The 56202-nt window shown below is 70.1% G+C and carries 55 protein-coding genes; 29 read left to right on the top strand and 26 right to left on the bottom strand.

Going from position 1 to position 56202, the window contains the following annotated elements:
- Positions 1-93: 93 nt before the first annotated feature.
- Complete coding sequence (locus tag AB0B64_RS57610) at positions 94-408, top strand: hypothetical protein (protein WP_358204666.1); 315 nt, start codon at positions 94-96, stop codon at positions 406-408.
- 49 nt (positions 409-457) lie between these two features.
- On the opposite strand, the gene AB0B64_RS57615 is transcribed toward AB0B64_RS57610, so the two are convergent.
- Together AB0B64_RS57615 and AB0B64_RS57620 are read right to left on the bottom strand one after the other, a co-directional pair.
- Positions 458-1309 carry a hypothetical protein gene (locus AB0B64_RS57615; RefSeq protein WP_358204672.1) on the bottom strand — a complete coding sequence of 284 codons (852 nt, stop codon included), beginning with the start codon at positions 1307-1309 and terminating at the stop codon, positions 458-460.
- Positions 1310-1436: 127 nt separating this feature from the next.
- Positions 1437-2384 (bottom strand): aldo/keto reductase, encoded by a 948-nt coding sequence (locus tag AB0B64_RS57620; protein ID WP_358204678.1) that lies wholly within the window; start codon positions 2382-2384, stop codon positions 1437-1439.
- 64 nt (positions 2385-2448) lie between these two features.
- Here AB0B64_RS57620 and AB0B64_RS57625 point away from each other — a divergent pair, with 64 nt between their 5' ends.
- The 5 genes from AB0B64_RS57625 (at position 2449) to mshC (ending at position 6406) form a co-directional block, all read left to right on the top strand.
- Positions 2449-3135: an MSMEG_4193 family putative phosphomutase gene (locus AB0B64_RS57625; protein ID WP_358204684.1), complete on the top strand. Its 687-nt coding sequence runs from the start codon at positions 2449-2451 to the stop codon at positions 3133-3135.
- Positions 3136-3144: 9 nt separating this feature from the next.
- Entirely contained in the window at positions 3145-3693 is a 549-nt protein-coding gene (locus AB0B64_RS57630; RefSeq protein WP_219528509.1) for a DUF3090 domain-containing protein, read from the top strand.
- Positions 3690-4457 carry an SCO1664 family protein gene (locus AB0B64_RS57635; protein WP_357951628.1) on the top strand — a complete coding sequence of 256 codons (768 nt, stop codon included), beginning with the start codon at positions 3690-3692 and terminating at the stop codon, positions 4455-4457. Before AB0B64_RS57630 ends, AB0B64_RS57635 begins: the two co-directional genes overlap by 4 nt.
- Before the next feature lie 63 nt (positions 4458-4520).
- The gene (locus AB0B64_RS57640; protein WP_357951630.1) at positions 4521-5186 is read left to right on the top strand and encodes an NRDE family protein; all 666 of its coding nucleotides are present in this window, start codon (positions 4521-4523) and stop codon (positions 5184-5186) included.
- Positions 5183-6406: a cysteine--1-D-myo-inosityl 2-amino-2-deoxy-alpha-D-glucopyranoside ligase gene (gene mshC, locus AB0B64_RS57645; protein ID WP_357951632.1), complete on the top strand. Its 1224-nt coding sequence runs from the start codon at positions 5183-5185 to the stop codon at positions 6404-6406. The genes AB0B64_RS57640 and mshC overlap by 4 nt, the downstream gene beginning before the upstream one ends.
- 4 nt (positions 6407-6410) lie before the next feature.
- Here the strand turns inward: mshC and AB0B64_RS57650 are convergent, their stop codons facing one another.
- Genes AB0B64_RS57650 through AB0B64_RS57690 form a run of 9 tightly spaced genes read right to left on the bottom strand, consistent with a single transcriptional unit; the run spans position 6411 to position 15946 of the window.
- Entirely contained in the window at positions 6411-7373 is a 963-nt protein-coding gene (locus AB0B64_RS57650) for a UDP-glucuronic acid decarboxylase family protein (RefSeq protein WP_357951634.1), read from the bottom strand.
- Entirely contained in the window at positions 7370-8242 is an 873-nt protein-coding gene (locus AB0B64_RS57655) for a glycosyltransferase family 9 protein (protein ID WP_358204697.1), read from the bottom strand. Before AB0B64_RS57655 ends, AB0B64_RS57650 begins: the two co-directional genes overlap by 4 nt.
- Complete coding sequence (locus tag AB0B64_RS57660) at positions 8233-8907, bottom strand: SDR family oxidoreductase (RefSeq protein ID WP_358204701.1); 675 nt, start codon at positions 8905-8907, stop codon at positions 8233-8235. Before AB0B64_RS57660 ends, AB0B64_RS57655 begins: the two co-directional genes overlap by 10 nt.
- Positions 8904-10268 carry a PfkB family carbohydrate kinase gene (locus tag AB0B64_RS57665; RefSeq protein WP_357951640.1) on the bottom strand — a complete coding sequence of 455 codons (1365 nt, stop codon included), beginning with the start codon at positions 10266-10268 and terminating at the stop codon, positions 8904-8906. The genes AB0B64_RS57660 and AB0B64_RS57665 overlap by 4 nt, the downstream gene beginning before the upstream one ends.
- The gene (locus AB0B64_RS57670) at positions 10265-10813 is read right to left on the bottom strand and encodes an SIS domain-containing protein (RefSeq protein ID WP_357951642.1); all 549 of its coding nucleotides are present in this window, start codon (positions 10811-10813) and stop codon (positions 10265-10267) included. Before AB0B64_RS57670 ends, AB0B64_RS57665 begins: the two co-directional genes overlap by 4 nt.
- Before the next feature lie 25 nt (positions 10814-10838).
- On the bottom strand, positions 10839-12038 hold the full coding sequence (locus AB0B64_RS57675; protein WP_358204710.1) for a glycosyltransferase: 1200 nt from the start codon (positions 12036-12038) through the stop codon (positions 10839-10841).
- The gene (locus AB0B64_RS57680; RefSeq protein ID WP_358204715.1) at positions 12016-13254 is read right to left on the bottom strand and encodes a glycosyltransferase family 9 protein; all 1239 of its coding nucleotides are present in this window, start codon (positions 13252-13254) and stop codon (positions 12016-12018) included. Before AB0B64_RS57680 ends, AB0B64_RS57675 begins: the two co-directional genes overlap by 23 nt.
- Positions 13251-14318 (bottom strand): glycosyltransferase, encoded by a 1068-nt coding sequence (locus tag AB0B64_RS57685; protein ID WP_358204720.1) that lies wholly within the window; start codon positions 14316-14318, stop codon positions 13251-13253. Before AB0B64_RS57685 ends, AB0B64_RS57680 begins: the two co-directional genes overlap by 4 nt.
- Positions 14315-15946, bottom strand: coding sequence for a carbamoyltransferase C-terminal domain-containing protein (locus AB0B64_RS57690; protein WP_358204727.1), 1632 nt, complete (start codon positions 15944-15946; stop codon positions 14315-14317). The genes AB0B64_RS57685 and AB0B64_RS57690 overlap by 4 nt, the downstream gene beginning before the upstream one ends.
- A gap of 173 nt (positions 15947-16119) precedes the next feature.
- Here AB0B64_RS57690 and AB0B64_RS57695 point away from each other — a divergent pair, with 173 nt between their 5' ends.
- Genes AB0B64_RS57695 through AB0B64_RS57705 form a run of 3 tightly spaced genes read left to right on the top strand, consistent with a single transcriptional unit; the run spans position 16120 to position 17951 of the window.
- Positions 16120-16725 carry an HAD family hydrolase gene (locus AB0B64_RS57695; protein WP_357951652.1) on the top strand — a complete coding sequence of 202 codons (606 nt, stop codon included), beginning with the start codon at positions 16120-16122 and terminating at the stop codon, positions 16723-16725.
- The gene (locus tag AB0B64_RS57700; RefSeq protein ID WP_358204734.1) at positions 16722-17639 is read left to right on the top strand and encodes a glycosyltransferase; all 918 of its coding nucleotides are present in this window, start codon (positions 16722-16724) and stop codon (positions 17637-17639) included. The genes AB0B64_RS57695 and AB0B64_RS57700 overlap by 4 nt, the downstream gene beginning before the upstream one ends.
- 33 nt (positions 17640-17672) lie before the next feature.
- Positions 17673-17951 carry a WhiB family transcriptional regulator gene (locus AB0B64_RS57705; protein ID WP_357952182.1) on the top strand — a complete coding sequence of 93 codons (279 nt, stop codon included), beginning with the start codon at positions 17673-17675 and terminating at the stop codon, positions 17949-17951.
- On the opposite strand, the gene def is transcribed toward AB0B64_RS57705, so the two are convergent.
- A complete protein-coding gene (gene def, locus AB0B64_RS57710) occupies positions 17890-18372 on the bottom strand; it encodes a peptide deformylase (protein WP_357951656.1) in 483 nt (160 codons plus the stop codon). The genes AB0B64_RS57705 and def overlap by 62 nt on opposite strands.
- Before the next feature lie 253 nt (positions 18373-18625).
- On the opposite strand from def, the gene AB0B64_RS57715 reads away from it, so the two are divergent.
- Entirely contained in the window at positions 18626-19798 is a 1173-nt protein-coding gene (locus AB0B64_RS57715; RefSeq protein ID WP_357951658.1) for a uroporphyrinogen-III synthase, read from the top strand.
- Between the two features lie 227 nt (positions 19799-20025).
- A complete protein-coding gene (locus tag AB0B64_RS57720) occupies positions 20026-20778 on the top strand; it encodes a CbiX/SirB N-terminal domain-containing protein (protein ID WP_357951660.1) in 753 nt (250 codons plus the stop codon).
- A gap of 348 nt (positions 20779-21126) precedes the next feature.
- On the opposite strand, the gene AB0B64_RS57725 is transcribed toward AB0B64_RS57720, so the two are convergent.
- From AB0B64_RS57725 to AB0B64_RS57735, 3 genes are all read right to left on the bottom strand, one after another.
- Complete coding sequence (locus AB0B64_RS57725; protein ID WP_358204743.1) at positions 21127-21618, bottom strand: hypothetical protein; 492 nt, start codon at positions 21616-21618, stop codon at positions 21127-21129.
- 267 nt (positions 21619-21885) lie between these two features.
- The gene (locus AB0B64_RS57730) at positions 21886-22740 is read right to left on the bottom strand and encodes a PAC2 family protein (RefSeq protein ID WP_357951663.1); all 855 of its coding nucleotides are present in this window, start codon (positions 22738-22740) and stop codon (positions 21886-21888) included.
- Positions 22741-22997: 257 nt separating this feature from the next.
- Positions 22998-23459: a universal stress protein gene (locus tag AB0B64_RS57735; protein ID WP_357951664.1), complete on the bottom strand. Its 462-nt coding sequence runs from the start codon at positions 23457-23459 to the stop codon at positions 22998-23000.
- A 92-nt stretch (positions 23460-23551) separates the two neighbouring features.
- Here AB0B64_RS57735 and metH point away from each other — a divergent pair, with 92 nt between their 5' ends.
- The 8 genes from metH to AB0B64_RS57775 all read left to right on the top strand — a co-directional run bounded on the left by metH (position 23552) and on the right by AB0B64_RS57775 (position 35000).
- Positions 23552-27016: a methionine synthase gene (gene metH / locus AB0B64_RS57740; RefSeq protein WP_357951666.1), complete on the top strand. Its 3465-nt coding sequence runs from the start codon at positions 23552-23554 to the stop codon at positions 27014-27016.
- Positions 27017-27209: 193 nt separating this feature from the next.
- Positions 27210-27851, top strand: a complete 642-nt coding sequence (locus AB0B64_RS57745) for an HAD family phosphatase (protein ID WP_357951667.1) — start codon at positions 27210-27212, stop codon at positions 27849-27851.
- A 393-nt stretch (positions 27852-28244) separates the two neighbouring features.
- Positions 28245-28769, top strand: a complete 525-nt coding sequence (locus AB0B64_RS57750) for a cellulose synthase (protein WP_357951669.1) — start codon at positions 28245-28247, stop codon at positions 28767-28769.
- 251 nt (positions 28770-29020) lie between these two features.
- Complete coding sequence (locus tag AB0B64_RS57755; RefSeq protein WP_357951671.1) at positions 29021-30019, top strand: ABC transporter permease; 999 nt, start codon at positions 29021-29023, stop codon at positions 30017-30019.
- Positions 30020-30076: 57 nt separating this feature from the next.
- A complete protein-coding gene (locus tag AB0B64_RS57760; protein ID WP_357951673.1) occupies positions 30077-31840 on the top strand; it encodes an ABC transporter substrate-binding protein in 1764 nt (587 codons plus the stop codon).
- Positions 31841-31933: 93 nt separating this feature from the next.
- Positions 31934-32947: an ABC transporter permease gene (locus AB0B64_RS57765; RefSeq protein ID WP_357951675.1), complete on the top strand. Its 1014-nt coding sequence runs from the start codon at positions 31934-31936 to the stop codon at positions 32945-32947.
- Positions 32944-33978 carry an ABC transporter ATP-binding protein gene (locus AB0B64_RS57770; protein ID WP_357951677.1) on the top strand — a complete coding sequence of 345 codons (1035 nt, stop codon included), beginning with the start codon at positions 32944-32946 and terminating at the stop codon, positions 33976-33978. The genes AB0B64_RS57765 and AB0B64_RS57770 overlap by 4 nt, the downstream gene beginning before the upstream one ends.
- A complete protein-coding gene (locus tag AB0B64_RS57775; RefSeq protein WP_358204763.1) occupies positions 33975-35000 on the top strand; it encodes a dipeptide ABC transporter ATP-binding protein in 1026 nt (341 codons plus the stop codon). The genes AB0B64_RS57770 and AB0B64_RS57775 overlap by 4 nt, the downstream gene beginning before the upstream one ends.
- 100 nt (positions 35001-35100) lie before the next feature.
- On the opposite strand, the gene AB0B64_RS57780 is transcribed toward AB0B64_RS57775, so the two are convergent.
- The 3 genes from AB0B64_RS57780 to AB0B64_RS57790 all read right to left on the bottom strand — a co-directional run bounded on the left by AB0B64_RS57780 (position 35101) and on the right by AB0B64_RS57790 (position 37882).
- Positions 35101-35784, bottom strand: a complete 684-nt coding sequence (locus AB0B64_RS57780; RefSeq protein WP_357951681.1) for a response regulator transcription factor — start codon at positions 35782-35784, stop codon at positions 35101-35103.
- Positions 35781-36959 (bottom strand): sensor histidine kinase, encoded by a 1179-nt coding sequence (locus AB0B64_RS57785; protein WP_357951683.1) that lies wholly within the window; start codon positions 36957-36959, stop codon positions 35781-35783. Before AB0B64_RS57785 ends, AB0B64_RS57780 begins: the two co-directional genes overlap by 4 nt.
- 62 nt (positions 36960-37021) lie before the next feature.
- Positions 37022-37882, bottom strand: coding sequence for a RecB family exonuclease (locus tag AB0B64_RS57790; protein WP_357951685.1), 861 nt, complete (start codon positions 37880-37882; stop codon positions 37022-37024).
- Positions 37883-37997: 115 nt separating this feature from the next.
- On the opposite strand from AB0B64_RS57790, the gene AB0B64_RS57795 reads away from it, so the two are divergent.
- Complete coding sequence (locus AB0B64_RS57795) at positions 37998-39134, top strand: site-2 protease family protein (protein WP_358204773.1); 1137 nt, start codon at positions 37998-38000, stop codon at positions 39132-39134.
- Between the two features lie 330 nt (positions 39135-39464).
- Positions 39465-40949, top strand: coding sequence for an FHA domain-containing protein (locus tag AB0B64_RS57800; protein WP_358204778.1), 1485 nt, complete (start codon positions 39465-39467; stop codon positions 40947-40949).
- A gap of 619 nt (positions 40950-41568) precedes the next feature.
- Here the strand turns inward: AB0B64_RS57800 and AB0B64_RS57805 are convergent.
- Positions 41569-42078: a gluconokinase gene (locus tag AB0B64_RS57805; protein ID WP_358204783.1), complete on the bottom strand. Its 510-nt coding sequence runs from the start codon at positions 42076-42078 to the stop codon at positions 41569-41571.
- Between the two features lie 97 nt (positions 42079-42175).
- Here AB0B64_RS57805 and AB0B64_RS57810 point away from each other — a divergent pair, with 97 nt between their 5' ends.
- Complete coding sequence (locus AB0B64_RS57810; RefSeq protein WP_358204789.1) at positions 42176-42892, top strand: FCD domain-containing protein; 717 nt, start codon at positions 42176-42178, stop codon at positions 42890-42892.
- A gap of 643 nt (positions 42893-43535) precedes the next feature.
- On the opposite strand, the gene AB0B64_RS57815 is transcribed toward AB0B64_RS57810, so the two are convergent.
- The gene (locus tag AB0B64_RS57815) at positions 43536-44033 is read right to left on the bottom strand and encodes a hypothetical protein (protein WP_358204794.1); all 498 of its coding nucleotides are present in this window, start codon (positions 44031-44033) and stop codon (positions 43536-43538) included.
- 131 nt (positions 44034-44164) lie between these two features.
- Positions 44165-45256 carry a GNAT family N-acetyltransferase gene (locus tag AB0B64_RS57820; RefSeq protein WP_358204800.1) on the bottom strand — a complete coding sequence of 364 codons (1092 nt, stop codon included), beginning with the start codon at positions 45254-45256 and terminating at the stop codon, positions 44165-44167.
- 55 nt (positions 45257-45311) lie between these two features.
- Here AB0B64_RS57820 and AB0B64_RS57825 point away from each other — a divergent pair, with 55 nt between their 5' ends.
- The 4 genes from AB0B64_RS57825 to dop all read left to right on the top strand — a co-directional run bounded on the left by AB0B64_RS57825 (position 45312) and on the right by dop (position 50994).
- Complete coding sequence (locus AB0B64_RS57825; RefSeq protein WP_225291278.1) at positions 45312-46163, top strand: tRNA (adenine-N1)-methyltransferase; 852 nt, start codon at positions 45312-45314, stop codon at positions 46161-46163.
- 204 nt (positions 46164-46367) lie between these two features.
- A complete protein-coding gene (gene arc, locus AB0B64_RS57830) occupies positions 46368-48131 on the top strand; it encodes a proteasome ATPase (protein ID WP_225291277.1) in 1764 nt (587 codons plus the stop codon).
- A gap of 137 nt (positions 48132-48268) precedes the next feature.
- Complete coding sequence (locus AB0B64_RS57835) at positions 48269-49393, top strand: acyltransferase (RefSeq protein ID WP_357951698.1); 1125 nt, start codon at positions 48269-48271, stop codon at positions 49391-49393.
- An 86-nt stretch (positions 49394-49479) separates the two neighbouring features.
- A complete protein-coding gene (dop, locus tag AB0B64_RS57840; protein ID WP_263654939.1) occupies positions 49480-50994 on the top strand; it encodes a depupylase/deamidase Dop in 1515 nt (504 codons plus the stop codon).
- A gap of 125 nt (positions 50995-51119) precedes the next feature.
- Here dop and AB0B64_RS57845 read toward each other — a convergent pair whose 3' ends face one another.
- Positions 51120-51524 carry a hypothetical protein gene (locus AB0B64_RS57845; RefSeq protein ID WP_358204815.1) on the bottom strand — a complete coding sequence of 135 codons (405 nt, stop codon included), beginning with the start codon at positions 51522-51524 and terminating at the stop codon, positions 51120-51122.
- Positions 51525-51674: 150 nt separating this feature from the next.
- On the opposite strand from AB0B64_RS57845, the gene AB0B64_RS57850 reads away from it, so the two are divergent.
- Positions 51675-51884, top strand: a complete 210-nt coding sequence (locus tag AB0B64_RS57850) for a ubiquitin-like protein Pup (protein WP_225291274.1) — start codon at positions 51675-51677, stop codon at positions 51882-51884.
- Positions 51885-52033: 149 nt separating this feature from the next.
- The gene (locus tag AB0B64_RS57855; RefSeq protein WP_358204826.1) at positions 52034-52621 is read left to right on the top strand and encodes an endonuclease domain-containing protein; all 588 of its coding nucleotides are present in this window, start codon (positions 52034-52036) and stop codon (positions 52619-52621) included.
- Here the strand turns inward: AB0B64_RS57855 and AB0B64_RS57860 are convergent.
- The 4 genes from AB0B64_RS57860 to AB0B64_RS57875 all read right to left on the bottom strand — a co-directional run bounded on the left by AB0B64_RS57860 (position 52597) and on the right by AB0B64_RS57875 (position 55081).
- Positions 52597-53655, bottom strand: coding sequence for a DNA polymerase IV (locus AB0B64_RS57860; protein ID WP_357951704.1), 1059 nt, complete (start codon positions 53653-53655; stop codon positions 52597-52599). The genes AB0B64_RS57855 and AB0B64_RS57860 overlap by 25 nt on opposite strands.
- A 152-nt stretch (positions 53656-53807) precedes the next feature.
- Entirely contained in the window at positions 53808-54089 is a 282-nt protein-coding gene (locus AB0B64_RS57865; RefSeq protein WP_357951705.1) for a hypothetical protein, read from the bottom strand.
- Positions 54061-54408: a transposase family protein gene (locus AB0B64_RS57870; RefSeq protein ID WP_358204875.1), complete on the bottom strand. Its 348-nt coding sequence runs from the start codon at positions 54406-54408 to the stop codon at positions 54061-54063. The genes AB0B64_RS57865 and AB0B64_RS57870 overlap by 29 nt, the downstream gene beginning before the upstream one ends.
- Positions 54409-54442: 34 nt before the next feature.
- Complete coding sequence (locus AB0B64_RS57875; RefSeq protein WP_357951706.1) at positions 54443-55081, bottom strand: TetR/AcrR family transcriptional regulator; 639 nt, start codon at positions 55079-55081, stop codon at positions 54443-54445.
- A gap of 87 nt (positions 55082-55168) precedes the next feature.
- Between AB0B64_RS57875 and AB0B64_RS57880 the strand changes: the two genes are divergently transcribed.
- Positions 55169-56056, top strand: coding sequence for an NAD(P)H-binding protein (locus AB0B64_RS57880; RefSeq protein ID WP_358204838.1), 888 nt, complete (start codon positions 55169-55171; stop codon positions 56054-56056).
- Positions 56057-56202: the final 146 nt, after the last annotated feature.

Consider the following 56202-nt stretch of genomic DNA (forward strand, 5'->3'; position numbering starts at 1 on the left):
TTCTGCGAGAGATCCACATGGTGACCCGCCGACCTTGCCCGATCATGATCAGCTTGTGGTGATCTGACACGCCGAGCGGGCAGGATAGCCCTCGTGCCGACGATCCCCGCCTCCACCAAGACGTCCCTGGCGCAGCGGCTGTGGCTGCATGCCAAGGAGAACTGGCCGCAGCTGAGCAGAGTGGATGTCCGCTATCACGGCCAGTTCGCCTACGTCGAAGGTGAACTGGCCGACAGCGCCCGGCTGCCGTTGATGCGGCTGCGCTACAGCGGCTCGGCTCACTACTGGGGACTGGCGATCCATACCCCCAGCAACGGCAAGTACCAACCCACCCCCTGGTTCATCGGCACCCCACAGGAAGCCCTCGACCTGGCCTGCGACCTCTACGTGACCCCCCTCACGGACTGACCACACCAGATCCGAAAGTCAACCCCCGAGAGACTTCCAGGCAAGGCCACTAAGCCAGGCGGTGGCGGCGGCCGTTGTTCGCTCTGGCCGGCTCGAAGGGGATCGAGTCCGGCTGCTCCGTGCGCTGGCGGCGCTGCTGGACGATGCGGGTCGCCAGGATCGCCGAGGTCAGCAAGGCGATCGTCAAGGCGGTGCCCAGGACGTCCGAGGCGGGCTTCGACGGGCGGATGATCGGCTGGTCGCGCAGGGGAGCCGTGAGGTCCTGGGCGAAGGGGTTGGGCCACAGGAGGTCGATACGCGGCTCGTCGGTGTCAGCCGTCTGGATCTTGATCGGGCTCGCGGTCGTGTCCGGCTCGCGGGGATCGGTCTCGGGCGGTGTCGGGCCGTCCGTCGGGAGGGACGTCGTCGTCGAGTCCTTCTTCTCCCGCTTGTTCGGCTTCGCCGTCGGAGTGGGCTTGGCGGAGTCCTCGGGGGACGGGGTCTCCAGGACGTGTTCGGGGTCCTTGTTGCGCTGCTGGGCGTCCTGATGCTCGCAGGCCAGCACGGGGAGGCAGACCTCGCTGAGGGTGTTGGGCAGCAGCTCCTGGTCCGAGGGAGTCGGCTGGGGCTGCCCCGACCTGGTGGGGATCGTCGTCGGGACCGCGTCGCCCACCGTGCCGAGAAGATCATCGGCAGTGCCGCCGACCTTCTTCGTCACGGGTTTGAGCTTGTCGCCCGTGAGGCTGTCGACCGTGCCGGTGACCGCCTCCACGACGTCGCACAGGCCGTTCGTCACCCCGGACAGCAGCCCGTCGCCGCGTTTGCAGTCGACCGCCTCGGCCAGCGCGGGCGAGGAGACGACCGGGATCGCGGCCAGCGCCAGCGCGAGAGCTCCAGCCGAGATCGCGGTCCTGCTGCCCATCCGTCCCCTCCTGCGTCGCTTACGGGGGAAATCTTTATGGACATCGACGGTGTGTCGCAGGCGTTTTCCGGCTAAAGTTGCGATTCGGTATCGACGCGTGACACGCGAGCATGACTCTCGTTCGCTCTCAGTCGAGCGACGACACGTCATCCAGGGCCTCACGTATCTCTCGCGGCAACACCACGTCCTCGGCGGTCAGTGCGCCGGCGAGCTGAGCGTGCGTACGGGCACCGACGATAGCGGAGGCCACGCCCGGCTGGTCGCGAACCCATGAGAGCGCCACCGCCAGCGGCGAGACCCCGAGCCCGTCGGCCGCGGTCATCACGGATTCGACCACACGACGGCTGCGTTCGTCGAGATACGGGCGGACAAAATCGGCGAAATGTGGCGTAGCGGCCCGCGAATCGGCCGGGATGCCCGTTCGGTACTTCCCCGTCAGAACCCCCCTGCCGAGCGGCGACCAGGCCATCACGCCCGCGCCCACGTGCTCGGCGGCGGGCAGCAGCTCGCGCTCCGGCTCGCGGGCCAGCAGGGAGTATTCGGCCTGGGCGGAGGTGATCGGGATGCGGCCCGGGATCGCCCGCTGCATGACCGCGGCGGCGGCCAGCTGCCAGCCGGCGTAGTCGCAGACGCCGGCGTAGACGGCCCGGCCCGAGGAGACGATCGCGTCGAGCGCCGCCATCGTCTCCTCCAGCGGCACCTCGGCGTCGTAGGTGTGCAGCTGCCAGAGATCGATGTAGTCGAGGCCCAGGCGGTTGAGTGAGTCGTCGACCGCGGCGATCAGATGGCGCCTGGAGGCGTCACGCGGCCGGCGGCCCGACGGCGTCACCACCGCCTTGGTCGAGATCACCAGCTCCGAGCGCGGCACCGAGTCGCGCAGCAGCCGGCCGAGCAGCCGCTCGGCGTCGCCGCCCGTGTAGACGTCGGCCGTGTCGACCAGGGTGCCGCCCGCGCTCATGAAGGTGCGCAGCTGCGCCGCCGCGTCGTCGGCGCTGGTGTCACGCCCCCAGGTCATCGTGCCGAGCCCCAGGCGGGACACCGACAGGCCGCTCCGGCCGACATAGCGCTGCTCCATGATCCCGCCAGGTTACCGCCCGGGTGCGTCAAACGCCGTGATCCACGCCTGCGACACTTGGTCGGTGACCACCCTCCTTCTCGCCCGCCACGGGCTCACCGCACTCACCGGGCCGGTGCTGGCCGGCCGCACTCCCGGAGTGCATCTGAGCGAGGCGGGCCGGGCGCAGGCCGCGGCGCTGGCCGGGCGCATCGCGGGCGTCCGGCTCGACGCCATCGTCTCCAGCCCGCTCGAACGCTGCCAGGAGACGGCCCAGGCCGTCGCCGAGGGGCGCGGCATGGCCGTACAGACCGATGAGCGGTTCGTGGAGTGCGGTTACGGAGCGTGGACGGGGCGGCCACTCAAGGAACTGGCGAAGGAGCCGTTGTGGCAGGTGGTGCAGGCGCACCCCAGCGCGGTGACATTTCCGGAAGGGGAGGCCTTGACGGAAATGCAACACAGGGCCGTGGCCGCCGTACGGGAGTGGAATCAACGCCTGGGGGAGAAGGGAGTCTACCTGGCGTGCAGTCACGGAGACGTGATCAAGGCCATCGTCGCCGACGCGCTGGGGCTCCACCTGGATCACTTTCAGCGGATAACTGCAGATCCCGGAGCTCTCACCGTCATTCGCTATGCCCCCTTGCGCCCCTTTGTTCTCAGGCTTAACGATATGGGGGAATTGCAGCTTCCCGAGGATTCGGAGGAGAAAGACGGGGGAGAAAAACTCTCCGGGAGCGATGCCGCCGTCGGCGGTGGACCCGGAACCACGTAAGGTCAGGCTATGCCGGTCTTCGACTACGACCCACCAGAGAGGTTCGTGGCCGGTGCCTTGGGGCAACCGGGCGCGCGAGCCTTCTTTCTGCAGGCCAGAGCCGAGGGCAGACTGACCACGGTAGCGCTGGAGAAGCTGCAGGTGGCGGCGCTCGCGGGCAGGCTGGACGAGCTGCTCGACGAGGTGCTGCGCCGCAGCGGGGGCACCGCGCACGTGCCCGCCATGGCGCCCGCCGACCTGACGGACGACAAGCCCCTAGAGGTGCCTGTCACGGAGGACTTCAGGGTCGGCACCATGGCACTGGCCTGGGATCCCGATACTTCACAGGTGGTGATCGAAGCGCAGGAGATCATCGACGAGGAAGCCGTCGAAGCACCCGAGCCCGCCATGCTGCGGGTGCGGATCAGCGCCGGGGTCGCCCGTGCGTTCACCCAGCGGGCGCTCCAGCTCGTCGCTGCGGGCCGACCGGCCTGTCCCCTTTGCGGGCAGCCACTCGACCCCGAGGGACACGTCTGCGTCCGCCTCAACGGCTATCGCGGGGGTGAGGCGACATCATGAGCGCTCCGGAGAGCGAACCGGCTACGAGGCCGCCGTCGCACCCGTCGCCCATGGAGGACGAGGAGGCGCTCAAGCTGCTGCGCGACGGCCGCCTGGAAGTGGCGGGCCGCCTCGTCGAGGCGACCAACATGACGCTCTACTGCTCGATCACGCTCGGTGAGCGCACCGCCGCCTGCGTCTACAAACCCGTACGCGGCGAGCGCCCGCTCTGGGACTTCCCCGACGGCACACTGGCCGCCCGCGAGGTCGCGGCGTTCGAGGTCTCCCAGGCGACCGGCTGGCAGATCGTGCCGCCGACCGTCCTCCGGGAGGGCCCGTTCGGTCCAGGCATGTGCCAGCTGTGGATCGACACCGAGCGTGAGGTCGACCTCATGCGCCTCGTACGCAGCCGCAACCCGGTGGTGCGGCGGATGGCGGTGTTCGACGCGGTGGTCAACAACGCCGACCGCAAGGGCGGCCACCTGCTGCCGCTGCCCACCGGCCACGTCTACGGGGTCGACCACGGCGTCTGCTTCTCCGCCGAGGACAAACTACGTACCGTGCTCTGGCAGTGGCGGGGCAAGCCGCTGGCCCGCGACGCCGTGACCACGCTGACCAAGCTGGAGCGCGACATCGAGTCGGGTCAGCTCGGCCGCAGGCTGCGCGAGTTGCTCACGCTCGCCGAGGTCGAGGCGACCTGGAACCGGATCAGGCGGCTGCTGGAGACCGGCCTGCACCCCTACCCCTCCCGCGAGTGGCCGGCCATCCCGTGGCCGCCCATGTAGACCGACGCGTCAACTGGCCATCCCCCGGCCGCTCATGGAAAACCGTTTACTACGCTTTGCCCTATGTGCACGGTGATCGTGAAGACGGGTCAGCCGCTGACGCTGATGGGCGTGCGAGACGAGTTCGCCGACCGGCCCTGGGAAGGGCCGGGAGAGCACTGGCCCGAACACCGCGGCGTGGTGGGCGGGCGCGACCTCAAGGCGGGCGGCACCTGGCTGGCCGTCGACCCCGCCCGGCGCCGCGCCGCCGCCCTCCTCAACGGGCACGGACGGCCCGCGGCCGAGGCCACCAAGATCTCCCGCGGCGACCTGCCGCTCCTCGCCGTCGCGGCCAATGACCTGCCCGATGTCGACCTGACCTTCTACGACCCCTTTCACCTGCTGCTCGCCGACCTGACGCGGGTGCGGCTGTTCAGCTGGGACGGGGAACGGCTCAGCGCCTCCGAGGTCCCCGACGGCACCAGCATGATCGTCAACACCGGTCTCAACCCGGAAGACGAACGGGTGGCCGCCTTCCGGCCGCGCTTCGAGAGCGCCGCGGACTGGCGCGAGCTCATCGCCGCCGCCCCCTCCTCCGACCCGGCGGCCCTGATCATCCGGCACGAGCTGCCCGACGGCCGCGTCTTCGCCTCGCTGTCGGTGACCCTGGTCACACTGGCGGCGGAGGGCGTGACGTACGAGTTCACGGACCTGACCGCTGATTCTGGACGGATAGGCTCAAAGGCATGAGATCGTGGTCTGCCCCCGCCATTCCCGCGCTTCCCGGTGAGAGCGTCCCACTGCGGCTCTACGACACGGCGGCCGGGCAGGTCCGGCAGAGCGACCCGGGTCAGACCGCCCGCATGTACGTCTGCGGCATCACCCCCTACGACGCCACCCACCTGGGCCACGCCAACACCTACCTGGCCTTCGACATGGTCGGCAGGGTGTGGCGCGACATGGGCCACGAGGTCCACTACACCCAGAACGCCACCGACGTCGACGACCCGCTCCTGGAGCGGGCCGAGCAGACCGGGGTCAGCTGGCAGGACCTGGCCGAACGGGAGATCGAGCTGTTCCGCACCGACATGGAGGCGCTGCGCATCGTGCCGCCGCGCGAGTACGTCGGCGTGACCGAGGTCGTCGGCCGGGTGGCCGAGCTCATCGCCAAGCTGGCGGCCAAGGGCGTCACGTACGACCTCGACGGCGACGTCTACTTCAGCGTGGCGGACGCGCCCAAGTTCGGGCAGGTGTCCGGCTACAGCGAGGAGCTCATGGTGGAGCTGTTCGGCGAGCGCGGCGGCGACCCCGACCGGCCCGGCAAGCGCCACCCGCTCGACTGGCTGCTGTGGCGGGCCGAGCGGCCCGGCGAGCCGTCATGGGAGTCGGCACTCGGCCGCGGCCGGCCCGGCTGGCACATCGAGTGCACCGCGATCGCCCTCGACAACCTGGGCGCCGGCTACGACGTCGCGGGCGGCGGCAGCGACCTGATCTTCCCCCACCACGAGTGCGGCGCCTCCGAGGGGCACGCGGCCACCGGGGAGTGGCCGTTCGCCAAGTTCTACACCCACGCCGGGATGGTGGCGCTCGACGGCGAGAAGATGTCGAAGTCCAAGGGCAACCTGGTCTTCGTCTCCAAGCTGCGGGGCCGGCACGACCCGATGGCGATCCGGCTCGTGCTGCTCGCCCACCACTACCGCGAGGACTGGGAGTACGTCCCGGCCCAGCTCGCCGCGGCCGAGGCCCGCCTCGCCAAGTGGCGCTCGGCGGCCGGGCTCGCCACCGCGCCAGAGGCGGGCCGGTTGCTGGCCGAGGTGCGCGAACGGCTCGCCGACGACCTCGACACCCCGGGCGCGCTGGCCGCCGTCGACGCATGGGTCGAGCGAGCCCTGTCCGAGGGCGGCTCGGACCCGGCGGCGGCGGCCCTGGCCCGCGACCTGATCGACGCCCTGCTGGGCGTCGCACTCTAGTCGTTCAGGTGCTCAGCCGGGCCAGCGGCTCGTCGGCGGACAGCTCCGCCGCGAGCCAGTCGATCGTCCGGCGCAGCCCCTCCGCCGCCGGGACCACGGCCCGCCAGCCCAGCCGTTCCGCCGCCAGCGACGTGTCGGGGCGGCGCACCCGGGGATCGTCCGCCGGTCGGTCGATGAACTCGATCGGCGACGACGACCCGGTCAGCTCCTTGATCAGCGCGGCCAGTTCTATCATGGTCAGCTCATCCGGATTGCCGATGTTGACCGGCCCGGCGAAGTCGCTGCCGGCCATGGCCAGGATGCCCGCCACCGTGTCGTCGACGTAGCAGATGGAGCGGGTCTGCGTGCCGTCCCCGGTGATCGTGATCGGCTCGCCGAGCAGCGCCTGCCTGATGAACGTCGGTATCGCCCGGCCGTCGAACGGCCGCATGCGCGGGCCGTAGGTGTTGAAGATGCGCACGATGCCGGTGTCGGTGCCGCGTGAGTGGCGGTAGGCGGTGGTCAGCGACTCGGCGAAGCGCTTGGCCTCGTCGTAGACGCTGCGTGGCCCGACGGGGTTGACGTTGCCCCAGTACGTCTCCCGCTGCGGATGTTCGAGCGGATCGCCGTACACCTCGCTGGTGGAGGCCAGCACGAACCGGGCGCCCTTCTCACGGGCCAGCCCCAGCGCGTGGAGGGTGCCGACGCTGCCCACCCGCAGCGTCTCGATCGGATAGCGCAGGTAGTCGGCGGGCGAGGCCGCGGAAGCGAAGTGCAGGACGAGGTCGAGCCGATCGGGTACGTGCACATACCCGGTCAGGTCGCACTCGATGATCCGGAAGGCCGGCCGGTCGATCAGGTGCTCGACGTTGCGCGGCCCGCCGGTGAGGAAACTGTCCATGCAGACCACCTGCGCCCCTTCGTCCAGCAGCCGCTCGCAGAGGTAGGAGCCCAGGAACCCGGCGCCGCCGGTGACCAATGCCCTCATGACGTGACCTCCAAGGCGGCGTCGACGACTTCGGAGACTTCGATCCTCAGCAGACCCGGGTCGGGCGCCGCGCCGTGCGGGTCGCCGTTGCGGCCCGCCCACAGCGCCACGTGCCGCCACCCCGGCGGCGGGCCCCACAGCGCGGGCGAGACCGGCCCGAACAGCACCACCGACGGCACGCAGAACGCCGTCGCCAGATGGGCGACGCCCGTGTCGCCGCAGACCACCAGCCGGGCCCTGCCGACCAGCTCGATCAGCCCCGCCAGGTCGGTACGCCCGGCCAGCATCCGCTCCGGCGGCAGCCCCGCCAGCTCGGCCACCTCGCGGGCCAGCGGCACCTCGGCCGCGTTCCCCGTGACGACCACGTCGCCCAGGGCGGCGGCGACGCGCGCGAACCGCTCGGGCGGCCAGCGCCGCGCCGGGTAGGCGGCCCCCGGGTGCACGATCACGGGTCCCGTCCGGTCGGAGAGGCCGAGCGTCAGATCCGCCGGATCGGCCTCGATGCCGTACCACCGCAGCAGGTCGCACCAGCGCCGCACCTCGTGCACGCCGTCGCGCCACGGCGGCCCGGTGCCGTGGCTGATCAGCCGTCCCGGATCGGTACGCCGCAGCGCCCCGACGCTCTGCGGGCCCCGGCCGTGCAGGTTGACCGCGATGTCCGGCCGGTCGAACGCGACCGGACCGGGGCCCGACACGTCGATCTGCGCGTCCACGGCCCCGGTCAGGGGCAGCAGGGGGCCGAGCCCGGCGGGCGCGGCCAGCGTGATCCGGTGCTCGGGGAAGCCCTGGCGCAGGGCGCGCAGCGCGGGTACGGCCGTGAGCAGGTCCCCCAGGCCCAGCCCGCGCAGCGCGAGGAGTTCTAGGGCCATGACGTCTCCGTGGAAGGGCAGACGACGAGCTCTCTCACCTCGCATCCGGCGGGCTGGGTGAGGGCGAAGACGATGGTCTGGGCGACGTCGGCGGGGTTGTTCAGGCCCGCCTCGGGCCCCGGCCGGTACTGTTCGGGACGGCCGTCGAAGAAGCCGGTCCGCATGCCGCCGGGTATCAGCAGCGTCACCCCCACCTGCCCGCGCAGCTCGACGGCCAGGCCGCGGGTGAACCCGACGACGCCGAACTTCGAGGCGCAATAGGCGGACGCGTCGCTCAGCGGGCGCAGCCCGAGCGTCGAGGCGCAGGTGACGACCTTGCCGCGGGAGCGCGTCAGGTAGGGCAGCGCCGCCCGTACGACCGAGGCCGTGCCCAGCAGATTGACCATGATCACCCGGTCCCAGTCGTCGGCGGGGACCTCGGCCAGCCGCCCGCAGGCGTCGATCCCGGCGGCGGTGACCACGGCGTCGAGACCGCCGGCCCGCTCGGCCAGCTCCGTGACGGCCCGCTCGGCTCGCGCCCGGTCGGCCAGGTCGGCGATCGCGTGCTCGACGTCCTGCTCGGGCTCCCGCACGTCCACGACCAGCGGCCGCCAGCCCTCCTTGCGCACCGCCTCGGCCGTCGCCAGGCCGAGCCCGGAGGCACCTCCAGTGATCAATATGTTCATCGGATCTCCCTGATGAGGTTGGTCGTCGACCGTCCCGGCAAGGTGCTGAGCACGACGGTCTCGGCGCCGAGCCGCCGCAGCACGGCGGACTCGGGCAGCACGTCGCCCTCGTAGTCGCCGCCCTTCACCCACACGTCGGGGCGGAGCCGCTCGATGACGGCGGCGGGTGTGTCCTCCTCGAACACCAGCACCGCGTCCACGCAGCCGAGCGCCCTGAGCACCTCGACGCGGTCGCGCGCGTCCACGACGGGCCTGGTGGGGCCCTTCAGCCTGCGCACCGACTCGTCGGAGTTGACGCAGACGACGAGCGCGTCGCCGAGCGCCCTGGCCCGCCGCAGCAGGCTCACGTGCCCCGCGTGCAGCAGGTCGAAACAGCCGCCGGTGGCGATCAGCCGCCCGCCGTTGGCGTGGGTCAGCTCGGCCACCTCCAGCGCGGTGCGCGGCCGGTCGCCGAGCCGCTGCTCGGCCAGGCGGGCGCCGGGCCCGCGCTCGGCGCCGCCGACGGAGGCGGCACCGCCGCGTTCGATGAAGCGCGAGGCCGCGGCCACGCCGGTCGTGACCGCCTGCTGGGCGGCCGCGCCGCCGCCCAGCGCGAGAGCCGCGGCGCCGGCGAAGCGGTCGCCGGCCCCGCACACGTCCCGGACGGAGGCGAGGACCGGCGCGGGCACCCGCCTGGCCGGGCCGCCGCCCCGCAGCGCCAGGGCGGCGCCCCGGGGACCAAGCGTGACGGCCACCGCCTGGGCGCGCAGGTCGCGCAGCAGGTGGCGGGCCGCCTGGTCCGGCCCGTGGTACGGGTGCGAGCAGAGCTGCCTGGCCTCCGGCTCGCTGGGCGTCAGCAGCGCGCAGCCGGGCACCGGCTCCTCGCCCCTGGGATGCGGGTCCCACACGATCGGCGCCTCGGCCGCGCGCAGCAGCCCGCGCGCCACCCCGGCGACGCCCCGTCCGTAGTCGGAGACCAGCACCACGGCGGCGCGGCCGAGGGCCTCGGCCGTCTGGGAGCCGGGGGCGTACCCGGCCCGGCCGTTGCCCGTGTCCATCCTGAGCAGCGTCTGGTCCCTGGCCCGCACCCGGGTCTTGCGCACCGTGCCGCCGCGCAGCGGGAGGCGTACGAGATCGACCTCCGCCGACAGCAGCCCGCACAGGCGGCGGCCCGGCGGGTCGTCGCCTATGGCGGTGATCAGCACGACCTCGGCGCCGTCGCGGGCGGCCAGCAGCGCGGCCAGCCCCGCGCCTCCCGGGCGGGCGCGCTCGGCGGCGACGTCCAGCACGGGGACGGGCGCGTCGGGGCAGAGCCGTTCGGTCTCGCCCTCGATGTCCAGGTCGAGCAGAGTGTCGCCGACGACGACCAGGGGTCCCCTCATAGGGCCTCCTCGACCGCGTCGCACAGGAGGTGGATCATGGCGAGATGCACCTCCTGTACGGTGCACACCTCCTCGGCGGGCACGGCGACGGCCTCGTCGCACAGGGCGGCCAGCGGGTTCGGGGCCGGCCCCGTCATCGCCCACGCGATCACCCCCCGCTCCTGCGCGGCCAGTGCCGCGGCCAGCACGTTGCCGCTGCCGCCGCTGGTGGACAGGCACACCAGGACGTCTCCGGGACGGCCGTGCGCGCGTACCTGCCGGGCGTACACCTCCTCGGCGCCGAAGTCGTTGGCGATCGCCGTCATCGACGAGGTGTCGGCGTGCAGCGCTATCGCCGAGTACGGCGGCCTGTCGGCCCGGAACCGGCCGACCAGCTCGGCCGTGAGGTGCTGCGCCTCGGCCGCCGAGCCGCCGTTGCCGCAGGCCAGCAGCCTGCCTCCGGCGCCCAGCACCCCCGCGAGCTTGCCGCCCCACGCGCGGACCGTGGCCGCGTGGTCGTCGACCCTCGACAGGGCCCACCAGAGTTTCTCCAGATGCGTGTCCATGTTCAGCCCCCATAGTTCAGCTCGTTCAGCCCCCAAGAGCGGCGAGGCGGCCTACCTTGCCGTCGATCACCTGCGTGTACACGGCCTCGGTCTGCTGCGCGACGCGGGCCCAGCCGTACCTCTCCTGGGCGCGGCGTGCCCCGGCCGCGCCCAGCGCCCGGCGCCGGTCCTCGTCGGCGAGCACGTCGCGCAGGGCCCTGGCCAGCGCGCGCGGGCGGCGGGGCGGCACCAGCACGCCGCAGCCCGCGACCGTGTCGAGGTGGCCGCCGACCGCGGAGGCGACGACCGGCACGCCGCACGCCATCGCCTCGACCGCCACCATGCCGAACGGCTCGTACCAGGGCACGCAGACCACCACGTCCGCCGAGCGCATGAGCGCGGGGACCCGCTCGCGGGGGACGCTGCCGATCACGTGCACCCGGTCGCCGACGCCGTATCCGGCCGCCAGCTCGCGCAGCCGCGCCGCCTCCTCGCCGTCCCGCTGACCGCCGGCGATCACCAGGTCGGCCCCGGGGAGCCCGCGCATGGCCTGGATCACGGTGTCGACGCCCTTGCGCGGCACCTGGCGGCCGATGCTGAGCACCATCGGACGCCGGGCGCCCACCGCCAGGCGCGGCGCGACCGGGCCGCGGGGGCAGAACTCGGTCAGGTCGACGCCGCACGGCACGACCGCGACGCGCTGCTCGGGCACGCCCATCGCGCGCAGCTCGTTCACCTCGTCGCCGCAGGTGGCGATCACTCTGTCGGCGTGGGCGCCGATCTCGCGCTCGGTCGCCAGGCGGTGTGCGGGGCTGGTGTCCGCGCGGCCCTGCCAGCGCCGCTTGACCGTGCCCAGCGCGTGGAAGGTCTGCACCACCGGCACGTCCTCGGTGGCCTGCAGGGCCGCCTGCCCGCTCATCCAGAAGTGCGCGTGCGCGACGTCGGGCCGGCGCACGGCCCAGCGGTCGGCGAGGCGGTCGGTGAACTCCGGCATGTACAGCGGGAGATCGTCCTTCGGGATCGGAACCGCGGGCCCGGCCGTGACGTACTCGACCGTGACGCCGGGCGCCAGGGGCGCCGAGTCCGGCTGGGCCGGATCGGAGCGGCGGGTGTGGACGACGACCGTGTGCCCGCGCTCTCCCAGCGCGACGGCCAGCGCGGCGACGTAGACGTTCTGGCCACCTGAGTCGACGCTGCCGATCGCGGCCAGGGGGTCCGCGTGTTCAGAGATCAGATCGACATTCACTGGTCAGCTCCCTCACTGCCTTGACCACCTGCTCGCTTGTCACCTGTGACAGACATGGGTGCCCGGGGATCGGGCACTCGCGTGCCCTGGTGTCCCGGCAGAGGGCTCGCTGATCGCCGAGGAGCACCGTGGGCACTCCGTAGGGGGCCCACCGGGCAGAGGGGACGACCGGGGCGAACAAGCTCACGACAGGCGTACCGACCGCGGCTGCCAGGTGCGCGGGGCCGGTGTTTCCCGCCACGAGCACGCCGGCCCGCTCAATGAGGGCTGCCAGCTGTGAAAGCGTCGTTCTTCCGCCGAGGTCGACCGCAACATCGTGGGCGACATAGGCGGTGAGCTCGCGCTCCTTGCCTGTCACGACGACCCGGTGCCCGTCTTCGGCCAGCTCCCGGACCGCCTGCCGATGCCGTTCGGCAGGCCAGGTCCTGGCGGGAGCTGACGTCCCCGGGTGCACCACTACGTACGCGCCTTCGCCGGCGCCTGTGCCGGTATCTACAAGGTTCCCGATAACGTGCCCGATATCCGGAAGGGGGCGCCGGACAGCGAGTTTTCCCTGATCATCGGGCGGCAATTCGAACCCGGCCGCCCGCGCGAGCGCGAGCATCCGCTCCGCCTCGGGCACGTCGCGGCTCTCGTCCACCACGTGACGGACGTCCAGGAGCGAGCCCGGGTAGTCCTCGCTGATCGCCGAGATCCGCCGTACGCCGGCCAGCCGCAGCAGCAGGGCGAGCGGCAGCGCCGACTGGTGGAACGAGGTCAGGATCAGCGCCTCGTCCACCCCTGTGACCTGCTGGACCAGCTCATTGACCCGGTCCATGTCCACCGGCGGCGGGTCGTGGTCGATCCACGGCGCCCGCCACTCGATCACCTGGTCGACGCCGGGCAGCAACTCGGCGGCGGCCCTGCCGCGCGGCCCGGCCAGCAGCACCACCTCGCGCGCGCCCGCCCGTACGGCGCGTACGGCGGGGCCGGCGAGCAGCACGTCGCCCGCGTCGTCCAGCCGGGCCACGAGCACCCGGCCCCGGTCCGGCCCGCCTCCTGGAGGCTGTCGGCGCGTGGACGGCTCCCGGTTGTTGGACGGCTTCCGGTTCGTGGTCGGCTCCTGGCACGCGGTCGGCTCCTGGTTCGTGGTCGGCTCCCGGTTCACGGTCGGCTCCTGGCGCGCGGTCGGCTCGGTCGCCGTGGCCGACGTCGTTAGGGCGCCCGGTACATTCATCGCCGGACCCTCCATTCCCCTCGCAGCCGGTGCGCGCAGGCGGTCGGCGGTATCGCCACGCTGGTGACGGCCATCCGCAGGACCTCCGCGGGGGTCCGCGGCCCCGGCGCGATCCGCGCCCAGGCGAACTCGGCGCTCAGCACGGCCCACCCGGCGGCGGCCAGAGCCGCGATCACGGCCAAGGGCCCCGGCCCGGCCGGCACGGTCAGGCGCCGCCCCCGCATGGTCGGTACGGTCAGGCGCCGCCCCCGCACGGGGGGCACGCTTAGGCGCCGTTTTCGCCCGGCCTGGTCCCTGTTACGGGCCGCCCAGGCCGCCGTCAGGGTGGCCGCCGTCAGGGTGGCCGCGGTGCAGCCGAGGCCGGTGGTGAGGGCGTGGCGGCGCAGCCGGCCCGGCGCGCCGCCCAGCGCCGCCCGCCACGACGGCCCGTGCAGCCGCCGCATGAGCGCGTCGTCGGCGTTGCCGCGCTGGAACCGCACGCTCGACCAGAACCCGTCGTCGCGTACCGGGTGGACCGTCACCCGCTCGCCCCTGACCAGCCGGTGCCCCGCGCTGAGCATGCGCAGCGCGAGGTCGGCGTCCTCCCGGTAGGCGCGGGGGAAGCGTTCGTCGAACCCGCCGGTCGCCTCCAGGGCGCTCCTGCGGTAGGCCATGTCGGCGGTGATCCACTCCGCGGCGGACAGCCCGGCGGTGTTCCGCTCGGCGTCCGTCGGCCGGCGGCCGGGCGGCAGCGGCACCTCGACGCGGCCCTGGCTGCCCGCCACGTCATCGGTCAGCTCCGCGAGGTCCGCCCACACGGCCTCGGCCCAGCCCGGCCGCGGGACCACGTCGTCGTCGAGGAAGGCGACCCACGGCGTGTCCGCCGCCCGCCACCCTGCGTTGCGCGCCGCCGCGGGCCCCCGGCCCCACGACCGCACGACCCGTACGCGCTCGGGCACCTCGAGCGGGCCCGCCCGGCTCGCTGGACGGTCGTCCACCACGATGACCGGCAGCCGGGTGCCCACGGCCGCCAGCGTGGCGCCCAGGCTGGGCCGCCCTATCGTGGGGACCACCACGGTGATCACGAGGCGAACACCTGCCCGCGCCGCACCAGGTACGGCCCCAGGGCCAGCACCTCGACCGGCGAGGACCCGAAGCATTCCAGCGCGTCACGCGGATCGTCCACCATGGGCCGTCCCGCCGTGTTCAGGCTGGTGTTGACCACCACCGGCAGGCCCGTACGGGACTCGAAACAGGTCAGCATCCTGGCCAGCAGCGGATCCGCCGCGGGCGAGACCGTCTGGATGCGCGCGGTCCCGTCCACGTGCACGACCGCCGGTATGCGCTCCCGCCAGTCCGGATGGACGTCGTGCACGAACAGCATGTACGGCGAGGGCACCGGCCCCCGCCCGAAGATCTCCGCGGCCCGCGAGTCGAGCACCATGGGCGCGATCGGCCGGAACTGCTCCCTGCCCTTCACGTCGTTCAGCCGCTCGGTGTTGTTCGGGAACCCGGGATGGGCGAGCAGCGAGCGGCGGCCCAGCGCCCGCGGGCCGTACTCCGAGCGGCCCTGGAACCAGGCGACGATCCGGTCGGCGGCCAGCTCGGCGGCGACCGCGGCGGCCAGGTCGGCGGGCCGCGAGTACGGCACCCGCGCCACCTCCAGCCAGGCGCCGAGCTCCTCGTCGGTGAAGCCGCGCCCCAGGTCGGCCCCGGGCATGGGCGCGGCCGGCTCCCCGTACGCCCGCGCCAGGTGCAGCGCGCCGCCCAGCGCGGTGCCGGAGTCCCCGGCGGCCGGCTGGACCCACATCTCCTCGAACGGCCCCTCGGCCAGCAGCCGGGAGTTGGCCACGCAGTTCAGCGCGACGCCGCCGGCCAGGGCCAGCCGCCGCTCGCCGGTGCGCTCGTGCAGCCAGCCGATCAGCTCCAGCAGCACCTCCTCCAGCCGCGCCTGCACGCTGGCGGCCAGGTCGGCGTGGTCGGCGGTCCACGGGGCGCCCCGAGGCAGGGCCTTGGCGTAGGTGTTCCAGTCGACGGGGTCGGTACGGAAGCCGCCGTCGCCGGTCGTCCGGACGAACTCGCGCAGCGACTCCAGGTGGCGCGGCCGGCCGTAGGAGGCCAGGGCCATCACCTTGTACTCGTCGCAGGAGCGCAGGAAGCCCAGGTGCTCGGTGACGTCCTCGTACATCAGCCCCAGAGAGTGCGGCAACTCCTGCGCGGCCAGCACCTCCAGCTCGCCGTCGCGGTAGCGGCCGGCCAGGTGCGAGACGTTCTCGCCGCGCCCGTCACAGACCAGCACCGCGCAGTCCCGGTAGGGCGAGGCGAGCCCGGCCGAGGCGGCGTGCGCCACGTGGTGGGGGACGTAGCGCACCTGGGCGGGGTCGAGGCCGGGCAGGGCGGTGGCCAGGAAGTTCGGCACCCGCACGGCGTACCTGGTGCGCAGGTCCTCCCAGTCGCCGTCGGGGCGCTGGCGGACCAGCGACGGGTCGTAGGAATAGGCGACCGCGTCCAGATCCTCGGGATGGAGACCCGCCTCGCGCAGGCACCAGGCGGCCGCCTGCTCCGGCAGCTCCCACGCCGAGAAGGGCAGCGGGCGCTTGCCGTGCTTGCGGCGGCTGAACCGTTCCTCCTCCGCGGCGGCGACGATCCGCCCGTCGGCGACCAGGGCGGCGGCCGGATCATGAAATATCGCGTTGATGCCGAGAAATCTCATTACGTTCCTCCCCCGGGACGTAGAGAGTGGCTACCGAGAGAAGCGGCTCTCAAACCTGGCCAACCCCTCTGTAGTGCGAAAACGGGCTGACGGTCCTGCGGTTGGTCACGCTGAGTAGTTGTTTGGTGAGAGGGCCCTCGGGTAGCTGGCTGACAGCGCGACGGAGGTGAAAGTTGTTCGAACAACGACGTCCCGGAGCGGTGCTCTTCGACCGGGACGGGACCCTGATCAAGGACGTCCCCTACAACGGCGACCCCGCCAGGGTCGAGCCGATGCCGGGCGCGCTGGAGGCGTTGGTGCGGCTGCGCCGGGCCGACGTGCCGGTGGCGGTCGTCACCAACCAGTCGGGCGTGGCCAAGGGGTTGCTCTCGCCGGATGAGATGGATCAGGTGAACGCCAGGGTCGAGGAGCTCCTCGGCCCGTTCGACGCGTGGGCCATCTGCGTGCACGACGACTCCGACGGCTGCACCTGCCGCAAGCCCGCGCCGGGCCTGGTGATCAGGGCGGCGGCCGTCCTCGACGTCAGCCCGCGCGACTGCGTCGTGGTGGGCGACATCGGCAGGGACATGGAGGCGGCCAAGGCGGCGGGTGCCAGGGGCATCCTGGTGCCGACCGGCGAGACCCGCAGGGAGGAGATCCAGCAGGCCGCCGAGGTGGCCGAGGACCTGTCCGACGTGGCGGATCGCGTGCTGAGCGCCGTCGCCCAGGCCGGCGAGGCGGCCCGCGTGAGCGCGGGCGCCGCGGTCTGGTCGCCGCTGGTGGGCTGGAGCCGTTGGTGAGGATCCTGCACTGGCATGTGCACGGCTCGTGGACCAGCTCCTTCGTACGCGGCGAGCACGACTACGTGCTTCCGCTCGTCCCCGGCCGGGGACCGGACGGCCGGGGACGGGCGAGGACCTTCGACTGGCCGGAGCGCGCCCGCGAGGTGGCCTGGGACCGGCTGCGCGAGGAGCACATCGACGTCGCCGTCTACCAGCGCCCGCACGAGCCCGAGCTGGCCCGCGAGTGGCTCGGCCGCGACGTGCCGGGCGTCTACGTGGAGCACAACACGCCCGCGGGCGACGTGCCGCGCACCCGCCATCCGCTCGCCGGCCGCGCCGACCTCACGCTGGTGCACGTCACCCACTTCAACGAGCTGTTCTGGGACAGCGGCAGGGCGCCCACCCGGGTTATCGAGCACGGCATCCCCGACCCCGGCCACCTCTACACCGGGGAGCTGCCCAGGGCCGGCGTGGTGGTGAACGAGCCGGTCCGGCGCACCCGGGTGGCGGGGACCGACCTGCTGCCCCGCTTCGCCGCCGAGGTGCCGCTCGACCTGTTCGGCATGGGGGTGGACGGCCTGCCGTACGGGGCCTACGACCTGCCGCAGGCGCGGATGCACGCCGAGCTGGCCAGGCGGCGCGTCTACCTGCATCCCTACCGGTGGACCTCTCTCGGGCTGGCCCTCATCGAGGCGATGACGCTCGGCCTGCCGGTCGTCGCGCTGGCCGTCACCGAGGCCGTCGAGGCGGTGCCGCTCGACGCGGGCGTGCTCTCGACCCGGGTGGACGTCCTGGCCGAGGCGCTCAGAGGCTTCGTCGAGGACCCGAAGCTCGCCGCTCAGACCGGCAAGGCGGCCCGCGCCGCCGCGCTGGCCCGTTACGGGCTGCCCAGGTTCCTGGCCGATTGGGATCGCCTTCTTGAGGATGTATGACCGGAAAAGTGATGGGTAGGGCCATTTGGCATGATGCCAATAGATTGGTCGCATAAGGCCGCCTGCCTGGTCGAAGACCCGGAATTGTTCTTCCCGATCTCGCCCGAGGGGCTGGGCCACGCCGAAGCGGAGCGCGCGAAAGTCATCTGCCGCGACTGCCCGGTACGTGAGCCCTGTCTCGACTACGCGCTCAGCACCGGACAGGCCTACGGCGTCTGGGGCGGCACCGACCCGTCGCAACGACGGGAGATCATCCTGACATCACCTCGGCGAGAAAGCGTTGGCGCTCGCCGTCCTCGAGGTGGTCGCTGAACAGCACGCCGTCGAGGTGGTCGACCTCGTGCTGCAGCACTCTGGCCAGCACACCCAGCGCCCGCACGGTCACGCCCTTGCCGAAGGCGTCGCGGCCCCGAGCCGTCACCATGTACGAACGTTCCAGCGGCCACCACAGGCCCGGCGCCGACAGGCACGCCTCGTCAGCCGTGACACGCCGCTCCGACAGCTCCAGCCGTGGATTGACCAGGCATCCCGACTTGCCGTCGTAGGAATAGACGATCACGCGTAGCGGCACTCCGATCTGGGGCGCGGCCAGCCCGGCGCGGCCGGCTCCCGCGCGCATCGTCGCGGTCAGGGACTTCACCAGCCCCCGGAGTTCGCGGTCGAAGTCGTGAACCGGCGCCGCCACCGAGCGGAGCACCGGATCGCTGAACATGCGAATAGGGCGGACTGTCACCGCAACTCCCCGATAGGCCGCGTGGTCTGCGGTGGTGCTTCCCACGCGCCTTCGGGATCAACCGCCAGGGTTCTGGGTTGTAGCACCGCGGTAACGGTTCTGGGTTGTAGCACAGCGGTAACAAAGGAGACCCAGCGGCGAAACCGCCCGAAAGCACTATCTCATCTGTGATCTCACTTCCGGCTCATGGACCTGTGATGTTTGGCCGGGCGCTCGGGGCCCGGCCAAGCCCACCACCACGGGGGGTGTCCGCGTGAACGCGCTTCCCCTCGACGACCCGGCGCGTGAGCTGGAGACGGCGCCGGACGCGCTGTCCGGCTTCACCGTCGGCGTGACCGCCACCCGGCGGCGCGAAGAGTTCGGCGCGCTGCTCGAACGGCGCGGCGCACGGGTGGTGAGCGCGCCCGCCATCAGGCTGGTGCCGCTCTCCGAGGACTCCGACCTGCTGGCCGCCACCCGGCTCAGCCTGGCCGGCCCGGTGGACGACGTGGTGATCACCACCGGCGTCGGCTTCCGCGGCTGGATGGCGGCGGCCGAGGGTTGGGGCCTGTCGGCCGACCTGGCCGACCACCTGACCAAGGCCCGCCTGCTCACCCGCGGCCCCAAAGCCAGGGGAGCGGTGCGCGCCGCCGGGCTGAACGACCACTGGACCCCCGCCACCGAGTCCTGCGAGGAGGTCAAGCAGTACCTCCTGGCCCAGGATCTGCACGGCCGCCGCATCGCGGTGCAGCAGCACGGCGAGCCGCTGACGGAGTTCGTCGAGGTGCTGCGGGAGGCCGGGGCCGAGGTGATCGAGATCCCGGTCTACCGGTGGCTGCCGTACCGCGACCCATCGCCGCTGCGCCGCCTCATCACCCAGACGCTCTCCGGCGCCGTGGACGCCGTGGCCTTCACCAGCGCGCCCGCCGTACACGCCATGCTCGGCGCCGCCCGCGCCGAGGGGCTGGAGGAACAGTTGCTGGCGGCGTTCGGCGACCGCGTCGTGGCGGCCTGCGTCGGGCCGGTCACCGCCGGGCCGCTGGTCACGCGTGGCGTACCTACCCTGCAGCCCGAAAGGTCCCGCCTCGGCGCCCTGGCCAGGGCACTGGCCAGGCACCTGCCCGAACACGGCGTCACCCGGCTCGTGGCGGGCGGGCACCGGCTGGAGATCCGCGGGCACGCGGTGGTCGTCGACGGCGAGCTCAGGCCGCTGCCGCCCGCGCCGATGGCCGTGCTCAAGCGCCTGGCCGACAAGCCCGGCAATGTGGTCTCCCGCACCGACCTGCGTACCGTGCTGCCGGGCAGCCTGTCGCGCGACTCGGCGGAGCACGCGGTCGAGATGGCGATCACGCGGCTGCGGCGCGCCCTGGGGCCCGCCGGGATCGTCGAGACGGTGGTCAAGCGTGGTTACCGGCTCGCCTGCAGCCACGAGACGGCGTCCCTGTGACGTCGTCGCTGCGGGCCACTCCCGCTTCTGGCGCGCCGATTCCGGGCGCGGCCGCACAGGTCGGTTCGAGCGCGTTGGTGCCGGTCGCGTCGGCAGAGGCCTCTTCGAGCGCTTTGGCGTCGGTTGAGGCTGCGGGGGCTGGTTCGAGCGCTTCGGTGCCGGTCGTGTCGGTGCGGGTCGGTTCGAGCGCGTCGGTGTCGGCTGCTTCTGTGCGGGTCGGTTCGGCCGTGCCCACGTTGGTTCTGGCCGCGCATGGGACGCGGAGTGCGGCGGGGGAGCGGTCTCTGGCCGACCTGGCGGCGGCGGTCAGGCGGGCGCGGCCCCGGCAGCGCGTGGAGTTGAGCTACCTGGAGATCAGCTCGCCCCTGCTGGCCGACGTGCTGCCCGCCGTCCCCGGGCCTGTGGTCGTGGTGCCGCTGCTGCTCGCCGGCGGCTACCACGTGCACATCGACCTGCCGAACGTCGTCGCCGAGCACCGCCCTGACGCGCTCGTCGCGCCGCCGCTCGGCCCGCACCGGCTGCTCACCACCGCGCTCGCCCGCAAGCTGGCCCGCGCGGGACTGGGCCCCGCCGACACGGTCATCCTGGGCGCGGCGGGCTCCTCGGACCCGGCCGGGCTCGCCGACGTCCGTGCCGCCGCCCACCTGCTGGCGGTACGGCTGGGCCGCCCGGTAACGGCCGCGTTCACCTCGGCGGGCAGCCCGTCACTCGGCGAGGCTGTGGAACGTCTCAGGTCGGGTCCGTTGCCAGGCGAGGCCGTGGAACGCCTCCGATCGGGTCCGGCGTCGCGCCTGGCGGTCGCCTCGTACCTGCTGGCGCCCGGCTTCTTCCACGGCCGCCTGGCGGAGGCGGGCGCGGACCTGGTCAGTGATCCGCTGGGAGCCGACCCGGCCGTGGTGGAGCTGATCTGGCACCGCTTCGACCAGACGACGACCCGGGCGGCCGTACCGAACACCTGGAGCGCCGTACAGACCGCTTAGTTCGGCTCACCCGCCGCCGACGGCGTCCCCGGCCATGACACTTCAGGGCCCGGGACACCCACGGCCGCGCACTCACGGCCGCAGCGCTCACGGCCGCGACGCCCGCGGTCCCGGCGCTCGCGATCCCGAGGGACGTGATTCGGACGGACGTGATCCGGCGTTCGGGATCCCTGACAGACGCGATTCGGACAGACGTGATCCGGCGCCCGCGATTTCGGGGCCCCGACTCCGCCTCCCACGATCCCCGACGCCGCAACTCCGGCACGTGCGATCCCGACGGACGCCATGGTCGACGGACGCCGTGGTCGGTGGTCGGTAGGGAGGGTGGGCGGTGCAGCCGGGGGAGTGTCAGGCAGGCGTGGGTTCGAGGCGGAGTTCGCGGACGATCTCCTGAGCGCCGGCGTCCCGGGACGGCCCCGCGTCGGCGCCCACGAACATCTCGATGTAGGCGTGGTGGAAGCACCCCGCCAGCAGCAGCCGGGCGGTACTCTCCGGGTCGACGCCGGCGGCCACCCGTCCCAGACGCTGCTCGCCCTCCAGATAGGCGGCCAGCGGGAGGATCTCCGCCATCGGCCCGAGTCCGTGATCGCGTACGGCCTGCCGGAAGCGGACGGTGACGGACGGCGAGGTGAACGCCGGCAGCGCCACGGCCTGCACATCCGTGTAGTAGTCGATGCCCGCCCGCACGATGGGCAGCAGGTTGTCGGTGACGCTGCCCCTCCCGACGCGGTGGGACAGTCCGTGCAGGATGCTGAGCCAGAGCGGGAGCCGGTCCTGCAGCAGGGCGAGGAAATGGTCCACGGAGCCGCCGGGACGGTCATCCCTGAGAGAGAGCGCCATCTCCAGGATGCGTCGCCGGGTGTCCTGACTCCTCTGGTGCGGGTCTACGTGGGAAGTCGCCATGGTTGGCCTAACGTGCGCAGTCACATGGGGAGGTTCGCGTGGGGAGGTTCGCGTGGGGAGGTTCGCGTGGATAGGTGCAACGTGGCATTCGCGGCCGGGGTCCTCGTGACGAGCCGGTCCTGGGGTTCCAACTTGGTGCAAAGTTGTATAGCTACTGATTATTACCTGAAACTTCCAGAAAGTTCGGTAAACAAAGGCTGCGAGTCAGCTGTCAGTGTCGCGGTCCCGGCGCCGCAGGTAGCGCTCGAACTCGGCGGCGATCGCGTCGCCGCTGGCCTCGGGCAGCTCGGCGGCGTCCTTGCGCTCCTCGAGCTCCTTGACGTATTCGGCCACCTCGCTGTCCTGGGAGGCGAGCTCGTCCACGCCGTTCTCCCAGGCGCGGGCCTCCTCGTCGAGATCGCCGAGCGGCATCGGGATCTCCAGCAGGTCTTCGAGGCGGCGCAGCAGCGCCAGCGTGGCCTTGGGGTTGGGCGGCTGGGCCACGTAGTGCGGCACCGACGCCCACAGCGAGACGGCGTCGAGGCCGGCGTCGCCGAACGACTGCTGGAGCACGCCCACGATGCCCGTGGGACCCTCGTAGCGGCTCAGCTCCAGGTTGGTCGAGCGGGCCAGGTTTTCGTCCGTGGCGCCGCCCAGGATCGGCACGGGGCGGGTGTGCGGTGAGTCGTTGAGCAGCGCGCCGAGCATCACGGCCAGCTCGACGCCGAGCTCGCGGCAGACCTCGATGATGTCGGCGCAGAACGACCGCCACCGCATGTTGGGCTCGATGCCGCGCAGCAGCACCACGTCACGCTCGACGCCCGGTGGCCGGGCACGCAGCAGCCGCGTCGTCGGCCAGATGATGGAGCGGGTCAGCCCGTCGCCCATCTCCACGACGGGCCGGGTGACCTGGAAGTCGTAGTAGTCGTCGGGATCCAGCTCGACCAGCGGCTCCGCCTTCCAGGCGGACTCGAGGTGGGCGATCACACCACTGGATGCCTCGCCGGCGTCGTTCCACCCTTCGAACGCGGCTATGAGCACCGGGTCGACGAGCTCGGGGAGCCTTTCGAACTCGATCACGTGTCGCCTCCTCTCTCCGCTGTCCAGCTAAGCCTATGCGGTGAGGAGGCGGTCATGTCACGGAGTAACGGTGATCAGTCATCGTCGCGGAGCGACCGGTCAGACGCCGCCACGCGCCGACGGCCCGGGCGCCCTCAGGTCAGGCGCTCGCACTCGGTACGGGTGAGGGTCAGGCGCGGAGAAAGCCGGATGCTCGGACTCGGTACGGGGTGAGGGCCAGGCGCGGAGAAAGCCGGACGCTCGCACTCAGTACGGGGTCAGGCGCGGCCGCCGGGGGTGCTGTGGACGATCAGCACGTCGCAGGAGGCGCGGTGGGCCACGTGCGAGGGCACCGAGCCGAGCAGCCGCCCCGCCAGGCTGTTGAGCCCGCGGTTGCCGACGACCAGCAGGTCCGCCTCGTGCGCGGCGGCCAGCGTGATGAGTACGTCGACCGCGTCGCCCTCCTCCGCCGCCAGGACGACCTCGGTCGCGCCGGCGGCGACGGCGTGCTCGCGGGCGGCCCTCAGGGCGTCGTCGGCGGGGGTGGAGCCGCTCACCTTGTAGGCCAGGTCGCCGAGCCGGTCCGCGGCGGCGGCCCGCTCGCCGGCCCGCATGGGCAGGTACGCGCACGCCAGGACGAGGGTGGCGCCGGTCGCGCCGGCCAGGGACGCCGCCGCGGAGACGGCGCGGAAGGAGGAGGCGGAGCCGTCGGTGCCGGCCAGCACGGTGCGGTAGGCCATCGGGAACCCCTATTAGACATTTGGTCAAATTGTCTTCTTGGCAGAATAGCCGTCCGCTCAAGCCTTTCTGCACAGCCGATAAGCTCTAGCCCATGAGCAGCTCCCCGTCCTTCCGTGAAGTGTTGTCCCAGCGAGTGATCGTCGCCGACGGGGCGATGGGGACGATGTTGCAGGCCCAGGACCCCACCCTCGACGACTTCGAAGGTCACGAGGGCTGCAACGAGGTGCTGAACGTCACCCGTCCCGACATCGTGAGCGGCGTTCACGACGCCTACTTCGCCGTGGGCGTCGACTGCGTGGAGACCAACACCTTCGGCGCCAACCTGGCGGCCCTGGGCGAATACGACATCCCCGAGCGGGTCTTCGAATACTCCGAGGCGGGCGCCAGGATCGCGCGCGAGCGGGCCGACCACTGGTCGACGCCCGAGCAGCCGCGCTTCGTGCTCGGCTCGATGGGTCCCGGCACCAAGCTGCCGACCCTGGGGCACCTGCCCTACCACAAGCTGCGCGAGTCCTACCGCGAAAACGCGGCGGGCCTGATCGCGGGCGGCGCCGACGCGTTGATCATCGAGACCTGCCAGGACCTGCTCCAGGTCAAGGCCGCCGTCATCGGCGCCAAGCGGGCCGCCGAGGAGTCCGGGCGCGACGTGCCGATCATCGCCCAGGTGACGATCGAGACCAACGGCGCCATGCTGCTGGGCTCCGAGATCGGCGCCGCGCTGACCGCGATCGAGCCGCTCGGCGTCGACCTGATCGGCCTCAACTGCGCCACCGGCCCGGCCGAGATGAGCGAGCACCTGCGCTACCTGGCCCGGCACTCCCGGCTGAAGCTCTCGTGCATGCCCAACGCCGGCCTGCCGGTGCTGACCTCCGACGGCGCGTACTATCCGCTCGGCGCCGACGAGCTCGCCGACGCGCACGAGACCTTCACCCGCGACTACGGCCTGTCGCTGGTCGGCGGCTGCTGCGGCACCACCCCCGAGCACCTGCGCAAGGTCGTCGACCGCGTACGCGGCAAACAGCCGGTCGCGCGCCGCCCGCACCCCGAGCCGGGCGCCTCCTCGCTCTACCAGACCGTGCCGTTCCGCCAGGACACCTCCTACCTGGCCATCGGCGAGCGGTGCAACACCAACGGCTCCAAGGCCTTCCGTGAGGCCATGCTCGAAGGCCGCTGGGACGACTGCGTGGAGATGGCCCGCGAGCAGGCCCGCGGCGGCGCCCACCTGCTCGACCTGTGCGTCGACTACGTGGGCCGCGACGGCGTGGCCGACATGAAGGAGCTGGCGTTCCGGCTGGCCACCGCCTCCACGCTGCCGATCATGCTCGACTCGACCGAGTCGGAGGTGCTGCGGGCCGGCCTGGAGATGCTCGGTGGGCGCGCGGTGGTCAACTCGGTCAACTACGAGGACGGGCGCGGCCCCGACTCACGCTTCCACAAGACGATGACGGCCGTACGCGAGCACGGCGCCGCCGTCGTGGTCATGTGCATCGACGAGAACGGCCAGGCCCGCACGGCGGCCGAGAAGGTACGCATCGCGAGCGAGACCATCGACGACCTGGTCGCCAACTGGGGCATGCAGGTGTCCGACATCATCGTCGACTGCCTCACCTTCACCATCGCCACCGGCATGGAGGAGAGCCGCCGCGACGGCCTGGAGACCATCGAGGGCATCCGCGAGCTCAAGCGCCGCTACCCCGACGTGCAGACCACGCTGGGCCTGTCCAACATCTCCTTCGGCATCAACCCGGCCTCGCGCATGGTGCTCAACTCGGTGTTCCTCAACGAGTGCGTCAACGCCGGTCTCGACTCGGCCATCGTCCACGCCTCCAAGATCCTGCCGATGTCGCGCATCCCCGACGATCAGCGTCAGGTCGCGCTCGACATGGTCTACGACCGCCGCCGCGAGGGCTACGACCCGCTGCAGCGCTTCATCGACATGTTCGAGGGCGTCGACGCGACGGCGCTGCGTGAGGGCAAGGCCGAGGAGCTGGCGGCGCTGCCGCTGTGGGAGCGGCTCAAGCGGCGCATCATCGACGGCGAGAAGAAGGGGCTGGAGGCCGACCTCGACGCCGCCCTGGAGCAGCGGCCCGCCCTGGAGATCATCAACAACGTGCTGCTCGACGGCATGAAGACGGTCGGCGAGCTGTTCGGCTCCGGGCAGATGCAGCTGCCGTTCGTGCTGCAGTCGGCCGAGGTGATGAAGACCGCCGTCGCCTACCTCGAACCGCACATGGACCGTGTCGAGGGTGAGACGAAGGGTCGCATCGTGCTGGCCACGGTCAAGGGCGACGTGCACGACATCGGCAAGAACCTGGTCGACATCATCCTGTCCAACAACGGCTACCAGGTGGTCAACCTCGGCATCAAGCAGCCGGTCTCGGCGATCCTGGAGGCGGCCGACGAGCAGAAGGCCGACGTCATCGGCATGTCCGGCCTTCTGGTGAAGTCGACGGTCATCATGAAGGAGAACCTGGAGGAGATGAACTCCAGGGGCATCTCCGATCGCTACCCGGTGCTGCTCGGCGGCGCCGCCCTCACCCGCGCCTACGTCGAGCAAGACCTGGCCGAGCTGTTCGCCGGCGAGGTCCGCTACGCCCGCGACGCCTTCGAGGGGCTGCGGCTCATGGACTCCTTCATGGCCGTCAAGCGCGGCGTCGCCGGGGCCACGCTGCCGCCGCTGCGCGAGCGCCGGGTCAAGACCGGCGCCGTCCTGACCCGCACGCCGGAGGAGGAGCTGCCCGCGCGCTCCGACGTGGCCGCCGACAACCGGGTGCCGGTGCCGCCCTTCCAGGGCGACCGCATCGTCAAGGGCATCTCGCTGAGCGACTACTCCGCCTTCCTCGACGAGCGGGCGCTCTTCCTCGGGCAGTGGGGCCTCAAGCCCACGCGCGGCGGTGACGGCCCCGGCTACGACGAACTCGTCGAGACCGAGGGACGGCCGCGGCTGCGCATGTGGCTCGACCGCATCCAGACCGAGGGGCTGCTGGAGGCGGCCGTCGTCTACGGCTACTTCCCGTGCGTCAGCGAGGGCGACTCGCTGATCATCCTCGACGAGGCCGGAGACGAGCGCACCCGCTTCGCCTTCCCGCGCCAGCGCCGTGACCGGCACCTGTGCCTGTCCGACTTCTTCCGCTCGCGCGAGTCGGGCGAGGTGGACGTGGTCGGCTTCCAGGTCGCCACGATGGGCGGCAAGATCTCCGAGGCGACGGCCGAGCTGTTCGCCAAGGACGCCTACCGTGACTACCTGGAGCTGCACGGGCTGTCGGTGCAGCTCACCGAGGCGCTGGCCGAATACTGGCACGCCCGGGTCCGCGCCGAGTGGGGGATCGGCGGCGAGGAGTCGCTGGACGACATGCTCAAGGTCAACATCCAGGGCTGCCGCTACTCCTTCGGCTACCCGGCCTGCCCCAACCTCGAGGACCAGGTGCAGCTGTTCCAGCTCCTGGACCCAGAGCGGATCGGGGTCACGCTGTCGGAGGAGTTCCAGCTCCACCCGGAGCAGGCCACTTCCGCCCTGGTCGCCCACCACCCGGAGGCGAAATACTTCAACGTCTGAGTACTTTCAACGTCTGATTCGGCCCGAGCGCCGCTCATCCGGGCGGCCTCCGGGCGCTGTGGGGCGCTCGTCCGGCCTCGCTCTCGGTCACGCCCGTGGGTGAGGCCCCGGCGCTCGCGATCTTCTCGTCGGCGGTGAGAATGGCGGGACGGGGTGCCGTCGCGGTGCCGTACACGAACTGATCGGGGGATGCATGGAAGCCGTCTTCTTCGACATGGACGGGTTGCTGGTCGACAGCGAGAAGGTGTGGCTGGAGATCGAGACCGAGGTGATGGCGCGGCTCGGCGGCGAGTGGACGCTCGATCACCAGGCGCACCTCGTCGGCGGCTCCATGGAACGCACCGTCGCCTACATGCTCGCCGTCTCCGGCTCGTCCGTCTCTCCGGAGGACCTGCGCGAGTGGATGATCGACGGCATGGTGGCCCGCCTGGCGGACGGCGTGGAGCTCATGCCCGGCGCCTCCGAACTGCTCGACGCCGTACGCGAGGAGGGCATCCCGGTCGCCCTGGTGACCTCGTCGCTCAGGGAGATCGCCGACGCGGTGCTCAAGGGCGTCGGCCGTGACCGGTTCGACGCCATCGTGACGGCCGACGACGTGACTCGCACCAAGCCCGACCCCGAGCCCTACCTGACGGCGGCCGAGCTGCTGGGCGTCGACCCGGTGCGCTGTGTCGTCCTGGAGGACTCGCCCAACGGCGTGGCCGCCGCCACAGCCGCGGGCTGCGCGGTCGTAGGGGTCCCCAGCCTCCTGCCCATCGACCCGGCTCCCGGCCGCCTCGTGGTTCCATCCCTGACGGACGTCACGATTCCCACCCTCCGCGCGTTGATCCCCTGACCCAGCTGATTCCTCTGTACGGGCCGATCCCTCTGTACGGACCGATCCCCCTGTACGGGCCGATCCCCCTGAACAGGGCGGCGGTCCGAGCGGGCCGATTCCCTGGCCGCGCCTCCGGCTGAGGGTCCGTCGAAACCGAGGAGCGCGCGTAACGGCGGCCGGCCACCATCCGGTCAGAGGCCGTATTCCTGGAGGCCCTCCGCCCCGTGCGGCGGGTGGCGGGTTCCCCATGCTTGCCGTACAAAAAAGTAAAGCTTTCACCCCGGCAAGAGGGCGACCCCCAACCGAAGGCAAGCCGATCCCCTAAGGGAGGGCCGGTACTTGGGGAGGAGGGACGGCGGGAGGGAGCGTGCCAGGATGGGGAGCACAGCCACATAACAAAGGGGCGGCGAAATGACTTTTGAGCAGATCTACTGGTTGCCGCTGTGCGCCGGAGTGACCATCGCGGGGCTGGTGCTCAGTTTCCTGGCCTTCCGGCGCAGAGGCGCGGCGGCCGGCATGAGGATGGCCGCGTGGGCGCTGCTCCCGCTGGCCGCCTACCTGACCGGCGCGTTGCAGTCGTTGTGGACCATCGGCGCCACCATCGTGAGTTTCGTGACGAGCCTGATCTTCAACCCCCTTGTCTGGGCGGGCGTCGCCGTGACCGGGTTGTCCGTGGTGCTGTTCGTGGCGTCGGGGTTCATGCGCGGACGGAAGCTGAAGCTGGCGCGCGACGGCAAGCCGGGCAAGGCCGCGGAGGCCCCGGCCGCGCCGCAACAGCGCGCTGTCGGCCAAAGGGCGGGGCAGCCGGCCGGAGAGACTACAGGACAGACAGCGGCGCGGCCTGCAGGAAAGCCTGCCGCGGCGGCGGCGAAGAAGAACAACGACGATGACTTCTCCGACATCGAGGATATTCTCAAGCGCAGGGGCATCAGCTGATCCGAGGTGTGTCACAGTTCCGAGACGCAACCGGGACGGGGTGTAGACAAACTTCCCAAGATCGATACGAATGAGTTTCGCGTCAATCACAGTTGAGCCACATCCCGCCCTGAGGGGCTGGTCATACCAGCTCAGGCCATAGATTCTGCCTCCTGAGGACGCGACTAGCGACTTCACCAGCGCGGCGCATAACCTGATCGGGACCGCCGCCCACTCGGACGACGTCGTCTGGCATCCAGGGGGCCATTGGCATGACCGCACCGCTCGATGTTCCGGGCTCGGCTATCGAAGCCGGACCGGAAACCGTTCTGGAGGGCGCGGACTCCTCAGTCATCCGAGGGCGTTCCCTTGGCCAGATCGCATGGATGCGGCTGAAGCGCGACAAGATCGCCATGATCGGCGGCATCGTCATCGTCGTGCTGATCCTCGTCGCCATCTTCGCGCCGCTGCTGGTGTCGTGGTTCGGCCACCCGCCGGCGGAATGGCACCGGGAGAAGATCGACCCGGCCATCCAGGCGCCGCTCGGCACGTTCGGCGGCATCAGCTCCGACTTCCTGTTCGGGGTCGAGCCCACCACCGGCCGCGACCTGTTCAGCCGGATCCTCTACGGCGCACGCATCTCACTGCTCATCGCGTTCTTCGCGACGCTGCTCTGCGTCCTGCTCGGCACCGTGTTCGGCATGATCGCCGGTTTCTTCGGCGGCTGGATCGACACGATCATCAGCCGGCTCATGGACATCTTCCTCGCCTTCCCGCTGCTGGTGTTCGCGCTGGCGCTCGGCGGGGTGATCCCCGACAAGGCGTTCGGGATGTCGGGTGACACGCTGCGGATCAGCCTGCTCGTGTTCATCATCGGCTTCTTCAACTGGCCCTATATCGGGCGTATCATCCGAGGTCAGACGCTATCTCTGCGTGAACGGGAGTTCGTCGACGCCTCCAGGAGCCTGGGCGCGCGCAACCACATCATCCTGTTCAAGGAGATCCTGCCGAACCTGCTGGCCCCGATCCTGGTCTACTCGACGCTGCTGATCCCGTCGAACATCCTGTTCGAGGCCGCGCTGTCCTTCCTCGGCGTGGGCGTACGCCCGCCGACCCCGACGTGGGGAGGCATGCTGGCCGAGGCGGTCCACAACTACGACGTGGCGCCCAACTTCATGCTCTTCCCCGGCCTCGCGATCTTCGTCACCGTGCTGGCGTTCAACCTGCTCGGCGACGGCCTGAGGGACGCCTTCGATCCCAAGGCTCGATGACCTCGTGAGTTATCCCGCAAATTTTGGACTCCTAGTTACAAGGGGTGTGTCAGGTCGATGAAGATAAAATCCATGGCGTCGGCGGTCGCGATCACCGCTGCTCTCGCCCTGGCCGTCTCCGCGTGTGGTGGCGGCGGCTCTGCCAAGAAGACCGGCGGTGCCACCGCCGAGGCGCCCGCCAGCCAGTACAACGCCGGAGTGACGCAGGTCGTCAACCCGTCCGACAAGACGGGCGGCACGCTCCACATGGGCATGCCGGGCGATTTCGACTCGGTTGACCCCGGCGACCAGTACTACGGCTACGCCTGGAACTTCTCCCGCCTTTACACGCGCGCGCTGACCATGTTCAAGCCGGTGCCGGGCAAGGAGGGCCTCGAGCTCGTCGGTGACCTGGCCGAGGGCCTCGGCAAGGCCAGCGACGGCGGCAAGACCTGGACGTACACGCTGCGCAAGGGCATCAAGTTCGAGGACGGCACCCCGATCACGTCCAAGGACGTGAAGTACGCCGTGGCCCGCTCGCTGGACAAGGAGATCCTGCCCAGCGGCCCGACCTACTTCAACGACTGGCTCGACAACGGCGACTACACCGGCCCGTACAAGATGAAGGACAAGCTCGACTCCTGGAAGGGCGTCGAGACGCCCGATGACCAGACGGTCGTCTTCCATCTGAAGAAGGCCTACGGCGGCTTCGATTACTTCGCCATGCTCCCGTCGACGGCCCCGGTGCCGGCGGCCAAGGACACGGGCACCAAGTACAAGGAGCACCCGGTCGCGACCGGCCCGTACATGTTCAAGGCCCACGAGCTCGGCAAGCGCATCGAGCTGGTCAAGAACCCCAACTGGGACGCGGCGACCGACCCCAACCGCAAGCAGCTCAACGACTCGATCGAGGTGCTGCTCGGCCAGAACGAGGACGACCTCGACCAGCGCCTGCTCTCGGGCAAGATCGACGTCAAGATCAACAGCACCGGCGTGGGGGCCAACGCCCGCAAGACCGTCCTGACCGACGACAAGGTCAAGCAGTACGCCGACTCCGCGCCGCTCGACCGCACCTGGTTCACCAACCTCAACGCCGACGTGCCGCCGCTGGACAACATCCACTGCCGCAAGGCCGTGCTGTACGCCGCCGACCGCTCCGCGATCCAGGGCGCCTACGGTGGTCCCGACGCCGGTGGCGAGATCGCCCTCAGCCTCATGCCGTCGAAGATGACCGGTTACGAGAAGAACGACCTCTACGGCGTCGAGGCCAACCCCGGCGGCGACGTGAACAAGGCGAAGGAAGAGCTGAAGGCCTGCGGCCAGCCCAACGGCTTCAGCACCACCATCTCCTTCCGCGTCGAGCGCGCGGCGGAGAAGCAGACCGCCGAGTCGCTGCAGCAGTCGCTCGGCCGCGTGGGCATCAAGCTGGAGGTCAAGGGCTTCCCGCAGGGTGACTACTTCAAGCTGTACGCCGGCAAGCCCGACTTCGCCAAGAAGAACGGCCTGGGCCTCATGGTCTACGGCTGGGGCGCCGACTACCCCGAGGGCTTCGGCTTCTTCCAGCAGATCGTCGACAGCCGCGTCATCCGCGCCGCCGGTAACACCAACCTCGGCGTGAAGGACCCGGAGATCGACAAGCTGGTCGACCAGGCCGCGGCCGAGCAGGACGCCACCAAGCGCAACTCGATCTGGGCCTCGGTCGACAAGAAGGTCATGGACGACGCGTTCATCCTGCCCTACGTCTGGGCGCACGGCCTGTTCTACCGGCCGCCGACGCTGAAGAACGCGTTCGTCAGCCAGAACTTCGGGATGTACGAGTTCCTGACGCTGAGCACCCAGTAACCCGGTCCGGGAAAACCTCCGGAACGTTCGTCGAAAGCAGGTGAAGGCTTCGGCGGCCGGGCCCACAAGGCCCGGCCGCCATAGCCGAGATCAGTGGCCACATACATCATCAGACGGTTGATAGCGGCCGTCATGCTGCTCTTCGTGGTGAGCATCGCGACGTTCGCCATCTTCTTTCTCGTCCCGCGGCTCGCCGGGATGTCCGCTGACGACCTCGCTTCCCGCTATGTGGGCAAGGCCGCCAACGACCAGATGATCCACGAGGCCGCCGTCAGGCTGGGCTTCAACGACCCGCTGGTCGTGCAGTACGGGCGGTTCGTGAAGGGCATCTTCGTCGGTGTCGACCGCAACTACGGTCCCGGCGTCGAGCACTGCCCCGCCCCGTGCCTCGGCTACTCCTACGTCACCCAGAACCCGGTGCTGCCCGACCTGCTCGACCGGCTGCCGATCACCCTGTCACTGGCGCTCGGCGCCGCCGTGGTGTGGGTGGTGTTCGGCGTCTCGACGGGCGTGCTGTCGGCGCTGCGGCGCGGCAGCTTCTTCGACCGCCTCTCGATGGGTGTGGCCCTGGCGGGCGTGTCGCTGCCCATCTTCTTCACCGGCATCGTGTCGCTGGCCATCTTCCGCGACCAGCTCGGCCTGGTCGGCGACGTCGCCGACTGGGTGCCGTTCTCGGAAGACCCGCTCACCTGGGCGAACAACCTCATCCTGCCGTGGGTGACGCTGGCCTTCCTGTACGCCGCCGGTTACGCCCGGCTCACCAGAGCGGGCATGCTGGAGACCATGTCGGAGGACTACATCCGCACGGCGCGGGCCAAGGGCCTGCCCGAACGCATGGTGGTGGTCAAACACGGCCTGCGTGCCACGCTCACGCCCGTGATGACCATGTTCGGCCTCGACCTGGGCCTGCTGCTCGGCGGCGCGGTGCTGACCGAGAGCACCTTCTCGCTGCCCGGCATCGGCAAGTACGCGGTCGACGCCATCAACAACAACGACCTCCCCCAGGTGATGGGCGTCACGCTGACCGCGGCGATCTTCATCATCCTGGCCAACCTGATCGTCGACCTGCTCTACGCGGTGGTTGACCCGAGAGTGAGGCTGACGTGAGCGAGAGCCCCTTTCTCGACGTCAAGGACCTGAAGATCCACTTCTCGACCGACGACGGCGTGGTCAAGTCCGTCGACGGGCTGTCCTTCAGCCTCGAACGCGGCAAGACCCTGGGCATCGTCGGCGAGTCCGGGTCGGGCAAGTCGGTCACCAGCCTGGGCATCCTCGGCCTGCACCGCGGCAAGAGCGCCAACGTCTCCGGCGAGATCTGGCTCGACGGCGAAGACCTCATCACCGCCTCGCAGGAGCACGTACGCCGGCTGCGCGGCCGCAAGATGGCGATGATCTTCCAGGACCCGCTGTCGTCGATGCACCCCTTCTACACGGTGGGCGACCAGATCATCGAGGCGTACCGCCTCCACCACAAGGTCTCCAAGAGCGTGGCCCGCAAGCACGCCATCGACATGCTGGGCCGGGTCGGCATCCCCGAGCCCAAGCGCCGGGTCGACTCCTACCCGCACGAGTTCTCCGGCGGCATGCGCCAGCGCGCCATGATCGCGATGGCGCTGTCGTGCGACCCCGAGCTGCTCATCGCCGACGAGCCGACCACCGCGCTCGACGTGACCGTGCAGGCGCAGATCCTCGACCTGATGCGAGACCTGCAGCGTGAGTTCAACTCCGCGCTGATCATCATCACCCACGACCTGGGCGTGGTGGCCGAGCTGTCCAACGACATCCTGGTCATGTACGCGGGCAAGTGCATCGAGTACGGCTCGGCCGAGGACATCTTCTACCGGCCCGAGCACCCCTACACCTGGGGACTGCTGGGCTCGATGCCCCGGCTCGACCGGGAGCCCACCGAACGGCTCCTGCCCGTCAAGGGCACCCCGCCGTCGCTGATCAACGTGCCATCGGGCTGCGCCTTCCACCCCCGCTGCCCCTACTCCGACCAGACCGACGGTCAGTCCAAGGCGGAGATCCCTGCCTTGATCAACACCGACCCCGGCCACCTGGTGCGCTGCCACCTGAGCAGGACGCAGCGGCGGACGCTGTGGGAGAACGAAGTCAAGCCAGTGCTGGAGACGCAGTGACCACCTCGAACGAGCCGCTTCTTTCCGTCCAGGACCTGGAGAAGCACTTCCCGGTGACCAAGGGCCTGCTCAAGCGCCAGGTCGGGGCCGTCAAGGCGGTCGACGGGATCAGCTTCGACGTGTTCAAGGGTGAGACGCTCGGCCTGGTGGGGGAGTCGGGCTGCGGCAAGTCCACCACCGGCCGGCTGGTGACCAGGCTGCTGGAGCCGACCGCGGGCAAGGTCGTCTTCGAGGGCCGCGACATCACCCACATGAGTCAGGGCAAGCTGCGGCCGCTCCGCCGCGACATGCAGATGATCTTCCAGGACCCCTTCTCCTCGCTCAACCCCCGCCACACGGTCGGCACCATCGTCGGCGCCCCGTTCCGCATCCAGGGCGTGCAGACCGAGCACGGGATCAAGAAGGCCGTCCAGGACATCCTCCAGCTGGTCGGGCTCAACCCGGAGCACTACAACCGCTATCCCCACGAGTTCTCGGGCGGCCAGCGCCAGCGCATCGGCATCGCCCGCACACTCGCGCTGAAGCCCAAGCTGATCATCGCCGACGAGCCGGTCTCGGCGCTGGACGTCTCGATCCAGGCCCAGGTGGTCAACCTCCTGGAGGACCTGCAGAACGAGCTGGATCTCACCTACGTGGTCATCGCCCACGACCTGTCGGTGGTCCGCCACATCAGCGACCGGGTCGCGGTGATGTACCTGGGCAAGATCGTGGAGATCGCCGACCGCAAGCGCCTCTACAGCAGCCCCATGCACCCCTACACCAACGCGCTGCTGTCGGCGGTCCCGATCCCGGATCCCAAGGCCCGCGCGGACGGCGACCGCATCAGGCTGACGGGCGACGTCCCCAGCCCGCTCAACCCGCCACCGGCCTGCCGCTTCCACACCCGGTGCTGGAAGGCCCAGGACATCTGCAAGACGGTGGAGCCGCCCCTGGAGGAGCTGGCCAGCGGTCACCGGGTGGCCTGCCACTTCCCGGAGAACGCCCCCGCCCAGGCGCCGGAGACTGCCGCCACGACCTCCTGACGCCGGTCGGCGGATGGGAGCCCCACCGCCGACCGGTTTTCTTTGGATCAGCGGATGCCGCCACCACCAGATCGGCGGCCGGCGGCCGTCACGGTGAAGATCAGGAAGCGGCACCCGGTGTCGCGAGGCCGGTCTCATAGGCGAGGACGACCGCCTGCACGCGGTCGCGCAGGCCCAGCTTGGTGAGCACGTTGCCGACGTGTGTCTTGACCGTCGTCTCGCTGACCACCAGCTTCCGGGCGATCTCCGCGTTCGACATCCCCTTGGCGATCAGCCGCAGCACCTCCAGCTCCCGCTCGGTCAGCCGGTCGAGCCGCGCCGGGGTCGCCTGCTCGTACGCCGACGGCAGCCGCTTGGAGAAGCGGTCCAGCAGCCGGCGGGTCACGCTCGGCGCCACGATCGCGTCGCCCGCCGCCACCACCCGGATCGCCTGCACCAGCTCGTCCGGCGGCACATCCTTCAGCAGGAACCCGGAGGCGCCCGCCCGCAGCGCCTCCACGATGTACTCGTCCAGGTCGAACGTCGTCAGCACCAGCACCTTCGGCACGTGCGCCGTCGGCGCCGCCTCCCGCACGATCCTGCGCGTCGCCTCGATGCCGTCGACCCCGGGCATCCGGATGTCCATCAGCACGACGTCGGGCAGCAACGCCCGCGTCTGCTCCTGCGCGTCCTTGCCGTCACCGGCCTGCCCCACCACCGTGATGTCGGACTCGGCCTCGAGTATCAGCCGGAAACCGGTGCGCAGCAGCGGCTGGTCGTCCACCAGCAGCACCCTGATCGTCATGGTGAGTCCTTCAACGGGAACCTCGCGCGCACCTCGAAACCGCCCCCCGGTCGCGGACCGATGCTGAGGATTCCACCATAGAGGGCAACTCGCTCGCGAATGCCCACCAAACCATGCCCTGGCGGCCCGGAGAGGCTCGCCGGCCCCCGCCCGTCGTCCTCCACCCGCACGTCCAGCTCACGCGGACCATGGCATACGGTCACCACCGCCTTGGCACCCGCGCCCGCGTGCCGCAGGCTGTTGGTCAGACCCTCCTGGATCAGCCGGTAGGCGGCCAGATCCACCCCGGCGGGAATCGGCCGGGCATCGCCCTCGACCGACAGCCGCGTGGCCAGCCCCGCCTCCCGCATCTGCTCCACCAGCGCCGGCAGATCGTCCATCCCGGGCTGCGGCCCCAGCTCGGCCCGGGCGTCGGTACGCAGCACGCCCACGATGTTGCGCATCTCGCTCATCGCCATCCGGCCCGTGTGCTCGATGGCCGACAACGCCTCACGCGCCATGTCGGGATCGGCGGCCAGCACCCGGCGCGCGGCCGCCGCCTGCACCGTCATCACGCTCACGTGATGGGCCACGACGTCGTGCAGCTCGCGGGCTATCCTCGACCGCTCCTCGGCCCGCGCGGCCCGCGTGTCGGCCGCGTAGGCGCGCTCCAGCCGGGCCGCGCGGTCCTTCAGCTCCTCCAGGTACGCGCGGCGCAGCCGCAGGCTCCGCCCGGCCCCCCAGACCGCGAGCAGCACGATGAACGCCACCAGGTGCTCACTCCAGTTGCCGCCGGTGACCGGGCTCAGCGCCCCGGCGAACGCGTAGGCCAGGAACGACAGCAGCAGCGCGCACAGCGCCACGGCCAGCCCCCGGAGGGAGGCCACCGAGTAGAGCAGCACCAGCACCGGCGCCGCCGCCACGCCGGAACCGTAACCCAGCCCGGTCAGCAGCGTCTCGGGCAGCAGCCCCGCGCACAACGTCGCCAGCGGCCAGCGCCTGCGTACGGCGACCGGCGCGCACGCCAGCAGCACCAGCACGGCGCCGAACGGGTCGGCGCCCCGCGTCTCGCCGACCGCCTGCCCACCACCGGGCTCCAGCAACGCCGAATCGGCGGACAGGAAGAGCCAGACCGAGACCGCGGCCAGCGCCACGGCGAACAGGGTGTCGTGGAACCTGGCCCGATCGATGCGCACCGCTTCACTGTAGGTCCAGGTGAGAGCCCGGAACCTCCTCCCAAGGGAGGAGAGCCGGACTCCTACAGCTCGTCCGTGGCCGCCCGGCGGTTGCTCCGTACGGTGTCGCCCGGCTGCCGGTCCGGCACCGGCGGCGGGGTGCCGCCGAACTCCGGGCAGATCGCCTGGTGGTCGCACCAGTCGCACAGGCGGCTGCGCCGCGCCCGCCACTCGCCCGTCTCCAGCGACCGCTCGATCGCCGTCCACAGCGCCCGCACCTTGCGCTCGGTGGCCAGCAGATCGGCCTCGTCCGGCGCGTACCGCAGCACCTCGCCGCCACCGCCCAGGTAGACCAGCTGCAGCAGCCTGGGCACCTGGCCGCGCAGCCGCCACAGCACCAGCGCGTAGAACTTCATCTGGAACAGCGCCTTGGCCTCGAAGTCGGGGCCCGGCGCGCTGCCGGTCTTGTAGTCGACGACCCGCACCTCGCCGGTCGGCGCCACGTCGAGCCGGTCGACGTAGCCGCGCAGCATGAGGCCGCCGTCGAGGACCGCCTCCACATAGAGCTCCCGCTCGGCGGGCTCCAGCCGCGTCGGGTCCTCCAGCGTGAAATAGCGCTCCAGCATCCCCCGCGCCTGCGCCAGCCAGGTCGCCTGCTCCTCGTCATCGGCGAACATCTCGGCGTAGTGCGGATCATCGGACAGCAGCCGCTCCCACTGCGGCTCCAGCAGCTCCAGCGCCGCCTCCACCGAACGACGCGGCGCGGGCAGGTCGTACAGGCGCTCCAGGACCGCGTGGATCACCGTGCCGCGCACGGCGGCCGCCGAGGGCTTCTCCGGCAACTGGTCGATCACGCGGAAGCGATAGAGCAACGGACAGGTCATGAAGTCGCCCGCCCGGGAGGGGGAGAGGGCTCCGATGATCACCGGTTCGGTCAACGTCATGCACCGCACTCTAGGTCAAGAGCCCGACAGAATAGGGCCCGCGAAGCCGGGAGCACCTCGTCCGGCGCGTAGCATCAAGGCAGCGGACAGCACGTAATGAACGGCAAGGAGCGCGGTGAGCGAGCAGAGCCCGCAGCAGGAATTTTCCGGTCTTCGGATGGGAAAGCCGTTCGGCATCCCGGTTTACGTGTCGTGGACGTGGTTCATCGTCGCGGCCTTCATCACCTGGATGTTCGGTGATCAGGTGCGGGCCATGCTGCCCGAGCTCGACGCCACAGCGGCCTACGCCGTCGCCTTCGTCTTCGCCGTACTCCTCTACGTCTCGGTCCTGCTGCACGAGCTGGCCCACAGCGTGCTGGCCAAGTCCTACGGCCTGCCGGTCCGCCGGATCACCCTCTACCTGCTCGGCGGCGTGTCGGAGATCGAGAAGGAGCCGCCGACCCCCGGCAAGGAGTTCATGGTCGCCGCCGCCGGCCCGGCCCTGTCGCTCGGCCTGGCCGGGATCGGCCTGGCCGCCGACGTCTTCCTGATCAACGGCGGCGGCATCCCTGAGGTACTGATCTGGCAGCTCTGGCTGGCCAACCTCATCGTCGGCGTGTTCAACCTGCTGCCCGGGCTGCCGCTCGACGGCGGCCGGATGCTGCGCGCCGGCGTCTGGAAGCTGACCAGCAACGCCGGCTCCGGCACCATCGCCGCCGCCTGGGGCGGCAGGGTACTGGCCGTGCTGCTGGTGGTCGTGCCGATCGCCACGCCGCTGATGAGCGGGCAGGAAGTGGACCTTCGCGACGTGCTGTGGCCGCTGGTGCTGGCCTCCTTCATCTGGCTCGGCGCCACCCAGTCGCTGCGCGTGGCCCGCATCCGCGCCAGGATCCCGCAGGTCAACGCCCGTACCCTGGCCCGCAGGGCGATCCCCGTCGTCGCCGAGACACCGCTGTCGGAGGCGCTGCGCCAGGCCGCCGAGAAGCGGGCCGGCGCCCTCGTCGTCGTCGATCATGAGGGCCGCCCCGTCGCGATCGTGCACGAAGCGTCCGTACAGGCCACTCCCGAGCACCGCCGCCCCTGGGTGAACGCCGGCTCCATGGCCAAGTCGCTGGAGCCGTCCATGGTGCTGGCCGCCGACCTGACGGGAGAGGCGCTCATCGACGCCATGCGCGAGTCCCCGGCCGGCGAATACCTGCTCGTGGAGCGCGGCGGCGAGATCTACGGCGTGCTCGCCACGGCCGACGTCAACCGCGTCTTCAGCGGCGTCTGATATGTCCCACTCGTATAACCGGCAGCCCCCGGCTAGTGTCGTGTCCAGTGATCAGGTGATTCCGGATCGCACCCGGCGGTTCGAGGATGAGACGGCTGGCCGATAGTGTTCTGTCCGGCCAGGTTTATTGCGGTCCACCGGTCCACCGGTTCACCGAATCGAGACGGGGGCGGCCGCGACGCCGCCTCGCCGTATGGGTATGCGTATGGCTGGTGGCCGGCACGGCAGTGCGGGTGCCGTGATAACGCCGGCTTCCGGGGAGGAGAATTGAGTGACCGAGCGCAGCGAGGGCACCGATGAGCGCAGCGCGGTCGTCATGAAGGAGGAGTCATGACGGGCCAGGGCTTCGGGGCGGTACGTCCGCTTCCCGGAGATGGGCTGGTCGCCTATCTGGGCGGGCTGTTGCTGGTGTGCGACGCGGCCGAGGCCGCGGCCGATGAACTGCTCAAGGCACTACGCGAGACGGCCGCCGCCGGGGGCGACGGCAGAGCGCTGGCCAGGCGCGCCGCTCAGGTGCTCGCGGCCAACATGACCGGCGACCCCGCCACCTGCGCGGTCGCGGGACCGGTCGACGGCGGCGTGGCCGTCCTGGTCAGCGGCTCCGCCTCGGCCACGGTCACCACGGCCTCCGGCGAGACCCGGCTGGCCGGCAGCGACTCGCTGACCTGGGCCGACCGGCTCATCAACGGGCCGGTCCAACGCGTCTCGCTGAGCCTGCCCGGCGGGGGCGAGCCGCATCCCGCGGTCAGCTTCGACGGCGGCGTGGTGCACGGCGGCGGGCTGATGGGCGACTTCGGTGAGGTCGCCGAGCGGCCCGCGGCGCAGTCCAGGCCGCTGACCAGCGAACTGCCCAACACCGCCCTGCACTTCGAGCCCGACCTGGTCGTGCCGCCTCCGGTGCAGATGGCCCCCTATCCGCTGTCGGGCAACGACCAGCCCGCCACCCCCTCGGCGGCCGGACCCTCGGGCCCTCAGCCTTTGTCAGGCCCGCAGCCGTTGTCGGGCCCCCAGCCCGCCTCAGGGCCGCAGCCGCCGCCTCCCGCGCTGGAGCAGCAGCCGCCGTTCCTGTCTGCGGTCCCGGACCCGCTGCCCCCGGCCGAGCAGCCGAGCGGGTTCCCCACCTACGACGAGCCCGCACCCGCGCACTCCGGCAACGGCACGATGCCCGAGTACGAGCAGCCCTCTTCCCCCTACGACCAGCCGCGTGAGCAGTACGACCAGCCCCGCGAACATTTCGAGCAGCCCGCCTCCCCCTACGACCAGCCACGGGAGCACTTCGAACAGCCCCGCGAGCTGTTCGAGCAGCCGCCGCCTCCGCCCGCCCAGGAGGAGCACGGCGACCGGCAGCTCGTCTACGGCGTCGACTGCAAGAACGACCACTTCAACGACCCACGCGTGCCCTACTGCGCGGTCTGCGGCATCGCGCTCGTCCAGCGCACCCTCGTGCCGTACAAGGGGCCCCGGCCCCCGCTGGGCGTCCTCATCCTCGACGACGGCACCGCGCTGCCGCTGGAGAGCGACTACCTGCTGGGACGCGACCCCGAGCGCGCGCCGGAGGTGGCGGGCGGCACGGCCAGGCCCGCCAAGGTGACCAGCCCCGACGGGTCGGTCTCCCGCAGGCATCTGCGGGTGGCGCTCGACGGCTGGGACGTCAACCTCGTCGACCTGGGGTCGGTCAACGGCACCCAGATCCAGCCGCCCGGTGACCCCAACTTCTATGACATCCCGCCCAACGAGCCCGTCACCATCGTCCCGGGCACCACGGTCCGCGTCGGTGTCTCCCGCACGATGCGCTTCGAGGCTCACCGGGGATGAGCCCTTCGTCCTGAACCTTCCCGAATCTTGCTGAACGCCCGTACTCCTGGTGGGAGTGCGGGCGCTCTGCTGTGACCCGCCACCGTGCACCGCCCGCCGACGCGCAAGCCGCCGCCGTGCATCACCCGCCACCGGCCGTAGACGGAGCCGCCGCCGTGCGCCAATGGGCCTGTGCGCTAGGCCTCCGTGCGCCAATGGGCCCGTGCGCCGGGCCCCCGTGCGCCACCCGCTGGCCGCCCAGGGCTGAGGGCCTTCAGGAGGGCCTTCAGGAAGGCGACGTCGGTCCTCTCGCCTTGGGGCTTCTCGCTCCTGGGCCCTCGCGTCTCTGGGGCTTCCCGCTCCTGGGACCTCTCCGGTCCGGGGCTTCTCGTACCTGGGCCCTCGCGTCCTCAGCCCTATCCGCTTCGGCCGTGCCGTCTCGCTTTCGGTCGCGGATCTGGCTCATTTCCGGGCGGCCGACGCCGGTCGGCCAGGAGCGTGCCGGACGTCGCGCAGGGTGCGGTCAGGGGGTCGTCCGGGCGAGGCACGCGCTCTGGAGCTCGTACGGCTGAGGTGCGCGTTCAGGAGGTCGCACGGCTGAGGTGCGCGTTCAGGAGGCCGTCCGGCCGAGAGTGGGCGTTCACGAGGTCGTACGGGCGAGATAGGCGTTCACCAGGTCGTCGACCGGCAGTGACAGGTCGAGGGCGACGCCGCGTTCGTCGGGGCCGAGGGGTTCGAGGGCCGCGAACTGCGAGGCCACCAGCGACTCGGGCATGAAGTGCCCGGGCCGGTGCGTCACCCGCTTCCTGATCATGTCGATGTCGCCGTCGAGGTGCAGGAAGCTCACCTCGGGGGCGGCCTCCCGCAGCAGGTCGCGGTAGCGGCGCTTCAGCGCCGAGCACGCCATCACGGCCCCGGTGCCGGCGCGCTCGGCGAGCCAGGCGCCCACCGCGCGCAGCCACGGCAGCCGGTCGGCGTCGTCGAGCGGCATTCCGGCGGTCATCTTGGCGACGTTCGCGGGGCTGTGGAAGTCGTCGGCGTCGGCGAACGGCACCCCGAGGCGTTCGGCGAGCGCGGCACCGACGGTGGACTTGCCGCAACCCGTCACCCCCATCACGACGATGAGCTGCGGGCGGGGTGAGTCGTCCATACGGGGCAACCTCTCGGGCTCGGATGCGCGTCAGACTAGACAGCTTGCGTCATATCAATCAAGCTGAGAAGTCGAATAAATCATACTTTTGAAGCATGTGAGGCGTGTGAGCAGGGGCGTCACGGACGAGAGTCTGCACCGCAGCGTGCTCGGCGAGCTGGGCGCCCTCGTGGTCGCGGGCGACTACGCCACCGGTCAGGTGCTCAGGATCGAGCAGCTGGAGGCCAGGTTCGGGGTGTCTCGTACGGTCGTGCGCGAGGCCGTACGAGTCCTGGAGTCGATGGGCCTGGTCAGCAGCCGCCGGCGCGTCGGCATCACGGTGTCGCCCAGGACCTCCTGGAATTTGTTCGACCCCCGCGTCATCCGCTGGCGGCTCGACAGCGGCGAACGCGCCTCGCTGCTCCGCTCCCTCGGCGAGCTCCGCCGCGGCGCCGAACCCGTCGCCGCCGCGCTCGCCGCCACCCATGCCACCCCCGAGCAGTGCGGCCGGTTGACGGAGGCGGTCATGCGGATGGCCGTCCACGGCAGGTCCGGCGACCTGGAGTCCTACCTGGCCGCCGACATCCTGTTCCACCGGACGCTGCTCGAAGCCTCGGGCAACGACATGCTCGGCGCGCTCACCACGGTGGTCACGGAGGTGCTGGCGGCTCGTACGCACCACCACCTGATGCCGGCCTTCCCGGAGCCGGCGGCGATCCGCCGGCACGCGGAGGTGGCCCAGGCGATCCAGGCCGGAGACCCCGCGGAGGCGCAACGTGCGATGGGTGACATCGTCGACGAGGCGACAAGCGCCATGCTCGGGCCAGACGTCTGACGCGCAGTGGTCGCGGAGCCGGCCGGCCACTGGGCGTCTCAGCAGAGGACGGGCTGACGCGCGCCGGTCGCACAGCACAGCTGACACACGCCGGTCGGGGAGCGGCGGCTGACACACGTCGGTCGGGGAGCGGCGGCTGACACGCGCCGGTGGCGGAGCGGCAACTGACGCGCTGTCAGCGGAGTGGTGCCGCTGATGCGTGATCGCGTCGGCGATGCGACATTGGTGCGGGCACACTCCTCGTTCCCTAGGGCGGCAAGATGTGAAATATGCCGACGATTACCGCGGTGCCCGGCGGTCGCCGCGGGTGTACGAACTAGGCGGTCCGCAAAGCCGCTTCCGCGGCAAGCAGGCCGGCTATTCGCCAGGTCAAGCGCTGATCCGGGCCTCCGGGCCGCCGATCGCCGGGGAGAGCCTCTGAGCAGCGGGGCCGCGCGAGCCGCGACCCCGCCGCAGGCGTCCGGAAGGCCGCCTTCACCCGTTCTGTGGAAATCCCGTAATTTCCAAGTTTGGGCATAGAAAAGCGGCGAAGAATCTCCTGGAACCGCAGCACGGAAACGGCCGCGTACCCAATCGGACTCACCCGTAGGTCATCCGTATTCTTGCGATCCGGCCCGTACCGAACCCGGCCCGGCGGCACCCGTCACCCGCGAGAGAACGCCTGCACACCGCGTAACAGCCGGATGGCCGCCTCCAGCCCGCTGGCGGCCTCCAGAGCCCGGCCCGAGGCGGTGGCGAAACGGCTCAGCAGGTGCTCCTCCCGCTCCCCGAAGCGGCGCCCCGCCACCCACAGGAACACGTGCTCCCTCGTGGCGAGCGGCACCGGCATGGCCAGGAAACCGGGCTCGCCCATCGACGCGTCCGGCACGATCAGCAGCCGGACGGACCGCGTGGCGAGCGTCTTGAGCACCCCGGACTCCTGCAGCCACGGGCGTACCCGCAGCGGATCGACCGGGGGCGCGTGCACATTGACGGCCTGGGCGACCTCCCGTAGCGCGTCCACCCGTACGAATCCCGCGTAGGCCGTTCCGGTGACCGCCGCGGCGGTCCCGCTCAGCCTGTCGATCAGTCCCGCGGGGTCCAGGCAGGAGAACGAGGCGATGAGTTCGCGCATGGCGACGTCGACACGGTTGTAAGTCATCGCTGTATCCCTCAGAGGAGGGGGAAGTGAGATCGCGCAGTATGATCACGCGTATCTCAAGGGCGGTGACCCCGAGTCTCGCCGTCGCCGTGTCACTTGACCAGACCCCAACTGGAAATCGGGATTTCCGGTCAGCGGGGGCGCAGGCGGAGCCACTCCAGCTCGTCCGACCGGGTCCCGTCCTCCCTGGGGAACAGCTCGCGTTGCGTCGACTCCTGGACGAAGCCCGACCGCTCCAGCACCCGCTGCGAAGCCTTGTTGCCCACCTCGGTCCCGGCCACGATCCGGTGCAGCTGGGTGTTGGCGAAGGCCCAGTCCACCAGCAGCCGCACGGCCCGCGTCATGAACCCTCTGCCCCGGAACTCCGACCGCAGCGAATATCCGATCATGCCCTGCCCGATCAGCGGCACCACCTGCACCAGTTGCACGTGCCCCGCGAACCTCCCGGAGACGGCATCCTTGATCGCCAGCTCGATCCGCTGCCCAGACACCCACCAGTAGCCGGTGTAGCGGCAGCGCCGCTCGTTGTCCTCCAGCGTGGTACGCGGCCCGACCGCGTAGGCGGCCACACTCGGCTCCCGCATCATCGCGTGGAACTCGGGGGCGTCGGCCACCTCCATCGGTGTCAGCCGTACCACCCCGTCGCTCAGCTCGCCGCCGTCGAAGAACGGCAGGTAGGGCTCGGCCGCCAGGCCGGAGTCGCGCCGGATCCGGGCGAACGTGATGATGTCGGTGCGGCGCCCGTCACGCCCGACCTTGGCGTCACGCCTGCGCCCCTCCTCCTGGAAACCGGCCTTGTAGGCGACTCGCAGGCTGGCGATGTTCTCCACGGCGGCGTGCAACTCCACGCGCTCGACGCCATGGTCGAACAGCCACTCGGTCACCGCCCGCGTCGCCCGGCTCACCACGCCCTTGCCACGCGCCCACGGCGCGGCCAGGTAGCCGATCGCCGCCACGCCCCACGGATCGGGCGGCTGGACGCCGATGGCACCGACATAGTGGCCGTTCTCGGTGATCGTGAACTCGGCGCCGCCGTCCGCCCACTTCGCCTCCGCCGCCCGCAGGTAGGCGCGCGCGTCCTGCAACGTGTACGGCGACGGCAGGGTGTACAGAAACCGGGCCGTCACCGGGTCGTCACACGCGCGTACGATCGCCTCGGCGTCGGAATCAGCGGGACGTCGCAACACCAGGGGACCGGTAGAGATCACCTCACGGGGGAACATCCCTCATAGATATCGCGCGTCAAGGCGTGCTCGAAAGCCCTATAACCTTGCCGACATGGGTTTCCGCAGGCATGGGCCGTTCCAGGCGGGGGATCAGGTGCAGCTCACCGACCCCAAGAACAAGCGCCACACGATCACGCTCAAAGAGGACGGCGTCTTCCACACGCACAAGGGCGCCATCCCCCACAGCGACCTGATCGGGCAGCCCGAAGGCTCCGTGGTGCGCTCCTCCGGCGGCACCCAATATCTCGCCTTCCGTCACCTGCTGCAGGACTACACTCTGGCCATGCCGCGCGGCGCCGCCGTGATCTACCCCAAGGACGCCGCGCAGATCGTCGGCATGGCCGACGTCTTCCCCGGCGCCCGGGTGATCGAGGCGGGGGTCGGCTCCGGCGCGCTGACCTGCTTCCTGCTGCGCGCCGTGGGCCCCGAAGGTCACGTCACCTCCTACGAGCGGCGTGAGGAGTTCGCCGACGTCGCGCGCAAGAACGTGGAGAAGTTCTACGGCGGCCCCATGGACGACACCTGGCGGCTCGTCGTCGGCGACCTGGTCGCCTCGATCGACGAGGTGGACGTCGACCGCGTCATCCTCGACATGCTCGCTCCCTGGGAGTGCGTCGACGCCGCCGCCAAGGCCCTCACACCGGGTGGCGTCATCTGCTGCTACGTGGCCACGACGACCCAGATGTCCAAGACTGTCGAGGCGATTCGCGATCACGGGAGTTTCACCGAGCCCCATGCGTGGGAGACCCTGGTTCGCGACTGGCATGTCGAAGGGCTCGCGGTAAGACCGGATCATCGGATGATCGGCCACACCGGTTTCCTCGTCAGCGCCCGTCGCATGGCGGACGGTGTGGCACCGCCACCACGCCGCCGACGACCGAAGGGGACCACTGAGGAACTATGACAATTTGGCCACGAGGGTGCGTTGGTGCGTGACACGGGAACAGATCGCCGTGTTCCTATGCTGCCAGTATTAAACGCACTATTAGGGATTATTCGCCGAACACTGAATGTCACACGACGAACACTGCCCGGCCAGGTTACGGAGGGGCCCGAGATAGGTAAGGTCCTTAGTAGTCGCCCTCGACTGGGAAGGAGGTGACGGGGCGTGGCAGCTCGCGATGATGCTGAGGCTCGAGCCGCGCAGCGCGAACGGGAGGTCGCTGATCTTTCAACACAGGTCTCCTTCCTCCAAGAGGAGATCACCGCGCTGAGGCGGAAGCTGGCCGAGTCACCCCGTCAGGCCAGAGTCCTTGAAGAGCGTCTCCACGAGGCGCAGGCGAACCTCGCGGCCGTCACCGGCCAGAACGAGCGCCTGGTCGCCACACTCAAGGAGGCCAGGGATCAGATCGTTGCCCTCAAGGAAGAAGTCGACCGGCTGGCACAACCGCCATCCGGGTTCGGCACCTTCCTGGAGGCCAGAGAAGACGGCACGATCGAGGTGTTCACCGGCGGCCGCAAGCTGCGGGTGAACGTCAGCCCCGCCGTCGACGTCGACTCGCTCCGGCGTGGCCAGGAGGTCATGCTGAACGAGGCGCTCAACGTGGTCGAAGCCCTCGGCTACGAAGAGGTCGGCGAGATCGTGATGCTCAAAGAGCTCCTCGACCAGGGGCAGCGCGCACTGGTCATCTCGCACGCGGACGAGGAGCGCGTCGTACGTCTCGCCGAGTCACTGGTCGGGCAGCCGATCAGGGCGGGCGACTCGCTGTTGCTCGAACCCCGCTCGGGCTACGTCTACGAGCGGATTCCCAAGTCCGAAGTCGAAGAGCTCGTGCTCGAAGAGGTCCCCGACATCTCCTACGAGGAGATCGGTGGCCTGATGCGGCAGATCGAGCAGATCAGGGACGCCATCGAGCTGCCCTACCTGCACGCCGACCTGTTCCGCGAGCACAAGCTGCGCCCCCCCAAAGGCGTTCTGCTCTACGGCCCGCCCGGCTGCGGCAAGACGCTCATCGCCAAGGCCGTCGCCAACTCCCTGGCCAAGCAGGTCGCGGAGCGCACCGGCCAGGAAGGCAAGAGCTTCTTCCTCAACATCAAGGGCCCCGAGCTGCTCAACAAGTACGTCGGCGAGACCGAGCGGCACATCCGCCTGGTCTTCCAGCGGGCTCGCGAGAAGGCCTCAGAGGGCACCCCGGTGATCGTGTTCTTCGACGAGATGGACTCGATCTTCCGCACCCGAGGCTCCGGCGTCTCCTCGGACGTCGAGAACACCATCGTTCCCCAGCTCCTTTCGGAGATCGACGGTGTCGAGGGCCTGGAAAACGTCATCGTCATCGGCGCCTCCAACCGCGAGGACATGATCGACCCGGCGATCCTGCGGCCCGGCCGCCTGGACGTCAAGATCAAGATCGAGCGGCCCGACGCCGAAGCGGCGAAGGACATCTTCTCCAAGTACCTCATCTCCGAGCTGCCGCTGCACCCCGACGACCTCGCCGAGCACAGCGGTTCCCGCGAGGGCACCATTCACGGCATGATCCAGAGCGTCGTGGAGCGCATGTACACCGAGAGCGAAGAGAACCGCTTCCTCGAGGTGACCTACGCCAACGGCGACAAGGAAGTCCTCTACTTCAAGGACTTCAACTCCGGCGCGATGATCCAGAACATCGTCGACCGGGGCAAGAAGATGGCCATCAAGCAGTTCCTCGAGAGCGGCCAGAAGGGCCTGCGGGTGCAGCACCTGCTCACGGCCTGCGTGGACGAGTTCTCCGAGAACGAGGACCTGCCCAACACCACCAACCCGGACGACTGGGCCCGCATCTCCGGCAAGAAGGGCGAGCGGATCGTCTACATCCGCACGCTCGTGTCGGGCAAGCAGGGCGCGGAGGCGGGTCGCTCCATCGACACCGTCGCCAACACCGGCCAATACCTGTAAGAGGCTGCTGAGAAGGGCCGCGCGGATCTCCGCGCGGCCCCTTCTCATGCCGCCCCATCTTCTCCGCGTCGCCGAGGGACCCGTGTGAAAATTGGGACCAACGGAACCAAAGTGATCGTTGTGCCGTCCAACTGGGCGTGCAACCACCCAACCGGCCGAGGCGCTCATCTGGAGAAGGCCGGCTGGCCGAACTCGATCTGCTCAGGTTCGTGGCCGCCCTCGCGGTGCTGGCCTTCCACTACCTGATCGCGTTCGCCTCCGTCTGGGGAGACCGGCCCGCCGAGCTCTTCCCCGCCGTCGCCCCGTTCGCCGGGCTCGGCATCCTGGGCGTGGAGTTATTCTTCGTCATCAGCGGCTTCGTCATCCTCATGAGCGCGTGGGGGAGGGGGCTCGGCGCGTTCGCCCGGAGCAGGTTCGTCCGCCTCTACCCGGCCTACTGGCTCAGCCTCGCCGCCGTCGCCGCTCTCTACGGCCTCACCGGCACCAAGGTGCTCGACCCCAAGCTTTCGCCTGGCGAGTATCTGGTGAACGCCAGTATGTTCCAGCGGCTGTTCAAGGTCCTGGACGCCAGCGGCGTCTACTGGTCCCTCTGGGCCGAACTCCGCTTCTATCTCCTCATGGCCATCCTCGTGATCATCGGTGTCACCTACGGTCGCGTCCTGATCTTCGCCGGTGTCTGGCTGGCCGCCGCGCTCGGCGCCGAACTGCTCGGCAACGAGGTGCTCAACGAGATCGTCATGCCCCGCTACGCTCCCTACTTCGCCGCCGGCATGGCCCTCTATCTCATCCACAAACACCGCAACGCCGTGCTGCCCTGGCTCTACGTCGCCTGCGGCTACGTCCTGGCGGTGCACTCCGCGCTCGAACGCGTCCACGGCCGGATCAAGGTCGCCGGATTCAAGAGCATGCCCGTCAGCGACCTCAGCGTGATCATCACCATCACGGTCATCTTCGCCGCGATGTCGTTCGTCGCCCTCGGCGTGTTCCGGCTGCGACCGTCCAGAACGCTCACTGCGCTCGGCGCGACGACCTACCCGCTCTACCTCTTCCACTCGGTCGTCGCCGTGGCTCTCATCCCCATCCTGGCCACCAGAATGGCCCCCTGGGCCACCGCCCTCACCACCACGCTCGCGGCCGTGCTCCTGTCCTACCTTGTCTACTCCCTCGCCGAACGCCCCATCCAGCGTCTTCTTAAGCCCCGCGCGCGTCCACAAACCCCCCCAGTTCCCGCCGTAAAGGTGGAAAAGACTGCGGTGCCATAACTCTGTGACCCTGGGGCACTGTGAAGGGCATAGGCTCGGGCATATAAACGGCGGATAGGCAGATCCGGACGAACAGAGGGTGTTGCATGACGGTGCGTCGGGTGATGGGCATCGAGACCGAGTACGGCATCTCCGTACCAGGTCAGCCAGGCGCCAACGCGATGGTCACCTCCTCGCAGGTGGTGAACGCCTACCTGGCGGCCTCCGCCGCCAGGGCGCGCAGGGCGAGGTGGGACTTCGAAGAGGAGAACCCGCTGCGCGACGCCCGCGGCTTCGACCTGGCCAGAGAGGTCGCCGACCCCAGCCAGCTCACCGACGAGGACCTCGGCCTCGCCAACGTCATTCTCACCAACGGCGCCAGGCTCTACGTCGACCACGCCCACCCCGAATACTCCACCCCCGAATGCACCAACCCGCGCGCCGCCGTCATCTGGGACAAGGCCGGCGAACGCGTCATGTACGACGCCGCCCAGCGGGCCTCCGCGATCCCGTCCAACGCGCCCATCCAGCTCTACAAGAACAACACCGACGCCAAGGGCGCCAGCTACGGCTGCCACGAGAACTACCTCATGCGGCGCGCCACCCCCTTCGCCGACATCGTCCGCCACCTCACCCCGTTCTTCGTCTCCCGCCAGGTCGTCGTGGGCGCGGGCAAGGTCGGCATCGGACAGGACTCGCGCGGCGAAGGCTTCCAGATCAGCCAGCGGGCCGACTTCTTCGAGGTCGAGGTGGGCCTGGAGACCACGCTCAAGCGGCCGATCATCAACACCAGGGACGAGCCGCACGCCGATCCGGAGAAGTACCGGCGGCTGCACGTGATCATCGGCGACGCCAACATGTCGGAAATTTCGACATACCTGAAGTTGGGCTCCACCGCCCTCGTCCTCGCCATGATCGAAGACGGCTTCCTCAGCCGCGACCTCGCCGTCGAGAACCCCGTACAAGCCCTGCGCGCGGTCTCCCACGACCCCACCTGCCGCTACGAGATCCCCCTGCGCGACGGCCGCAAGCTCACCGCCATCCAGCTGCAGATGGAATATCTCGAGCAGGCCCGCAAGTACGTCGAGGAACGCGGCACCGCCCAGGAAGAGATGAACAAGGACATCCTCGACCGCTGGGAATCCGTCCTCACCCGCCTGGCCGAAGACCCCATGCAGCTCTCTCGCGAACTCGACTGGGTCGCCAAACTCGAACTCCTCGAGGGCTACCGCACCCGCGACTCGCTCACCTGGTCCCACCCCCGGCTGCAACTCGTCGACCTGCAATACTCCGACATCCGCCCCGACCGCGGCCTCTACAACCGCCTCGTCGCCCGCGGACGCATGCAGCGCCTGGTCACCGAGGACGACGTCCAGCGCGCCGTCGAGAACCCACCCACGGACACCCGCGCCTACTTCCGCGGCCGCTGCCTACGCCAATACAGCGAGTCCGTCGCGGCCGCCTCATGGGATTCGGTCATCTTCGACATCCCGGGCCGCGAATCCCTCCAGCGCGTACCGACCCTCGAACCACTGCGCGGCACCAAGGCCCACGTGGGCGAACTCTTCGACCGCTGCCGTACCGCCGCCGACCTGGTCGCCGCCCTCACCGGCGGAGACTAGCCGCCGTACGTCTCCGGGCCGGGCCGCCTCACGTCGCGCGCCCGGCCATGGGTGTTCTTCCAGCCCAAGACTTCCGGCTCCCAGACTTCCGGCGCCCGGGTTTCCCGGCCCCCGGAGGCGTCCGGTCAGAGCAGGCCGATGCCCAGCGTCAGCGTGCCCACCGCCAGCGCCGCGCCGCCCACCACCGTCAGCCCGATGAGCTTGCTCGGCTTGGTGTCGCTGGGACGGACCACCGACAGGAAGAAGCCGAGCGGCATGAGGATCGGGGCGACCACGATGAGGATGCGGACCAGGCTCTTCAGGCCGTCCGAAAGATCCGCCTGATCCACGTAGAGCATCGCCACGAGGCTGAACAGCACCAGCACGCCCGCGTGAGCGTGACCCGCCCGCCAGAGACTGCGGCGCACCGGGTTGTCGTTGTAGCCGGGCACGTTCCGCATGAGGAACGTCAGCAGCGAGACACCGCCGAAGGCCACCGCCGGGACTGTGATGAGAAGCACACCTGCCGTGCTCAGGGACGAGGGGGACATCGAAACCTCCTGTGGGACAGGGGCCTCATTATTGGATAGGGGAACTATCTAGTCAAGTCGGCAAGATCGCGGGGCCTTGGGCGCGAAATGTCGCCCGGTTCGGGGAAGATATGCCTAGAGAGCAGTCCCCCAAGCGGAGGTAGGTAGGACATGGCAAGCAAGGACACGGGTGGCCAGAAGCAGGCCGGTCGGCGCGAGAGCGAGGTCGAGGAGACCGAGGCTTCGGCGGCGCCGGACGTGCAGGAGCGCCAGGAGAAGCTCACCGACGATGTCGACGCGATTCTGGACGAAATCGACGAAGTTCTCGAAGAGAACGCAGAGGAGTTCGTGCGCAGCTACGTCCAAAAGGGCGGTGAGTAGGGCGAATCGGACATCAAAATCGGGAGGAATGGGGTGGAAACGCCTGAGGGAGTGAAGTGGTGTCCGGACTGTAAGGAGGTGAAAGAGGTCTCTGAGTTTGGGCTGAACAAGCGGATGAGCGATGGGCTTGCGCGGTACTGCAAGAGTGCATGCTTGCCCAGCAGAATGGGCTATGTGCCATCTGTCAGGTGGTCCCCGGCACGTTCGTCGACCACTGCCACCAGAGCGGCCTGGTGCGGGGGGTTCTCTGTTTCAACTGCAACAACGGGCTGGGGCATTTCGGTGACAACACCGTGTTGCTCGAACTCGCCGCCCTCTATCTGGACGGGGAGATCCTGTGGCCCGAGTTCGTGATCCCGCCGCAGCGGCGTCCGGAGTCGGTGGCGCCGACCAGGACTTACCACCTGACCCAGCGTTACGGCATGCGGCATGACGATGTCGAGCGCATGGTGGTCGATCAGTACGGGTTGTGCGTGGTCTGCTGGGACCGTTCGCCCGAGCATGTCGATCACTGTCACCGCACGGGCGATGTGCGCTACGCGCTCTGCTTGCCGTGCAACACCGGCATCGGCCAGTTCAGGGACGATCCGGGTGTGGCGTGGAGGGCGCTGGCCTACATCGAGGCGACGGTCGAGTGGCAGGACATCGAGGATGTGTCTGAGGAGGAGATCCAGGAGTTCATCCGCGCCGATGAGGAGATGCGGTCCGAGTTCTATGAGCGAGCGGTCCGGGTCTGATCCGGTGGGGCGTATTCGACGGCCACGCCGAGGAGGCGGACCGGCCGGTTGAGGTCGAAGCGGTCGAGCACGGTGAGGGCGGCGCGGGAGAGCTCGGCCGCGTCGGTGGTGGGTGAGGGGAGCTTCGACTGGCGGGTGCGGGTGAGGAAGGGCGCGAATCGCACCTTTACCGAGACACGGACGATCACGCGTCCCGCGGCGGTCGCGTCTGAGGCGACCTGTCGGGCCAGTGTCGCTATGTGGGTGGATATTTCGGTTCTGTCGGTGAGGTCGTTCGGGAAGGTGATCTCGCGGCTGTGCCCTCGGGCGACCCAGGGAGTGGTGACGACCTCGGCTTCGCCCTTGCCGAGGGCGAGATAGCGATACCAGGGGCCGTTGGCGGGGCCGAAGCGGCGGGCCAGGTCGGCGGGGTCGGCGGCGGCGAGCTGGGCGACCGTGTCGAGTCCTAGGTCGGCGAGCTTTTTGGCGATCTTGGCGCCGATGCCCCAGAGCGCGTCGGTGGGCCGGTCGTTCATGACCTCGGCCCAGTTGTCGCCGGTGAGACGGTAGATCCCGGCGGGTTTGGCGAAGGCGGAGGCGAGTTTGGCCTGGTGCTTGTTGTCGCCGATACCGACGGAGCAGGACAGGGCGGTTTCGGCCAGGACGGCCTGCTGGAGGGCGGTGGCCAGCGCCTCGGGGTCGTCGGTCCGGGCGCCGATGAACGCCTCGTCCCAGCCCCAGATCTCCACCAGGACGGGAAACCCGCGCAGCGTGGCCATGACGCGCTCGGACGCGGCCTCGTAGGCGGGCGGGTCACTGGGCAGGAAGACGGCGTCAGGGCACCGTTTGAGCGCGGTGCGGAGCGGCATGCCGGAGTGGACGCCGTGTTCGCGGGCTTCGTAGGTGGCGGTGGCGGCGACGGTGCGCGGCTGGGTGGGGTCGCCGGAGCCGCCGACCACGACGGGTCTGCCGCGGAGTTCGGGGTGGCGCAGGATCTCGACGGCGGCGATGAACTGGTCGAGGTCGACATGCAGGACCCAGTCCTTGATGGACATGTCTCTCAGAGTAGGACGTGCAGCACCCAGTCCCTGGTGGACGCGTCTCTCAGACGGGCCCCAGTCCCTGGTCGTCGCGTCTCTCAGAGTTACGACCTCGAGCACGATAGGGATCAAGACGGCCTTGCCTGAGGTGTTCGGGTGATGGGGGATCACCCCCCGTGACGTTCGGCGGCGCGGTCGGAGACCAGGGCACCGATGGCCCGGATGGTCTCCTTTAGATCGTCACGTTCTCCGGTCCAGCGCAGTAGGACGGCCCATTTCTTGCTTTCGGCGATGGCGTGCTCGACGCATATGCGTTCGGAGGACTGTTGGCGGCGGGCTTGCTCGAAGGCAGCGATGATCTCGGGCGGGGCGTCTTTGCCGGGTCTTTTCGGTGGGACGCTGACCTTGTCGGGGTGAGCGTTATGCAGGCCGCGGTAGCCGCTGTCCATCTCCACCTGGACGTCGGCGTCCCGGCTTGCCGGCTTGGGGACGGCGGACTTGGAGCTCGCTGCCGTCAATGCGCGGCTTGATCCCGTTGGAATGGGCGTAGGCCAACACATCGGCCAGGGTGTGCAGGCGCACTCCCTGCGGGGTGGCATAGTCGCGTCCGGCCAGCAACGGCCGCACTCGGCCGATGGCCCGGTCGATGGTGGAGCGGTGCACGCCATACAACGCGGCCAAGGCAGTGACCGGCAGTCCGGTGCGCAGGAACGCCAAGGTCGCCAGTACCCGGTCGACGAAGACCAGCGTGGGCTTGGGACCCGCGATCTACTTGAGACAGATCCCGCCTCGACTGCCAAGATCAAGATCTGCCTGAGATGCTCAGTTGAGCAGCGAACATCGGCTCCAGGGCGTTCAACATAAGCGTTCTGCAGCGCTCCGTTCCGCCGGCAATCCTGCCCGCCATCGCCAGCGAGACGCAGCCGTGCAGGAAGGCCCAGATCGTGTCGACCGCGCCGGGGGGATCGGCCAACTCGGCGCCCCGCATCTGCGCGATGCCCTGCAATGCGAGGCGGAAGATACGAAAGGCGTTCTTGGCCTCCCGCGGGGTCTCGGCTGTGCCGAACGGCACCCCATCCATGCCGTTCATCGCCTGGTAGAGCTCCGGGGAGGCGAACGCGAACGCCCAGTACGCCTCGGCCATCGCGACCAGCCGCCCCTCAGGGGAGCCCTCCGCCGCCAGGCGCAGTTGCTCAGCGAGTTCGGCGAAGCCGAGCATCATCAGCTCGACCAGCAGATCCTCCTTATTGGAGAAGTGCTGGTACAGAATCGGCGCGCTGTATTCGAGCTTGCCGGCGATGCGGCGGATCGTGACTGCGTTCCAGCCTTCCTGGGAGGCGATGACCCGGGCTGCCTCCAGCAGTCGGGCGCGCATCTCCTCCCGCTCCCGCTCACGCCGCTTCTTGCTGGCGCTTGGTTCGGGCTGGGTCTTCGTCGTCACGATGCGTCCTCTCTCTTGACGCCGACATCCTATCGCCGGTCTAATTCCTAACAATGTTAGATCTATGAACATCGTTAGGGGAACAGCATGATCGTCGTGTTCGGCGGGACGGGCAGACTCGGCCGTCAGATCGTGGAACAACTCCGCCAGGAGGCAAAGGCAGTGCGCGTCGTCACCCGCGATCCGGCCACGGCGAACGCGGTCCAGGGCGTTGAGGTTGTCGCGGGCGACGTGCACGACCGGCGCACGCTGGTCCGAGCCGCGACCGGGGCCGAGGCGATCGTCTGCACCGTCCAGGGCGGCAACGGCAAGGGGAACAGCGGCCCCAAGGGCATTGAGGGCGCCGGGATCCCCAGCCTCATCGGCGTCGCACGCGACACCGCGGTCGAGAACTTCGTCTACATCTCCTCCGCCAGCGCCCACGCCGACAGCCCCGTCGAGTTCTTCCGGCTCAAGTTCGAGGCCGAGCGCTTACTGCGCACCAGCGGCCTGCCGTACTCGATCCTGCGGCCCACCCACCTGATGGACACCTGGGTGGAGATGCTCACCGAGTCGATCACTAAGCAGGGGAAGGCCACCGTATTCGGCTCGGGCACCAACCCGGTCTCATGGGTAGCCGGCAAGGACGTCGCCAAGGTCGCCGCCGCGCTCGCCATGCGCCCCGGCGAAGGCTGGTCCGCCGACCTCGGCGGCCCCGAGGCGCTACCGCTCACGAAGGTCAACGAGCTCATCGCGGCCTCGCTGGGCCTGAAGATCAAGGGTGAGAACAAGATGCCAGTCGGGATGCTCCGCGTGATGAGCCCGCTGACCAGGCCGTTCAACGCGGTCCTCGCCCGACGGATGCAGATGGGGGCACTGCTGGACACCCGGCCGCAGATCGTCGACTCCAGCGCGGTCTGGGCCCGGTTCGGCGAGCCGCTGTCCCTGCCGACATGGCTGGAGATCAACCACCCGAGCGGCCGGGAACGACTCTGACGTTCTGCCGCCCTCGGCGCGTTCCCCGTCCACCCGCCGCAATTCAGGGAAACGACCATCACTTGAGTCAGCCTGTCAGCAGGTCCCGCCCACTACCTCTCTACACCAGCCCCGATCATCGTGCGAGAGGTCATTAGGACGTGCGG

Origin of the sequence: Nonomuraea sp. NPDC049129, assembly GCF_040648495.1 — a bacterium.
Classification (GTDB): domain Bacteria; phylum Actinomycetota; class Actinomycetes; order Streptosporangiales; family Streptosporangiaceae; genus Nonomuraea.

Coding starts and splice junctions, on each gene's coding strand:
- AB0B64_RS57615 (WP_358204672.1), bottom strand. CDS start 1,309: ATGGGCAGCAGGACCGCGATCTCGGCTGGAGCTCTCGCGCTGGCGCTG.
- AB0B64_RS57620 (WP_358204678.1), bottom strand. CDS start 2,384: ATGGAGCAGCGCTATGTCGGCCGGAGCGGCCTGTCGGTGTCCCGCCTG.
- AB0B64_RS57630 (WP_219528509.1), top strand. CDS start 3,145: ATGCCGGTCTTCGACTACGACCCACCAGAGAGGTTCGTGGCCGGTGCC.
- AB0B64_RS57635 (WP_357951628.1), top strand. CDS start 3,690: ATGAGCGCTCCGGAGAGCGAACCGGCTACGAGGCCGCCGTCGCACCCG.
- AB0B64_RS57640 (WP_357951630.1), top strand. CDS start 4,521: ATGTGCACGGTGATCGTGAAGACGGGTCAGCCGCTGACGCTGATGGGC.
- mshC (WP_357951632.1), top strand. CDS start 5,183: ATGAGATCGTGGTCTGCCCCCGCCATTCCCGCGCTTCCCGGTGAGAGC.
- AB0B64_RS57650 (WP_357951634.1), bottom strand. CDS start 7,373: ATGAGGGCATTGGTCACCGGCGGCGCCGGGTTCCTGGGCTCCTACCTC.
- AB0B64_RS57655 (WP_358204697.1), bottom strand. CDS start 8,242: ATGGCCCTAGAACTCCTCGCGCTGCGCGGGCTGGGCCTGGGGGACCTG.
- AB0B64_RS57660 (WP_358204701.1), bottom strand. CDS start 8,907: ATGAACATATTGATCACTGGAGGTGCCTCCGGGCTCGGCCTGGCGACG.
- AB0B64_RS57665 (WP_357951640.1), bottom strand. CDS start 10,268: ATGAGGGGACCCCTGGTCGTCGTCGGCGACACTCTGCTCGACCTGGAC.
- AB0B64_RS57670 (WP_357951642.1), bottom strand. CDS start 10,813: ATGGACACGCATCTGGAGAAACTCTGGTGGGCCCTGTCGAGGGTCGAC.
- AB0B64_RS57680 (WP_358204715.1), bottom strand. CDS start 13,254: ATGAATGTACCGGGCGCCCTAACGACGTCGGCCACGGCGACCGAGCCG.
- AB0B64_RS57690 (WP_358204727.1), bottom strand. CDS start 15,946: ATGAGATTTCTCGGCATCAACGCGATATTTCATGATCCGGCCGCCGCC.
- AB0B64_RS57705 (WP_357952182.1), top strand. CDS start 17,673: ATGCCAATAGATTGGTCGCATAAGGCCGCCTGCCTGGTCGAAGACCCG.
- AB0B64_RS57725 (WP_358204743.1), bottom strand. CDS start 21,618: ATGGCGCTCTCTCTCAGGGATGACCGTCCCGGCGGCTCCGTGGACCAT.
- AB0B64_RS57735 (WP_357951664.1), bottom strand. CDS start 23,459: ATGGCCTACCGCACCGTGCTGGCCGGCACCGACGGCTCCGCCTCCTCC.
- metH (WP_357951666.1), top strand. CDS start 23,552: ATGAGCAGCTCCCCGTCCTTCCGTGAAGTGTTGTCCCAGCGAGTGATC.
- AB0B64_RS57745 (WP_357951667.1), top strand. CDS start 27,210: ATGGAAGCCGTCTTCTTCGACATGGACGGGTTGCTGGTCGACAGCGAG.
- AB0B64_RS57750 (WP_357951669.1), top strand. CDS start 28,245: ATGACTTTTGAGCAGATCTACTGGTTGCCGCTGTGCGCCGGAGTGACC.
- AB0B64_RS57755 (WP_357951671.1), top strand. CDS start 29,021: ATGACCGCACCGCTCGATGTTCCGGGCTCGGCTATCGAAGCCGGACCG.
- AB0B64_RS57760 (WP_357951673.1), top strand. CDS start 30,077: ATGAAGATAAAATCCATGGCGTCGGCGGTCGCGATCACCGCTGCTCTC.
- AB0B64_RS57780 (WP_357951681.1), bottom strand. CDS start 35,784: ATGACGATCAGGGTGCTGCTGGTGGACGACCAGCCGCTGCTGCGCACC.
- AB0B64_RS57790 (WP_357951685.1), bottom strand. CDS start 37,882: ATGACGTTGACCGAACCGGTGATCATCGGAGCCCTCTCCCCCTCCCGG.
- AB0B64_RS57800 (WP_358204778.1), top strand. CDS start 39,465: ATGACGGGCCAGGGCTTCGGGGCGGTACGTCCGCTTCCCGGAGATGGG.
- AB0B64_RS57805 (WP_358204783.1), bottom strand. CDS start 42,078: ATGGACGACTCACCCCGCCCGCAGCTCATCGTCGTGATGGGGGTGACG.
- AB0B64_RS57815 (WP_358204794.1), bottom strand. CDS start 44,033: ATGACTTACAACCGTGTCGACGTCGCCATGCGCGAACTCATCGCCTCG.
- AB0B64_RS57820 (WP_358204800.1), bottom strand. CDS start 45,256: ATGTTCCCCCGTGAGGTGATCTCTACCGGTCCCCTGGTGTTGCGACGT.
- AB0B64_RS57825 (WP_225291278.1), top strand. CDS start 45,312: ATGGGTTTCCGCAGGCATGGGCCGTTCCAGGCGGGGGATCAGGTGCAG.
- dop (WP_263654939.1), top strand. CDS start 49,480: ATGACGGTGCGTCGGGTGATGGGCATCGAGACCGAGTACGGCATCTCC.
- AB0B64_RS57845 (WP_358204815.1), bottom strand. CDS start 51,524: ATGTCCCCCTCGTCCCTGAGCACGGCAGGTGTGCTTCTCATCACAGTC.
- AB0B64_RS57850 (WP_225291274.1), top strand. CDS start 51,675: ATGGCAAGCAAGGACACGGGTGGCCAGAAGCAGGCCGGTCGGCGCGAG.
- AB0B64_RS57855 (WP_358204826.1), top strand. CDS start 52,034: ATGCTTGCCCAGCAGAATGGGCTATGTGCCATCTGTCAGGTGGTCCCC.
- AB0B64_RS57860 (WP_357951704.1), bottom strand. CDS start 53,655: ATGTCCATCAAGGACTGGGTCCTGCATGTCGACCTCGACCAGTTCATC.
- AB0B64_RS57865 (WP_357951705.1), bottom strand. CDS start 54,089: ATGGACAGCGGCTACCGCGGCCTGCATAACGCTCACCCCGACAAGGTC.
- AB0B64_RS57880 (WP_358204838.1), top strand. CDS start 55,169: ATGATCGTCGTGTTCGGCGGGACGGGCAGACTCGGCCGTCAGATCGTG.